Origin of the sequence: Arthrobacter sp. AG367, assembly GCF_007828995.1 — a bacterium.
In the GTDB taxonomy this organism is placed as follows: domain Bacteria; phylum Actinomycetota; class Actinomycetes; order Actinomycetales; family Micrococcaceae; genus Arthrobacter.
This window is the reverse complement of sequence record NZ_VIVE01000011.1, coordinates 1-54,795: the sequence shown is the minus strand read 5'-3', so window position 1 is coordinate 54,795 and position 54,795 is coordinate 1. Positions and strand designations below refer to the sequence as shown.

Genomic DNA, 54,795 nt, shown 5'->3' with positions numbered 1-54,795 from the left:
GCAGCTGCTGCAGTTTCTCCGCGTCGATCCGGCCGGACAGCAGCGGCGCAATCCGCTGCTCCCGGGAGAGCACGTGGTGGATGGCCAGCCGCTGCGGGTACTTGTCCTTCAGGTCCGCCAGCTCCTCCAGGAACATCACGTCCATGGCGGCCTTGTTGGCGTAGATCAGGTCGAACCGGGTGTCCGGGTTGGCGGCCAGCAGCGTCCGGGCGATGGCGATCACCGGGGTAATGCCGGAACCGGCCGCGATGGCCACGAAATTCCCCGGCTCCCCCGCCAGGTCCTCCGGGTGGTTCATGGAGTTCATGACATTCTGCTCCACGGCCACACCGTCCCGGCCGTGCTTGGACACGAACGCGCCCATGGGGCTCATCACGTCCAGGGTGTCCCCCGCCTTCAGCTCGGCGTTGGCCCACGTGGAGAACAGCCCGCCCAGGTCCTTCTTGATGGCCACGCGGATCTCGCTGGTGCCGTCCGCGAAGCTGCGCGGCTCGGCGCAGATGGAGTAGCTGCGGCGGATTTCCTTGGGCTCGCCGTTCTCATCCGGCAGCGTGGTGCGCAGGGCCACGTACTGGCCGGGCAGGTAGTCGAACTTGCCGGCGAGCTCCGCCGGCACATGGAAGCTGACCTCGATGGCATCATCGGTGAGCCGGCGCACCTCCTTCACCGTGAGGGTGTGGAAGGACGGACGACGGCGGCCGGTCAGCTCAGCCTCTTCGGCGGCGGTCTGGCGGACAACAGGCATGGGGCTTCCTTACAGGACTTTGAAGTAGTCGAACGGTTCCTTGCAGTCCTGGCACACATACAGCGCCTTGCAGGACGTGGAACCGAAGCGGGTGAGTTCCTTGGTGTTGAGGCTGTTGCACTGCGGGCACTTCACGGCCAGGCTCAGCCGGACCGGGCCGGAATGGCCGCCGGCCTTGCTGTGCCCGGTGGGCGGGGCGATGCCGTACTCCTGCAGCTTCTGCTTTCCGGCCTCCGTCATCCAGTCCGTGGTCCAGGCCGGGGCCAGGACCAGGTCCACGTGCACGTCCTCGTAGCCTTCCTTTTCGAAGGCCTTGTACAGGTCGTCCCGGATGGCATCCATGGCCGGGCAGCCCGAGTACGTGGGCGTGATGGTGACCCGCACGCCGCCGTCCGTGCCGACGTCGACCTTCCGCAGGATCCCCAGGTCCGCGATGGTGAGCACGGGGATCTCCGGGTCCACCACGGTGGCCGCGATGTCCCAGGCCTGCTGCTCGGCGGTCCGGGTGCGGCTTTCGAAGTCCGAGATGTACATGGCTGTCACCAGCTGGCCCCGGGATGCTCGCGGGCCAGCACCTGCATCTCCGCAAGGATGTAGCCCAGGTACTCCGAGTGCTTGCCGTACCGGCCGCCGCCCGGGGCTGCGGGCACGTCCGGGACTTCCAGTTCGGCCTCGGTGAGGATTTCCGCGGTGAGGCGGACAAAGTCCTCCCTCAGCGAGGAAGGGGCGACGGCGGCACCCGCCTCAGCGAGGCGCTGCGTCAGGTCATCGTCCTGGAACAGTTCGTTGACGTACGGCCACATCAGGCGCAGGCCGTGGATCATCCGCTTGCGGGATTCCTCGGTGCCGCCGGCCAGGCGCAGCACCCATTGGGCGCTGTGGTCCCGGTGGTAGTCCACTTCCTTGACGGCCTTGGCGGCGATGGCGGCCAGGGTTGCGTCGGTGGATCCGGTAAGGCGGCGGTAGAGCTCGTACTGGTAGTAGCTCACCACGAACTGGCGGGCGATGGTGGCCGCGAAGTCTCCGTTGGGCTGCTCGAACAGCTGGACGCTGCGGAACTCGTGCTCGCGGCGGAAGTAGGCCAGGTCATCCTCGGACTTGGCCGAGCCGTCCTCGTTGGTGAACGCGGCGCCGGCGTAGGTGAGGAAGCTGCGGGCGTGGCCCAGCTGGTCCAGGGCGATGTTGCCCAGGGCGATGTCCTCCTCAAGCTCCGGGGCGCGGGAGATCCAGTGGCCCAGGCGCTGGGCGAGGATGAGGGCGTCGTCGCCCAGGCGGAGGGCGTACTCGGCGATGTCCTCCGAGGGCTTCACCAGGCCGGTGCGGACCTCGAGGGCGATGTCCTCCGGGCGCAGGGCGTTGCCGGGGGTGATGCGGGTGGCGGAGGCGTTGGAGTCGCCGCCGGCCACACCGGTGGAGATGTCGCCGTGGCCTTCAGTATGGGTGCTCACAGGTGCTTCACCCCTTCGCTCTTGGTGTAGTACGTGGCGTGCCGGTAGTCCTTGCCCTGCGGGGACTCAAAGAACGAGCCCTTGGAGTCGGGATCGCTCGCGGCGATGGCATCGGCCGGGACCACCCAGATGGAGACGCCCTCATTGCGGCGGGTGTAGAGGTCCCGTGCATTGCGGAGGGCCATGGCGGCATCCGGGGCATGCAGGGATCCGGCGTGGACGTGGCTCAGGCCGCGGCTGGACCGGACGAAGACCTCCCAGAGGCCCCAGGCGCTCTTGTCATGGTGCTCCTGCGGGGCTGGGGACGCTTTGGGTGCTTCGCGGTTGATCTTGGTGGCGGAGCTGGCCGGGGTTTCCGGGTTGCCGTGCGGGCTCATGCTGCGTATTCCTTCTGCTGCTTTGCTGACTGTTTTGCTGCGTAAGCCGCCGCTGCCTCACGGACCCAGGCGCCGTCGTCGTGCGCTGCCCTCCGCCGCTCAAGGCGCTGGGCGTTGCAGGGACCGCGGCCGGCCAGGACTTCCTGGAACTCGTGCCAGTCCAGCGGGCCGTGCTCCCACTTCCTGGTGTCCTCGTTAAAGCGGACCTGGTCATCGGGGAGGGTAAGGCCCAGGACCCTGACCTGCTCCACCATCATGCCCACGAAGCGGCTGCGGAGCTCATCATTGCTGAACCGCTTGATGTTCCAGGCCATGGACTGCTTGGAGTTGGGCGAATCGTCATCCGGCGGGCCGAACATCATCAGGGCCGGGGCGTACCAGCGGTTCACGGCGTCCTGGGCCATCTGCTTCTGCTCGGGGGTGCCGTTGGAGAGTTCGAGGAGGATCTCGAAGCCCTGGCGCTGGTGGAAGGACTCCTCCTTGCAGATGCGCACCATGGCGCGGCCGTAGGGTCCGTAGGAGGCGCGGCACAGCGGGACCTGGTTGCAGATGGCTGCGCCGTCCACCAGCCATCCGATGGCGCCCATGTCCGCCCAGGTCAGGGCCGGGTAGTTGAAGATGCTGGAGTAGCGGGCCTTGCCGGCGATGAGGTCGTCCATCATCTTGTCCCGGGACTGGCCCAGGGTTTCGGCGGCGGAGTAGAGGTAGAGCCCGTGGCCGGCCTCGTCCTGGACCTTGGCCATGAGGATGGCCTTGCGCTTCAGGCTGGGGGCGCGGGAGATCCAGTTGGCTTCCGGCTGCATGCCGATGATCTCGGAGTGCGCGTGCTGGGACACCTGGCGCAGCAGGGTCTTGCGGTAGGCCGCGGGCATCCAGTCGCGGGGCTCGACGCGCGAGTCCTCGGCGATGATCCGGTCGAAGTGGGCCTGGCCTGCGGCTTCTTCTTCCGGGGTTAGCTCAGCGGGCACTGACTGCAGGTTCTGCGCTGCCATGGTTGCTCCTATGCAAAGACCGTCTGGGACGTGCCGAATTATTTACCGACCGTTCGTTCAGGATATGCGGCAGCGCCGGACCTCGTCAAGCGTCCCCCTCCCCCTCGCGACGCCCCATCACTTCCCGCCCCCTTTCCCGCGATCCCCCATCACTTCCTGCACCCTTTCCCCAGACGCCCCATCAGGTCCTGCAAAAGGTGCGTGCCGCCGTCGTTATGGCCTGTCAACTCTGGTTTTGGCGATGAGTCCGGTCATATACTTTCCACGCCCTACCGGGCCAAAATAACGAAACATCCCATGGTTCGGCGTTCCGATGCCGGCGACAGCAATGCGCGCAGTTTCTCCGTGAAGGATGGATGCTCTTGAGACGGTTCCTTGCCCTGGTATCTGCTGTTGCGCTGGCCTTCATTGCCATAACCGGGTTGAGTCCCGGTACCGCCAGGGCTGCGGCCGGGCTGTGCATGGGTGCGCCGCCTGCCGACGGCACCGTGTACGCGGAGACCCGGCAGTTCGTGGATACGCAGTCGTGGTGGATGCCGGACGCTGACCAGGCCAACAACGCCGTCACCAATACCGGCCACCTCCACCTGGGGGCCTGCGTCCCGGAACGGGAAACCATCAGCTCGGGCAACCTCACCGTGAACGTCCGGGTGATCCTTCACGACAACCCCGGCACTGCCAATTACGTCTCCCTGGTGTTCCTGACCGCCGACAGCGAAACCGCCGTCCAGAAGTGCTACCTGCGGGCTGCCGCGGCGAACTTCACCTGCCCCGGCCCGTCCAGCACCGGCAAAGGCGACTTCACGTGCACCGGGACCTGCGAGCGCTGGCTGACGTTCTCGCGCCCAATATCGGCGTTCAAGCATTCAGGCCTGCAGGAGATCCATCTCCGCGCGTTTGTCCCTGAACCGGACGGCAACGAAATGCGGGCCAGCCTGAACTGGCAAACGGAGATCCAAAACGGCAAGTCCCCGTCCGACGCCTCACGGTACCCGTTCCTGCGAGGCAAGGGCTGGTACACGCACGCAGGGTACTGTGAGTCGTCGGTCCGCAGCGTCCCCATACCCGATGCTCCGGTGTCGGGCACCTGGGCGCCGGTAGTTGGCCTGACCACCCACCCCAACAACTCCCTCCCGGCCACCCACTCCTTCATCTCGGTCGATCCGGACTTCCATGCGGTTCCGGCCAACCCGGGGCAGGTCCTCTGGGACTCCGCGGGCGCTTTCGGACCGGAGCCCTTCGGGGCCGCTCCGATCGCGATTGACACCAGGGCACTGGCCAACGGCGTCCATAAGCTTCACCTCCGGACGTCCTGCCGCGACAACAAACTGGGCTCCACCAACTCCGGGGTCACCGTCATTCCCTTCACCGTGTCCAACTGACACACCATCCCGGAGGCCGGGGGCAACGAATAGGGTGCACGGGGTAGTTTCCGGAAGGCCCGCCATCCGGCGGGCAACGGGCGCATCCCTCCTGAAAGGTATTGCCATGAAAACTGCTTCTCGGATCTGGGCCGTCACCGTGGCCGTCGCCTTGATCGGGATCACCGGGTGCGCTGCCGGGAGTGGTAATATTCCTGCCTCGCCTTCAACTGGTTCCCCCAAATCGTCGGCGGAGGGATCGGCGCAAGCCGCCACCTCGGTGATCACGATACGGAATTTCAAGTTCGAGGTCCCCACCACAATCAAACCGGGATCGATGGTGACGGTGACGAACGCCGACAGCGCCCCGCACACGGTGACGGCAAAGGACAATGGTGGGTTCGACGTTGCAGTCGATCCCGGTGAAACCGCAGTCTTCAAAGCGCCCGACTCACCCGGGGAGTACCGGTTCGTCTGCAGCTTCCATTCCCGAATGACCGGGACGTTGATAGTGAAGTGACCTTCACAGCCTCAACTAAAAGAGCAATGGCTAGACGGAAAACTTGAATCAGGCCACATCCACACCCATCCGCGGCTTGTGCCGCCGCGAACTACCGGTGTCTCCTCTCTGGGGACGCCAACATCACACGGACGTGAATGAGGAGATTTTCCGAATGAATAAGTCACTTCGCTTTATGGCAGTCCCCACCCTTGCCCTCGCCGCACTCGCCCTGTCCGGTTCACCTGCAATGGCCGCCGACGCCTCGTACCAGTCAACGCTGAAGCAGATCAACGGCAGCGCCGGATCAGGCACCGTAACAGTTGATGTCATGGGCAACCAGGCCCACGTCGTCCTCAAGGTGTCCGGCCTGCCCGCCACCTTTATGGATGCGCCGTACCCCCACGTCCAGCACATCCACGGCGGGGCCAAGGGCGTCTGCCCCGACCCTTCTGCGGACAAGGACGGCGACAAAGTCGTCTCCACCACCGAGGGCGCACCCTCATACGGTGGCATCGTCACCACCCTTTCCACCAGCGGCGATACCAGTAAGGCAGCAGGCCTTGACCTGAAGGTCGCCGGACAGGGCGCTTCCTATACGGTGGACCGCACGTTCGAACTGAACGCCGAAACCAAGGCGGCCCTGGAATCCGGAACGGCAGTGGTTGTGGTCCACGGCCTTGACCCCGCCACCCTCAGCGCCGCAGGCCAGGCCGCCAAGAGTGACCTGGTTCCATCACTGCCGCTGGCGGCTACGTCCCCCGCCCTGTGCGGAACGCTGACGGCCGGCCAAATGAAGATGCCTGCAGGCGGCGCCAACACCGGCATCCCCTCTGAACCCGGCTCTGGCACCGACACCGGCGCCCTCGCCATCGGCGGCGGCCTGGCCCTGGTTGCCCTCGCAGGCGGAGCTTACGCCGTCCGCCGCCGGAACGCGGCAGCATAGCCAAGGCTGAACGGATCAATTCTGTGACATCAAGGAATTTCGGCCGCCGTGGAGGTCCCGGGGCCTCTGCGGTGGCCGGGGTTCTGCTCGCGCTTTCCCTGGCGGGCTGTGCCGCCGGGAGCGCCGCTACTTCAGACCCCAGGCCTTCCCCTTCCGCCTCCGCACCACAAGTTGCTTCCCCCGCGGTTACATCAACAGCACCGGCGCCCCCTGTTCCACCAGCAGCCCCTTCTCCACCAGAGGCCACGGCTGCGCCGCAGCCGCCGGCCGTGCTGGATGCCTCGCCTCCTGCTGTCCTGAGCATTCCTTCCATCGGGGTGCGGACGGACCTTCTCCACCTGGGACTGGAGGAGAACGGTTCGCTGAAAGTGCCGGAGGATGTGGGCAATGGCGCACCGGCCAGCTGGTACAACGGTTCCCCCACGCCCGGCGAACGGGGCCCCTCAGTGATCCTGGGCCACGTCAACGCCCTCGGAGGGCACAAGGGTGTGTTTGCTGACCTCCGGAAGCTGGGGCCCGGTGCCGAGGTCAACGTTTCACGGGCCGATGGCAGCACTGCCGTCTTCACCGTCGACCACGGGGCCCTTTACTCCAAAAACGAATTCCCCACCCTCGAGGTTTACGGCAACACTGCCGGTGCAGAGCTTCGGCTTATCACCTGCGACGGCTACGACCCCGCAACGGGGCTCTTCGATGACAACTACGTGATCTACGCCAAGCTCAAAGCCTGACAACAGCCGCGCACCCCGCTCCCAGGGGCCGGCAGAATTGGATGCGCCATGAAACAGCACAAGTCCTTGCTGGCCTCCGTGGCCCTATGCACCCTGCTGCTTTCCGGCTGTGCAACAGCGGCGGGATCCGTCACCGCAGCAGGCAGTTCGACGGCGGCCCCGCCGGCAACGTCACCGGCGGTGGGCCACGACGGCGGCGGCCACCACGCCCAGGGGTCAGCATCCCCGGGTCCGCCGGCGGGCGGGCCGAGCGCTGCTGCCCTGATGGTTTGCGGCGACCAGCCGAAGGAGAGGCTGCGGTCCATCCTGGACCTGGCTTCGAACCCGCACACCGTGGACAGCTGGGCGGACAGCACCTTCACCTGCACCTACCATCTGGCCGAGGGATCGCTGGTCATTTCTGTCCAGGAAACGGCGGACAAGGCATCGGCACTCAAGTACTTCACCGCAATGCAGGCCCTCGCAAAAGGCGCAACACCCATCGACGGCCTGGCAAATCTTGGTTTTCCGGCATACGAAACGGCCGACGGATCCGCCGTCTTCCAGAAGGACAGCTTCGTGCTGCACGTTGACGCGTCGGGTCTTCCCCCCACCTTGGGGCCGGACAGCATCACCCGCAACGCCCTGGCCTACCAGCTTTCGACGACGATCCTGGCCTGCTGGGTGGAACACCACTAACCGACGGCTTTACGGCACAAAAATCTTTCCTAATCCATTTGAGTTAGGTTAGGTTACCCTTCTATGGTTCTCCGGTGACTACAGAGACAAAGCTCGCCGGGGTTCCGTTCGCCGCGGACCTGGCCCGCTTCGGCGACCGCCCAGCCGTCAGCGCCCACGGCCGGTCGCTGAGCTACCGGGAACTGGCCCGGCAGGTGGAGGACATGGTCCGGGCGTTCGGGCCGGGCCGGCGCCTCATTGCGCTGGAAGCCGGGAACACCCTGCCGGCCCTGGTGTCGTACCTGGCGGCCCTGTCCTCCGGCAATCCGTTACTGATCCTGCCCGCGGGGGACTCAGCCGCGGCCGCACTGGTGGCCGCCTACGACCCCGACGTTGTTGTCAGCGCGTCGGACGGCGAAGCGGTCCTGGATGTCCGGCGGCAGCAGACCCGGCACGACCTGCACCCGGAACTCGCGCTGCTGCTGAGCACGTCCGGGTCCACCGGCTCCCCCAAACTCGTCCGGCTTTCCGCCGACGGCATCCAGGCCAACGCCGCCGCGATCGCGGAGTACCTGCAGCTGCGCCCCAGCGATACCGCGGCCACCACCCTGCCCCTCTCCTACTGCTACGGCATGAGCGTGGTGAACAGCCACCTCCTGGCGGGCGCATCCCTGGCGCTGACCGACCTCTCGGTGGTGGACCCCTGCTTCTGGGACCTGGTCCGCAGGGAACACGTGACATCCTTCGCGGCAGTGCCGTACACCTTCGACCTGCTGGACCGCGTGGGCTTCAAGGACATGGAGGTGCCAAGCCTGCGCTACATCACCCAGGCCGGCGGACGGCTGGCCCCGGACCGCGTGCGCGCCTACGCTGAGCTGGGCCGGCGGCAGGGGTGGGACCTGTTCGTGATGTACGGGCAGACCGAGGCCACCGCCCGCATGGCCTACCTTCCGCCGGACCAGGCCATGGAGCAACCACAGGCCATCGGCGTCCCGATCCCGGGCGGGTCCTTCCGGCTTGAGCCCGTCCCCGGCCTGGGCGCGTCCGAGCTGGTGTACTCCGGCCCCAACGTGATGCTGGGGTACGCCGAACAGCCGGCGGACCTCAGCCTGGGCCGGGTGGTCACCGAGCTCCATACCGGTGACCTGGCCCGCCGAGGCCCGGACGGGCTCTACGAGATTGTGGGCCGGCGCAGCCGGTTCGTGAAGATCGTGGGGCTCCGCGTGGATCTGGGCCAGGTGGAGCGGATGCTGGCGGACCTCGGGGTGACGGCTGCGGCTGCAGGCTCCGACAACGCCGTGGTGGCCGCCATCGAAGGCGACCACGACGTGGCGCTGCTCGCCAAAACCCTGGCGCAGGACCTTGGCCTGCCGCGCGCCGCCGTCGACCTTTACCCGGTGGAAGCCATCCCGCGCCTGGGCAACGGAAAACCGGACTATCCCGCCGTCGCCGCGCTCGCCTGCCGAGGAGAAGCGGACGACGGCGGCCCGGCCGGGGTTGTGGACGCGGGCTCGGATGACGTGCGGCGCATCTTCGCCGAGGTGCTGGAGGTGGACGAGGTTGCCGGGACCGATTCGTTCGTGTCCCTGGGCGGGGATTCACTGTCCTATGTGGCGGCGTCCGTCCGGCTGGAGCGGGCCCTGGGCTACCTTCCCGGGGGCTGGCACCTGATGCCGGTCTGCGAACTGTCGCCAACGCCGCACGTGGTGCCCGCCGCCGTCGCGCCTCCCGGAGTTGCCGGGTCTTCCGGAATTGCCGGGCCTTCCGGCACTGCTTCCGGCAATTGGGTGCGCAGGGCCCGGCGGAGGCTGCTCGCGCCGATGGAGACCGGGATAGTGCTGCGCGCCGTCGCCATCATCGCGATCGTCTCCACGCATATTGGGTTCTTCCACTGGCAAGGCACGGCCCACGTGCTCATGGCGGTGGCCGGCTACAACTTCGCCCGCTTCCAGCTGTCGGGGGAGCGTACGGAACGGTTCCGGCGGCACCTGCGCAGCGTCGCGCGGATCGTGGTGCCGAGCGTTGCCGTGATCGCGCTGGCCTTCGCCGTGACGGACAAGTACGCCCTGCACAACGTTTTCCTGTTGAACTCACTGGTGGGGCCGGCGGGGTGGAGCGACTACTCGCGGTTCTGGTTCGTGGAGGTTCTGGTCCACATCCTGCTGGGCCTGGCCCTGTTGCTGGCGGTACCGGCCGTTGACCGGGCGGTGCGGCGCTGGCCGTGGGCGTTTGGGGTGGCCCTGGTCCTGGTGGATCTGCCCCTGCTTTTTGGCCTGGTGGAGAGCCGGTACCCGGGGCAGGGGCCGGTCCTGTGGCTGTTCGGGCTGGGTTGGGCGGCCGCCGCGTCCCGCACCCTGTGGCAGCGTTCAGCCGTTACGGTTCTCGCCGTCCTGGCGGCTCCGGCCTCCTTCGACAACCCGTACCGCAGCGCCACCATCCTGGCAGGATGCCTCATCCTGCTCTGGCTGCCCACGCTGCGGGTGCCCCGGGGACTCCACCGGATCATGGCGCTGCTGGCGAGCGCTTCGCTCTACATCTACGTCACCCACTGGCTGGTGTATCCCCTGTTTGATTCCGTTGACCTCTTCGAGCGGGCGGACAAAGGTGTGGCCGTGCTGGCGTCCCTGGCCTGCGGCGTCCTCTACTGGGCAGGGGCCGCCCGGGCCATGGGTGCGGCGGAACGGTGGATCAAGCGGCGGCGGTCCCTCTCCCGCGCCTCGGTTGAGCCGGCCGCTGTGTAGCGGGTTGGGCGCAGACCGGTTTTCGACGCGCAGATTCCCCTGCGCAGACCGTATGTTGCGTGCGCCGGGGAGCTTGCGAGTCGAAAATGGGCGGCCGCGTCGCCGGGACTTTTCCACATAGCGGCACTCTCCACTCCTGCAGCGAAGGTGTGCCGGGCAATGTGGTTGCATGACCGATCTTCCACCGTTGCTGTTGTCGCGCGACCGCAACCTGCACGGGTTGAGTGCCAACGATCTCGCCAAACGCGTGCGGTCCGGCGCTTTGGTCCGGGTGCGGCACGGCATCTATATCGACGGCCCAGCGTGGCGGGCCATGAAGCCGTGGGAACAGTACCGGGTCCGCATCCAGGCGGCCGCGGAAGCATTCGAGAAGCCCACAGTTTTCGCCCGCCATTCCGCGGCAAGCGTGTGGGAAATCCCCACCATTGGCCTTCATCACCCGGTCCAGGCACTCACATTGAAGAACGACGGCGGCCGGTCCCGCGCCGGAGTCAGCCGGCACTTTGCGGCGCGGGCGGATTTGAAGGTGGTCCGGTTGGAGGGCCTCCTGGTCACCGACCGCATCCGGACCGTCCTGGACCTGGCAGCCTTCAACCCCTTCGCCGAGGCCGTTGTGCCGATGGACCATGTGCTCCGGCCGGATCCGCGCCGGCAGCTGGCTGCCATCACCAAGGCTGAGCTGGAGAGCGGGATGGGATCGATTTACTCCGCCGCTGCCACGCGGAGAATCCGGGCGGCCATCGAGTTTGCCGATCCCGCTTCAGGCTCGGCCGGGGAGTCCTGGAGCCGGGCGCTGATCCATGTGGCCGGCTTCGAATCCGCGGTCCTCCAACAGCGGTTTTCCGACGCGGACGGGCTGGTTGGTTATTCGGATTTCTACTGGAAGGAGTCCAGGGTTGTTGGCGAATTCGACGGCGAGGAAAAGTACCTCAAGTCCGAGTTCCTCAAGGGCCTGACCGCATCCCAGGCTGTTGTGGCTGAAAAGCAGCGCGAAAACCGGGTCCGCGCCCTGGGCTGCAACGTGGTGCGCTGGGACTGGGCCGACCTCACGGTGCCCGGGACGCTGGAACGGAAGCTGGCGGCGGCAGGTGTGGGCCGCCGTCGTACGCGCTCTGCCGTTATCGACGCGCAAAACCGCCTCTGACGCGCATATCCCTTCCCGCGCCCCGTATACGCGCGTCGCAAGGGAGCATGCGTGGCGACGACAAATATGCGCGTCGAAAACGGCGGCCGTGCACCGAAGCGGGGCCAGGAGCGGGCGGTGCATCAGCGGCTCATTTTTCCTTGTTGACGGCCACGCGACGGGGCTATGTTGGAGCTACGCCCGGGCCCGGCTGGGACGGCCACCGCTGACAGGTCTCGCAGAGGTATGTCATGAGTTATGTCCCCGTCAGCAGACGCACCATCAGGCTGCACCGTGAATCCGAGCGGTCCACGCGGCGCCTTGTTGCTGCCCTGTCCGGTGTTGCCATCGCGGCGTGGCTGTTGTCCGTGTTGCTGTCAGCCGCGGTCAGCGTTGACGGCTTTGTCCACGACGTCGATCTGGTGGTGCATGACCTTTTCCTCGTTGTGGCTTTCGGCGCCATCATCCTGGTCGACTGGCGTGGATTCCTGTGGCTGATCGGCCGGCGGACACTCGGCGAAATCATTCGACTCGATGGGGCAGCGACACCCCTGATCTGGGGTGGCCTGGCCGGCATGCTTGCCACCGGGGTGTTCCTGAGTCCGCACCTGGACAGCCCGATGACAGAGGTCAAGCTCGCGGCGGTCCTGGTGCTCAGCCTGAACGGAATCATGCTGATCCCCCTGATGCGGCGGCTCGCGCGGCTCCCTGCCAGGACTGCGTTCAAGGATCTATCCACTGGCCAGCGCGTCCACCTGATGTCATGCCTGGTGGTCTCGCAGCTCTGCTGGTGGACGGCGATCATCATTGGGTTCATCAACGCGCAGTCCTGACGCGCAAAGCCGCTGACGACGCGCACCTTCCCTGGCGCGGCCCAAATATGGGGTGCGCTTACGAATATGCGCGTCGAGGACGGATATGGGGTTCACAACCGAATATGCGCGTCGAGAACGGGTTTGCGCAGCGCAGGCTGGCTCAGGTGGCCTTCTCCTGGGCCGGAACCCCAGCCGCCGCCTGCGTAGCCGCCCAGCTGGCGAGGACCTTCAGCGCGTCCTCGGACGGGCTGCCTGGCTCGGCGGTGTAGATGTTGATCCGCAGCCCGGGATCCGCGGGGAGCTCCATCGCCTCGTAGGCCAGGTCCAGATCCCCCACGATCGAGTGGTGGAGTCGTTTGCGGCCGGTGCGGTGGTACTTCACGTCGTGCCGGGCCCAGCGGACGCGGAACTCCCCGCTGCGCGTTGAGAGCTCCCCGATCAGGTCGGACAGGTCCTTGTCGTACGGGTTCTTCCCGGCCGTGGACCGCAGCACGGCCACGATGTCGTCAGCGGCGCGCTCCCAGTCGGCGAAGAACTCCCGCGCCTTCGGGCTCAGGAAGGTGAACCGTGCGCTGTTGGGTGGGGTGCCGCCGTCGGTCATCATCTCCAGGTACAGGGCCCGGCCCAGCTCATTGGACGCCAGCACATCGCCACGGTCGTTGCGGACCCAGGCCGGCGCCGCCGTAATCGCATCGATCACCCGCTGCACGCTGGGCCGCACCGTCTGCGGGCTCCGCTTGCGCCGTGCCCGCGGAGCAGCCGTGGACGCGCGGGCCAGGTCGAAAAGGTGGGCGGTCTCGGCGTCGTCCAACTGCAGGGCGCGGGCCAGGGACTCCAGGACACTGTCCGACGCTCCGGACAGATTCCCCCGCTCCAGCCGGATGTAGTAATCGATGCTCATCCCGGCGAGCATGGCCACTTCCTCCCGGCGCAGGCCCTTAACCCGCCGGTTGCCGCCGTACGCGGGCAGCCCGGCGTCGTCCGGTGTGATCCTGGCGCGGCGGGAGGTCAGGAACTTCCGCACGTCATCGCTGTTCGTCATGGCACCCACGCTACGCCGGGCAAATATCCCAAGGGAGGGACTGCCAGCCCCTCCCACAAACCCGTCCACCCCAATACCGTGAAAGGCATGGTTATGGAACTCACGCTCAACAACAAAATCACAATGCCGGCGCTCGGCCTGGGCATCTTCCAGAGTCCCCCGGAAGAGACCACGGCGGCGGTCCAGACAGCGCTCGAGGTGGGCTACCGGCACATCGACACCGCCGCCGCCTACGGCAACGAGCGGGAGGTTGGCGAGGGCATCCGCCGCTCCGGCCTGGACCGGGCCGAGGTGTTCATCGAGACCAAGGTCTGGGTGAGCGACTACGGCTACGACCGGGCCCTGCACGCCTGGGACAAGGCCGCCGGCAAGCTGGGCGTGGAGCAGCTGGACCTGTTCATCCTGCACCAGCCCGCCCCGGACCGGTTCGAGAAGACCATCGCCGCGTACAAGGCGCTGGAGACCCTGCTCAAGGACGGGCGGGTGCGGGCCATCGGCGTCAGCAACTTCATGCCTCACCACCTGGCGCAGCTGCTCGAGGAAACCGACGTGGTCCCGGCCGTCAACCAGATCGAACTGCACCCCTACTTCGCCCAGCGGAACGTCCAGGCGGCGGACGCTGAGCACGGCATCCTCACCCAGGCGTGGTCGCCGATCGGCGGCATCACGTTCTACCCGGGCTGGGGCGAGAACCGGAAGAACGTCATGCGGGACCCGGCGATCGCCGCCGTCGCGCAGGCCCACGGCAAGACCCCCGCCCAGGTGATGCTCCGCTGGCACCTGCAGCAGGGCCGCTCCGCCATCCCCAAGTCCACCAACCCGGCCCGCATCGCGGAGAACTTCGACGTGTTCGGCTTCGAGCTTTCCGCGGCCGAGCTCGCCGCCATCGACGCCCTGGACACCGGCGTCCGCAGCGGTCCCGACCCGGACGTGGCCCGCCCCGAGCGGTTCGCCATGGTCATCCCCGAAGCCTAGAAGCCCAAGAAGAGAAGGAACCAGCATGGAATACCGCCCGCTTGGCCGCACCGGTGTGCAGGTCAGCCCCCTCTGCCTCGGTGCCATGATGTTCGGCCCGTGGGGCAACAACGACCGCGCCGACGCCACCCGCATCATCCACCACGCCCTGGACGCGGGCATCAACTTCGTCGACACCGCGGACGTCTATTCCGCGGGGGCCTCCGAGGAGATTGTCGGGGAGGCACTGGCCGGCCGCCGCGATGACGTCTTCCTGGCCACCAAGTTCTTCATGCCCATGGATGAGGACCGCCCCAACCGCCGGGGCGGCTCCCGCCGCTGGATCATGCGCGCGGTAGAGGACTCGCTGCGCCGGCTGAACACCGACTACATCGACCTGTACCAGGTGCACCGGCCCAGCCCTGACACCGACGTGGAGGAAACCCTGGGCGCCCTCACCGACCTGGTCCGCCAGGGCAAGGTGCGCTACATCGGCTCCTCGTCCTACTCCGGCTCCCAGATCGTGGAGGCGCAGTGGGCGTCCCGCGAGCGGAACCTGGAGCGGTTCGTCACCGAGCAGCCGCCGTACTCCATCCTGACCCGCGGCATCGAGGAGGATGTGCTGCCCACCGTGCAGCGGCACGGCATGGGGACACTGACCTACAGCCCGCTGGCCGGCGGCTGGCTTTCCGGCCGGTGGCGGAAGGACTCGGCATCCAGGCCCACTTCCAGTGCCCGTCCCAGCGCCCGGTTCGACATGACCCAGCCCGCCAACCAGCGCAAGCTGGACATCGTGGAGGAGCTCGCCCAGGTGGCCGAATGGGCCGGCGTCACCATGATCGAGCTGGCCATCGCGTTCGTGATCAACCACCCCGGCGTTACCTCCGCCATCGTGGGTCCGCGCACCATGGAGCAGCTGGAGTCCTACCTCCCCGCGGCGGACACCAAGCTGGCGCCCGAGGTGCTGGACCGCATCGACCAGCTGGTGGCGCCCGGCGTCACCGTCAACCCGGACGACAACAGCTACGGCGCCCATGAACTGACGGCACAGGCACGACGGCGGCACCGGGCTTAAATGCCGGCGCCCGCCTCACTCTCTAACCCCCTATGAAAGGAAAAACCATGGCAACGTGGCTCATCACAGGCTGCTCCACCGGACTTGGCCGGGCACTGGCGGAAGCCGTGCTCGCGTCGGGGCACAACGCCGTCGTCACCGCCCGCAAGGTGGAGACGCTGCAGGAGGTCACCGCCGGCTTCCCAGACACCGCGCTGGCACTCCCCCTGGATGTCACGGACAAGGCGCAGATCAGCGCGGCGGTCAAGGCGGCGGAGGATAAGTTCGGCAGCATCGACGTGCTGGTCAACAACGCCGGCTACGGCTACCGGGCCGCCGTGGAGGAAGCGGACGACGGCGACATCCGCCGCCTGTTCGACACCAACTTCTTCGGGGCCGTGGACATGATCAAGGCAGTCCTCCCGGGCATGCGTGCCAACAAGGCCGGGTCCATCCTGAACATCTCATCCATCGGCGCCCGGATCACCCCCGCCGGCTCCGGCTACTACGCGGCCACCAAGGCGGCGCTGGAGGGCATGTCAGGGTCTCTGCGCAACGAGCTGAAACCGCTGGGCATCAACGTCACCGCCATCGAACCCGGCGGCTTCCGGACGGACTTTGCGGGCCGCTCGCTGACCCAGTCCTCGACGGCGATCGACGACTACGCGGACACGGCCGGCAAGCGCCGCAAGGAACACGACACCGCCCACGGCAACCAGCCCGGCGACCCGGACAAGGCCGCCCGGGCCATCATCGCCGTCGTCGAATCCGCCAACCCGCCGGGCCTCCTGGTCCTGGGCACCGACGCCTTCGGCGCGTTCGGTAAGGTGGCCGAAGCCCAGCGCGCCGAGCTGGAGCAGTGGCAGGAGCTGAGCACGAGCACCGACATCACGGACTGAGCCGGTCAACTACCGGCCGGGCTGGCTTCAGCGACGCGCAACTTCATCTTCGCGGCTCATATTCCCCCACGCAGCCCAAATCAGGGCCGCGAAGGGGAATGTGCGCGTCGGAAATGAAGAGGCGCGTCGCAGCAAAACGGCGCAGGCCCGGTGCGAGGGTGAGTTCGCGCTACCTACCTGGGGGGCAGGGACGGCAGCGTGGTCAGGCTGAGCTGCGCGCGGTGGTGACGGTAGTGCTTGGGCGCCCACTCCAGGACGTCCCGGCGGCTCATCCACGGCATGAAATAGGGGTCCCACCCGGTGGGCATCGTCATGCCGCGGCCCAGCGCATCCTGGTTCGCGTGGCCGTACCAGTTCACGATCACCGCCGTAGTCCGGTCCATCATCCGGAGCATGCCGGCTGGCTTCAGGACCCGGCCCCCGGCCGCGCTCCCGGCCCAGTTCACCCAGTTGTACGGGCGGGCGCACGAATCCAGGAGGCGGCTCCAGGTCCGGGAGGCCGGGGGCGGCAGGTGCGAGAACAGCCCCAGGAGCGGTATGCCCGCCAGCGTGATGTTCTGGCCGAGGACCATGTGGAAGAGCAGTTGCCGGTTGGTCCACCGCGTTCCGATGGACGGGAGGTCCAGCTCGTCATCGCTGGAGCCCAGGACGATGTTCCGGAAGTCGGCCGCGATCCACAGCAGGTCCGCTTTCACTGGATCACTGTCCCGTTCCGTCATCGGGGCCTCCCGTCCTTGGACATCAGCCGGTGTTCACATCATAGGCTGGCAGGTTCGGCGGTGCGTCCGTGCTGCAGGCCCGTGGCGAAGCCGATGGTCACGGGCACCGGCGCGGACGTTCCGCAGCAGGAGTCCCCGGCGGTGTCGGCGGCGTCACCGGCCTCGGTAGGGAGGCTGGTGGAGCACACCCCGGTCTCCGGCAGTTCGAGTTCCACGGTGTCCGCGGCTTCGGTATCACCTGCCAGGGCTGCGGCGATGGAGCGGACCTGTTCGTAGCCCGTGGCCATGAGGAAGGTGGGCGCCCGGCCGTAGGACTTCATGCCGGCCAGGTAGAAGTCCTTTTCCGGCTGTTCCAGGATCCTGGCGCCATGGGCCGGAACCGTGCCGCAGCTGTGGAAGTCAGGATCGATCAGCGGGCCCAGGGCCTTGGGGGCATCGACGGCCGGGTCCAGGTCCAGCCGCAGCTCGGACAGGATGGACAGGTCCGGCCGGAACCCTGTGGCCGGGATGACCCTGTCCACGGTGAGGCTGCGGCCATCCGTTGCGTGCACGGTGACCTTGCCGTCACGGGTTTCGAGGCGGCCGGTGTGGAAGTTTGTGAGGAGCTGGACGGCACCGGTGTCGACGGCGGTGTGCAGCCGGGCGCCCAGCTGGCCGCGGGCGGGCAGCTGGTCGGCGTCCCCGCCGCCGTAGGCACGGGCAGGCGTGGCGGCCCGGATGGCCCAGAGGACTTCCGTTCCCGGGTTGGCGCGGGCCACGCGGGCCAGGTCCAGGACCATGTTGGCGGCGGAGTGTCCGGAGCCGATGACAAGGGTGCGGCGGCCGGCGAATCCGCCGCCGGTCACGTCCGGCAGGGGCCCGGTGACCAGCCCGGCGGCCCGGGCTTCCGCCTCACCCGGGGCGGGCAGGCCGGAAGCTCCCAGGGGTGCCGGCGTGGTCCAGGTTCCGGAGGTGTCAATAACGGCGCGGGCCAGGAGCTCCGACGTTTCCCCGCTGCCGTCCTGGATGCGCAGGAGGAACGGGGCGTCGTCGCGGCCCTGGCTGCGGCCCTTGTCCATGCCCTGCCGGCTGACAGCAACTACCTTCGCCCCGGTCCGGATCCGGTCCTTGAGTTCCGGTGTGGCGGCCAGCGGTTCCAGGTAGTCGGAGACGATCTGGGAGCCGTACGGCAGCGCGGTGGGGCGGGGCGCTGCCCAGCCGGCCCGTTCCAGCAGGCGCACGGCGGCGGCATCCAGGTTGTACTTCCACGTGGAGAAGACGCGCACATGGCCCCACTCACGGATGGCGGCACCCACCGTGGGCCCGGCCTCGAGCACGATGGGTTCCAGTCCGCGTTCCAGCAGGTGCGCGGCCGCGGCCAGGCCGACGGGCCCGGCGCCGATGACGGCCACGGGGAGGGATGCGGAGCTTGCCTTGTGGCTCATGAGAGCACCTTTCGGTCGGCCGCCGGGGCGGCGGAAACAGCAGCAAAGGAGGGGTAGAGGAAGCGGACCAGGAGGAATCCGGCGGCGCCGCCCAGCAGCTGCGCCAGGATGAAGGCAGGGGCCGACGGCGGCGCGATGCCGGCAAAGGTGTCCGTGACGGTGCGCGCCATGGTCACCGCGGGGTTGGCGAAGCTGGTGGAGCTGGTGAACCAATAGGCGGCCGTGATGTAGCCGCCGACGGCGAACGCCACGCGGTCAGCACGGCCCGACCGGACGGTGCCGAAGATGACCAGCAGCAGGCCCACCGTGGCAATGACTTCCCCCAGCCAGAGCGGGACGCCGGTGCGCTGGTGCGTGGACCAGCTGACGGCGTCCAGCCCGAACATCAGGTTGGCGGCCACCGTGCCGGCCAGGCCGCCCAGGATCTGCCCCGCAACCAGGCCGGCCGCCGTGGTGGTGTCGATCATCCCCAGCGCCCGTTCCACCAGGGTCACCACCGGATTGAACGACGCCGACACCGGCTGCAGTGCCATGATCAGCGCCACCAGCGCGGCACCCGTGGCGAGGCTGTTCTGCAAAAGCTGCAGGCCGACGTCGTCCGGTGACAGCCTGGAGGCCATCACGCCCGAGCCGACCACGGCCATGACCAGGAACGCGGTGCCGATGAACTCTGCCGTGGCACGCCGGGCCAGACCTGTCATGCGGCCTGCCCGCCGATCAGGGCGGCCAGGTTCTGCAGGGCCTCGGTGCGGGCCCGGTAGTAAACCCACACGCCGCGCTTTTCCCGCTCCAGCAGACCCACCTCATGCAGGATCTTCAGGTGGTGGCTGATGGTGGGCTGGGACAGCTCGAAGGCATCGTTGAGGTCGCAGACGCAGGCTTCGCCGCCCTCATGCGAGGCGACCATGGACATCAGCCGCAGCCGGACCGGATCCGCCAGGGCCTTCAGCAAGGGGGCGATCCCTTCAGCTTCCGGCAGGGACAAAGGCTCCCGGGCCAGCGGCGCGCAGCACGCCACCGCCTGGACCGGGGTCAACTCCAAAGACATAGACACACGTAAATATTTACACTCATCTATGTCTTTGGCAACCCCAACATTCCGCTGTACGAAAGAGCCCCTTGCACCCTTCTGCGCACGGGCAAATAGGATGGCACCTGGAGCTAACCGCCGCACACGAAGGGCGCACCATGATCGAGATCCTCACCCCGGCTGAGGTGGCCCGCGCCCGGGAGACCGGCGCCCTGGTGGCTAACATCCTGCAGGCGATGAAAAGCCGCGCAACCGTCGGCACCAACCTCCTGGACATCGACCAGTGGACCAAGGAGATGATCACCGACGCGGGGGCGGAATCCTGCTACGTGGACTACGCGCCGTCCTTCGGCCGGGGTCCCTTCGGCCACTACATCTGCACGGGCGTCAACGATGCCGTGCTGCACGGGCTGCCCCACAACTACGCACTGGCCGACGGCGACCTGCTGACCCTGGACCTCGCCGTCGTCAAGAACGGGATGGCCGCGGATGCCGCCATCAGCTTCATCGTGGGCGAATCACGGCCGGCGGAGAGCGTGGCCATGATCGAGGCGACCGAACGCGCCCTGGCAGCCGGGATCGCCGCCGCAGGGCCGGCAGCCAAGATCGGGGACATCTCGTACGCCATCGGCCGCGTCCTCATTGATGCGGGGTATCCGGTCAACACGCAGTTCGGCGGCCACGGCATCGGTTCCACCATGCACCAGGACCCGCACGTGCCCAACACCGGGCGGCCCGGCCGCGGCTTCAAGCTGCGGCCCGGGCTTCTGCTCGCGCTGGAGCCCTGGATCATGGCGGACACGGACCAGCTGGTGACGGACGACGACGGGTGGACGCTAAGGAGCGCCACCGGCTGCAGGACGGCCCACACCGAGCACACCATCGCCATCACGGAGGACGGCGCCGAGATCCTGACGCTGCCTTCGCGGTAGGCCTTACTCCATCCCGGCCACCGCGCTGCGGCGTTCCAGGAGCAGGGTGTCCTGCCAGTGCCCGGCCTTGGGGCCGTGGCTGATCCGCGCGATCCGTTCCCTGGTTCCCACCACCCGGAAGCCGAGCTTCCGGTGCAGCGCCAGGCTGGCCGTGTTCTCCGGGAAGATGCTGGACTGGATGGTCCAGATTCCTGCCGCCTCCGTGGAATCGATCAGTGCACCGAGGAGCAGCCTGCCCACGCCCCGGCCGTGCGTTTCCGGCGCCACGTAAATGGAGTGCTCCACGACGCCCCGGTAGACCTCCCGGGACGAAACGGACGTCACGGCGGCCCAGCCCAGAACCCGGCCCGCGTCCTCGGCGATGAGCCGGTGCCCGGGCAACCGGCCGCCGTCGAACGCCTCCCAGGTGGGCGGCTCGCTCTCGAACGTCGCCTCCCCCGTGGCAATGCCGGCGGCGTAAATCGCGTGGACGGCGTCCCAGTCCTCGGGGCACATGGGGCGGATGGTGACGGGGCTGTGCATGGGTTCCATTATGGTGGCCGACCACGGCGCTGGTGGCCCAGGCATCTCCCCGGCGGGACAGGCTGTAAATATTCCGTCAATAAAACGGCCCTGCCGCCCCGGCCGCGCGTGCACCGTCCTTTGATGGAGGCAGGTCAGCACATGCACGTGACGGCAAGGAGCGGAGATGCGGTGGGATGAGGCGCCCGATGACCGTGGCAGGGTCAGGTTTGCCGCGGCAGCCGAGGCCGTGGAGGGCTACGGCGGGCGCGCACTGAACGGCCGCGCCCTCCACCCGGCCGGCGGCTACCTTTTCCCCGACCAGGACGGCGAGGGGTGGTGGGTCATTTTCCAGCCGTGGCCCTCGACGGGCGGGCAGGGGCACAGAGTGCCCGGCGACATCCTGGCCTGCAACGATTCCTACGGCGACATGGTGCATGTGATGGTGCTGGCGGCGGGCGTGCGGGAGGACGACGCCGAGGCGGCCTTCCGCGCGGACGTCCCGGTCAGCCTGGCGGACGCCGCGCGGGTGGCGGCAACAGTGCCGCACGTGGCTGCCCCTGCGCACAGGGACGGGACGACGACGTATCCCCCGGTCAGCCGACGTGGACCCACGGGCGCTGGGTGACGTCCGGGACGGCCTCGCGCAGCACCTCCCTGGTCACCGGCGCGATTTCGCCCTCGCCCAGGAACAGGAACCGCACCAGGTTGGTGATCGGATTCCCCTCAGTCCAGCGGAAGTAGATGTGCGGCATGAGCCCCGTGACGTCCCTGATATGCAGCAGTACCGAGGCGATGGTATTGGGAACAACCGGCCCGTGGACTTCCAGGATGTGGTAACCGTGGCGGTTCACGCCACGGACATACAGTTCCGTTTCAAAGTCGGAGGAGTCATCCACGATCACTTCCAGGAACAGGGCATCGCCTGCCAGCGGGAGGTGGCTGACCTCGATGGCAGACTCAAGCTTGTCCCGGTATGCCTCCGCAGACATCCGCAGCGGCTCGTGCGCGATGATCGCGATGGGGCCGTCCAGGGTGCTGGACATGAACTCCAGGGCCTGCTGGTCCAGGTGCACCCGGGTTGCATGCAGCTCAAAGGACCGGCGGACCCTGGACAGCAGGGAGATGACGATGATGCCCAGGATGAAGATCGCCGCGATCCGGATGCCTTCGGGCCGCTCGAAGATGTTGGCCACCGTGGTGTACGCGAACACCACGGAGATGGCACCGAAGCCGAAGGTGAGGTTGCGTTGCCCGCGCCGGCGCGCCGACAACGTGACGGCCACCGCGGCGGAGGTCATCAGCACCAGGACGCCGGTGGCGTAGGCACCACCCTGGGCGTCGACGTCGGCGTTGAAGATGAAGGTGATGAGGAACCCGACCAGGGTGAACACAAGCACCAAGGGCCTGACAGCCTTGGCCCACTCCGGGGCCATGCCGTAGCGGGGCAGGTACCGGGGAACCAAGTTCAGCAGGCCGGCCATGGCCGAGGCACCGGCAAACCAGAGGATGCCGATGGTGCTGATGTCGTAGACGCTGCCGAAGCCCACGCCCAGGTATTCGTGCGCCAGGTAGGCCAGGGCGCGCCCGTTCGCCTGGCCGCCGGGCTGGAATTCCTGTTCCGGAATCAGGACAACGGTAATGAAGCTGGTGGTCAGCAGGAACACGCTCATGATCGCCGCAGCCGTGGTGAGCATGCGCCGGGCTCCGCGGATTCGGCCGGCCGGGTTCTCCTCCGTGTCATCCGCCGCTCCGCGGACCTGCGGCATCACGGCAACGCCGGTCTCGAAGCCGGACAGGCCCAGCGCCAGTTTGGGGAACACCAGCAGTGCGATGGCCACCGTCATCAGGGGGTTGCCGTGGGACACCCACAGATTCGTCCACCAGTCGCCCATCGCCACCGGGTGGGAGACCACCTGCATCAGGGTGGCAACCACCACCACCGCATTAAGGCCCAGGTACAGGACAACCAGGAAGACGGCGACGCCGATCGCTTCCTTGAACCCGCGCAGGAACACGGCAGCCAGCAGGGCCAGCAGGAAAAGCGTTACGGGGACGTTCTGGTTTTGGAGCCAACCGGGGGCAACAGGATTGCCGATCAGGTGCGCGGTGGCATCGGCGGCCGAGAGCGTCATGGTGATCATGAAGTCGGTGGCGGCGAACCCGAGCAGGACCAGCACCAGGAGCTTTCCTCCCCAGCGGGGCAGCAGCCGCTCCAGCATGGCAATGGAGCCCTCACCGCGGGGGCTTTCACCGGCAACCCGGCGGTACACCGGCAGGGCACCCAACAGTGTCACGGCCACAAGGACCAGGGTGGCCAGCGGAGAGATGACGCCGGCTGCCAGCGCGGCGATGGCCGGCTGGTAGCCCAGGGTGGAGAAGTAGTCCACGCCGGTAAGGCACATGACCTGCCACCACGAGTGCTTTTTTTCGTGCTGGGTGGGAACACCGCCGGGGCCCTGGTGGGTGCCCTTGCTGTCCTGCAGCCCGAACAGCAGCCAGTCCTTCAGCGCCTCCCTTCCGTGCGGGTGGGTGGCGGAAGGATCCGCCGGGGGCCTGCTCAACGTGGTCATGTCTGCCTTTCCGCGCTGCCCGTTGCACCGCGATCATTGCGAAGCTAGCACCGGCGAAATTGGCGGAAGCGCCAGAAAGGGAATTCTTGATGTTTCCTTTACGCGTGATGTTCGACGGCGGCCGGAGCGGTCCGGCGGCGGGTCACGGCTCGAAGCGGTAGCCCATGCCGGCCTCGGTCAGCAGGTGGCGGGGGCGGGCGGGATCCGCCTCCAGTTTGCGCCGCAGTTGGCCCATGTAGACGCGCAGGTAGTGGGTCTCGTTGTCATAGCCGGGACCCCAGACCCTGGCGAGCATCTGCTGTTGCGTTATCAGCCGGCCGGGATTCCGCACCAGCATTTCCAGGATGGCCCACTCGCGGGGGGTGAGCCGGACCGGGTCCCCCGCCCGGGTCACCTTCCGGTTGGCCAGGTCCACCTGGAAGTCACCCACATCGATGGCGGCCCCGCCGTCCGCCACGTCCAGCGTGCCGCTCCGGCGGCCGGCAACGCGCAGCCGGGCCAGGAGTTCGTCCAGGCCAAACGGCTTGGTGACGTAGTCGTCCGCCCCGGCGTCCAGGGCCCGGACCTTGTCCACGGACCCGTGCCGGGCGGAAAGCACGATGATGGGCATGCTGCTGGTGCGGCGGATCCTGGTGATCACGTCCACGCCGTTGATGTCCGGCAGTCCGAGGTCCAGCACCATGGCATCCGGATGGCCGCCTTCCGCGTGCTTCAGGGCGGCCACCCCGTCCAGGGCGGTCAGCACCCGGTAGCCCTCAGCCTCCAGGTTGACCTGGAGGGCACGCAGGAACTGCGGCTCGTCGTCAACGATCAATACTGTCCTCATGAGGTGCTGGTGCCTGCTTTCCGGCGAGGGGTGGAAACGTCCGGTGCGGCAACCTGGGGCAGGCGGATGACCATGGTCAGTCCCCCGCCCGGGGTCGGCTCGGCCAGCAGGTGACCGCCCATGGCCTCGGTGAAGCCTTTCGCGACGGCGAGGCCAAGCCCCATCCCGAGTCCCGCGGGGGCGTCGTCGAGGCGCTGGAAGGGCTGGAAGATGCCCTCGACGGCGGCAGCGGGCACGCCCTGCCCGTGATCGACGATGTGCAACTCGCCAAAGGGGGCGCCGCCGTCGACCACTCCCCTGGTTCCCGTCGAAACGCCGACGATGGCCACGTCGGACGCCGGCGCGTATTTAAGCGCGTTTTCCACGATGTTGGCGATGACCCGCTCCAACATCCCCAGGTCGGCATAGATCGCAGGGATGTCCGGGGGAAGCTCCACCCGGATCCGGTCCGCCGGGAGGCCGCGCAGCGCGTCCTCGATTGCATCACGCCACGTGACGGGCGCTGTCAGTGGCGCAGCCGAACCGCTGGAGATCCGGGACATGTCCAGGAGGTTGGCGATCAGGGCGTCCAGGCGCTCGGTATAGGACTCGACGGTCTCGAGCATCTCGGCCTGCACCTCATCGGGAAGCCTGCGGCTCTGGCGCCGCAGCGCCGTTACGGCCAGTTTTATCCCCGCCAGCGGCGTGCGCAGGTCATGGCTGACCGCCCGCAGGATGGCCGTGCGGACGTTGTTGCCCTCGGCCATTTTGGCGGTGCTTTGCAGTGTCCGTTGAAGGGCATGGCGCTGGCGCAGCAACAGGAGGTGGGCGCCGTGGGCGGACAGGAGGAGCCGGTCCCCGGCGGTGAGGGTGCGTCCGGAGAGGACCAGGGCGGTCCGTTCGTCGGCGAGTTCCACGCTGTCCGTCAACCCTGCCGTGTCCGGGGAGGGAGGAGGCGCCTCCCCGGAGAACGCCTGGAGCTCCCATGCTGCGTCCTTGTCCCCGGATGTGGTGAAGAGCCCGGCCGAACGGACCTGGAAGGTTTCCCGGACCTTGCCCATGAACGCTGCAACGGTGTCATCGGCCAGGAGGGCATCGTGGGCGAGGTCCGCGAGGGTGGCGGCTTCCGCGCGGGCCCGTGCGGCTTCCCGGGCGCGCCTTGCGGACAGGCCCACCACCAGTGACACGGCCACCGCGGCACTGAGGAAGACCAGCAGCGCGAAGACGTTTTGCGGGTCGCTGATATTGAGCGTTCCCACCGGGTCCGTCTGGAAGTAGTTCAGCAGCAGCGAGTCCAGGACGGCGGCGAGCACCGCAGGCCACAGGCCGCCGATGAACGCCACGGCCATCACCCCGGTCAGATGGACCAGTGCGTGGGTGGCGAGGTTGAGCTCCGGATTGCGGGACAGCGCCGCGGTCACCAGGACCGGGAGGACCACAGCCAGGACGAAGCCGATCAGCGTACGCCTGCCGCTGAGCGCCGCGGGAGATGGCCCCGGCAATCCAGGGCCGCCCTGGGGAAGGGAGACGATGTGCACGTCGATATCGCCCGAGCCCCGGACCACTTTGGCGCCTGCACCGATACCGAGGATCCTGCTCCGGAGCGTCCCCGGTGAGGCGCCGATGACGATCTGGGTGGCGTTGACGCTGCGGGCGAATTCCAGGAGGGACCCCGCTGCGTCCTCACCGGACACCGTATGGCAGGTGCCGCCGAGGTCGGCGACGAGGCGCCGCTGCGCGTCCAGCAGCTGCCCTCGCGTCGCGGCCGTGCTTTCGGCGCGCCGGACGTGAACCGCCAGCAGGTCCCCGCCGTTGACCCGGGACAGGATCCGGGCCGCCCTCCTGATGAGCAGCTCCCCTTCGGGGCCTCCACTGAGTCCGACGACAACCCGCTCGCGTGCCGGCCAGGTGGCGGTGATCCCCTGGCTTTTCCGGTAGCCCGCCAGCCCTTCGTCCACCCGGTCCGCCAGCCAGATCAAGGCGATTTCACGCAGGGCAATGAGATTGCCAAGCCGGAATTCGTTGGCCAGGGCAGCGTCGATCCTGTCCCTGGGCACAACGTTCCCGTCAGCAACCCTCTGGCGCAGGAGTTCGGGCGATATGTCCACCAGCTCGATGTGGTCTGCCCGCCGCACCACGGCGTCCGGGACCGGTTCCCCGTCTGGTTCGTCGGTGATTGCGGCGACGACGTCTTTCAGCGATGCCACATGCTGGACGGCAAGCGCGGTCAGCACGTCCGTCCCCGCCGCCAGAAGCTCCTCGATGTCCTGCCAGCGGCGGGTATTCCTGCTGCCCGGAGCATTGACGTGCGCATACTCGTCGACGACGGCCACTTCCGGTTTCCTTGCCAGCACAGCGTCCAGGTCAAGCTCGGGTACCTCCGCCCCGTTGCCGTCGGGCAGAAGGCGCGGCGCCACGACGTCGAGCCCGTCAAGGAGCTGCCCGGTGTCAGGCCTCCCGTGCGCGGCGGCGATGCCGACCACGACGTCCCTGCCGCCGGCCAGGATCTGGTGCGCCTCACGCAGCATGGAGTACGTGGTGCCGGCCCCCGCGGCCGCACCCAGGAAGATCCGAAGCGTTCCCCGTGCCATACCCACAGTCTTATCCCCTCCGGCCATACTGACCAACCCGCTGCCTCCGCGGGTCAGACGTGGGCGGGCGCTCGAGCAAAACCTGCCGGGTGTGAGCGGGCGTTGCAGGGACGGGACCGCTCGCTCAGTAAGCTGGCGGCATGCCCGCCCTTTCCACCCTGCTGCCCACCCTGGTGGCCCTTGCCATCCTGGCGGCACTCACGGTGGGGATCCTCTGGGGCGCGCGGACGCCGTCGTACCTCTCCCCTGCCCTGGCCATCCTCCGCGGGGCAGCCCAGCTCGCGGCCATCAGCCTGGTGCTGGGCGGCATCATCAGCAACCCGCTGTGGGTGGGGGTGGCCCTGCTGGTCATGTTCACCGTGGCGTCCGTGACGGCAACACGAAGGCTCACCTGGTCCTGGCGTCGCTTCGCCCTGGTGGCGGTGACCATGGCTGCCGGCATCCTGGTGACGGTGGCCGTCGTGTTTGGAACGGGCGCCATCGAATTCGCGCCGCGGTACCTGCTGGCCGTGGGCGGGATCGTGATCGGCAACTCGATGACCATCGCCACCCTGGCCGGACGCCGTTTCTTCGAGGCCGTCCTGGAGCAGTGGGACCAGGTGGAGGGCTGGCTGGCGCTGGGGGCGACGCCCCGGCAGGCCACCCTGCTCCAGGCGCGGCAGGCAGTGCACTCGGCCCTGATCCCGTCCACTGACCAAACCAAGACCACCGGGCTGGTCACCCTTCCCGGGGCATTCGTGGGCGCGATCTTCGGCGGCGCCTCGCCCCTGGAGGCCGGCCGGTTCCAGGTGGTGGTGCTGGCCTCGATCATGGCGGCCGGGTCCATCACCGCCGTCGCTCTGATCCGCTCGCTGGGCAACGTGAAGGTGCGGCCGGAACCGGTGTAGGCCGGGCGTCAACGGGCCGGTTGCCTCCGTCCGGGGGCACCTTAGGGCCGGTTTTTCCAGGCGCGCACGAATGGTGCTTTCCCCAGGGCGGTCCGTTCAAGCCGCTCCACCAGCCGGATGTCCACGGGCATGTGCGCCGCGCCGGCAGCCATAAGGGCGGCGGTCACCGCAGCCCGGACGCCTTCCTCGGATTGCCCGGGTGCGAGTCCGGCCAGCAGCACCCGCAGCCCGGACGGTTCCTGGATGACCTGCCAGCCTGCGACGGCCGCCTGGTCCAGGACCTGGTGGAAGACATTCGGGTGCACGCTGACGGTGCCGGTCCTGCCCGGCAGCTGCAGGACGTCCTCGATGCGCCCCTCGATATCCTCCATGACGGTGAAACTGCGTCCGCAGGGGCAGCCCCTGCCGCCGAGCCTTACGGTGTCCGACATCTCGTACCTGATCAGCGGCACGGTCCGGGAGAACAGGACGGTGACCAGGAGCTTGGACCCGGTTGTCCCCGCCGGGACGGGGTTGCCGGCCTGGTCCACGGGTTCGATGATGAGGAGGTCCTCGTAAACGTGGCGGTTCCGGTAGGTGCAGGGGGATGCGATCCCCGCCGTTTCGGTGGCGGCGTAGACGTCGAAAGGGGCGCTGCCCCACGCGGATTCCAGTTCCGCTGCGGCCTGGGCGCTGAGCACCTCGGACGCTGACATCACCCCCTGCGGCGCGATGTGCAGCCGCCCTGCCAGCTGTTCCGCGGCCAGGGGTTTGAGTGCTGAGGCGTAACCGACGAGGACCCGGGGCTGGAACCGGTTGAGGGCGGCGACGTTCTCCTCCATGGGTGCGGTGACGTCCAGGCGAAGGGTGGGGACCACTCCGGAGCGCACCGATGCGCCGACGACGGCTGACTGGTGGGTGGGGACCCGCGAGCTGACCAGGGCCACCTTCAGCGGCCGGGTCAGCCCCAGGGTAAACCCTGCCCAGTCGTTCGCGCGGGCGTACGATGCCAGGACGGTAGCCCACTCCGCGCGGTTCCAGACGAACGTTCCGCGCCGGCCGGTGGTCCCGGCTGTCGCCGCCGCCCACCAGCGGCCCTTCCATGGCAGTCCGGGGTCTCCACCGCTCTCGACGAGCGACCGCAGATGGCCTTCCACTTCCGCCAGCGTCAGGTCCGGGGTGGTGATGGCCTCGTCAAAGTGCTCCATCAGGTCTGCTTTGGTCACCGGCGGCAGCCGGACCAGCGGAGCGTCGTGCAGGCCGGCATGGTGGCGGCGGTAGAACTCCGAGCCGGCGTAGGCCGCCCGGCGCAGTTCCGTCAGGGCATGGTCCTGGTGTGCGGCGATCCGGGCGGCGTCCCAGCGGTCCCGTTTCCGCCACGCAGCCCGGAGGAACAGCACACGGGGGACCAGGCGGAGGTCCACGGCGGTTGCCTGACGTTGCCTTGCCGCGGTCCGGCCTGTCAGCCCTGCTTGACCAGAGCCGCCTCGAGGTTGATCTTGACCTTGTCGCTGACCAGCACGCCGCCGGCTTCCAGCGCGGCGTTCCAGGTGAGCCCGAACTCCTTGCGGCTGATTTCGGCTTCCGCGGAGAATCCTGCCCGCGTGGCGCCAAAGGGATCCACGGCGACGCCGGTGAACTCAACCTCAAGCTCCACCGGCCGGGTCACGCCCTTGATGGTCAGGTCCCCCGTCAGGGTGTATTCCTCCCCGTCCCCTTCGATGTGGGTGCCGCGGAACGTCATTTCGGGATACTTTTCGACGTCGAAGAAGTCCGCGCCCTTCACGTGCGCGTCCCGGTTGGCGTCACCGGAGTCAAAACTTGCCGTGGACACCGTGGCATGCACCGAGGACTCCTCCAGGGACCGCCCCACCCTGGCTTCGGCGCTGGCCTGGGTAAAGCGGCCACGGACCTTGCTGATTCCGGCATGTCGGACGCTGAAGCCGATCTCGCTGTGGGACATGTCCAGGAGCCATGTTCCCGGCGTGAGTTCCTGGGGAAGGGTCATTGTCATTCTCCTTACTCGTAGGGCCGCAGGCTTCGCTGCCCGCTACAGGCGCAAAACCACGGATGCCCCTAAATATTCCCCATAAAACCCGCAGATATAAGGGTCCGGGGTGAACCGGGAGGGAACTTCGGGCGTATACATAGACGTGGCTCTACGTTTATTGACCGCTCTGGCGCTGTTCATCGATGCCGGCGTCCATCTCTTCCTGGCCCCGGGCTACCAGGCCGCGCAGCCGGGCACCATCAGCCAGGGCGCCCTGTTCCTGCTCGAAGCCGCGGTTGCCCTGGTGGCCGGCCTCTATGTCCTGGTCCGCGGCAGCCGCGCCGCCTATGCGCTCGCCCTGGCGGTGGCACTGAGCGCCTTCGCCGCCGTCATGCTCTACAGATACGTGGACATCCCGGCCATAGGTCCGATTCCGGCAATGTACGATCCCGTATGGTTCTTCTCGAAAACCCTCAGCGCCGTCGCCGAAGGAGCGGGATCGCTGCTGGCCCTGGCGGGCCTGGTCCGTAGCGGCCGCGGGAGAAGGGCCGACGACGGCACGGGGGTCCGTGCCGGGCGTCGCCGGCCGTGACGATCGCCGGGGCCGTTGCCAGCATGCGGGGGAGGTGGCAGATGGGCGCAGCCGGATGGGCGATGTCCGGGCGCGCGATGCCTGACGCGGTGGCAACCCTGGCCGCCTACATGCTCCCGGCCTTGTGGCTGTCATCCCTGTCCGCCTCCGGACCGGTCCTCCAAATGGCCGGCCTGTGTGCAGGCGCCCTGGTGACCGCGGCCGCCGTCGGCTCTGTCCTGCGGCGCATCCCGCGCTTTTCAACTCCGGCAGACCGCGTCACCCTGCTCCGTGCCGTCCTGGTGGCACTCTGCGCCGTGGTGGCCGTCCCGGAACTGTTCACCGGGCGCAGCAGTTTCCTGGTGCCGGTCCTGGGCGGTGTCGCCTTCCTGCTGGACGGGCTGGACGGCGCCGTGGCGCGGCGGACCGGGACAGCGTCCCCGGCGGGAGCACGCTTCGATGCCGCCACCGACGCCGCGCTGGTGCTTGTGCTGTCCATCGCGGCCGCGGCGGTGGCGGGCCCGTGGACACTGGCGATCGGGGGCATGTACTACGTGTTCACGGCCGCCGCGTTCTTCAGGCCGCACCTGCGTGAGCCGCTGCCGCCCAGTGTTTCCCGCAAGGCCATCGGGGCCTTCCAACCGCTGGCGCTGCTGGTGGCGCTTCTCCCGGGTATCCCGTGGGCTGCCGCCTTCCCGGCGGTGGCGCTGGCGCTGCTCACGTATTCCTTCACGCGCGATGTGGTCCAGCTGGAGACCCGCCACCGCTCCCGAGAGCTTCCCGCTGCCCACGCCCACTTTCGACACCCACATTCCCCGGCGCTGCCCGAATAGCCCGAGCGCGGGGGAATATGCGCGTCGCAGGTGTTCAAGCGCGTCGCCACAAGAAGTCTGGTGCGGACTTCCCCTGCCTCACCCCAGGCTGGCGAGGGCCTTCCGAAGGCGCGCGCCGGCGTCGTCCGCAACCTCTTTGACCGCGGCAGCGTCACTGAGCTGGACCATGGACTGCGGGTCAATGGCCTCGACGGTGGTCTCGGTGGCATCGGCCTTACGCCGCACCACCACGTTGCAGGGCAGCAGCGCACCCATTTCCGGCTCGGCTGCGAGGGCACGGCTGGCAAGGGCCGGATTGCAGGCGCCCAGGATGACGTAATCCCCGACGGCGTCCGCGGCCTCGGCGCCCAGCTTGGCTTCGAAGGTGGACCGGACGTTGATTTCCGTCAGGATCCCGAAGCCCTGTGCCGCAAGGGCCTCGCGGGTGCGCTCCAGCGCTTCCGCCCAAGGCAGGGACACGGTGGTGGCCAGGGTGTACGTCATGGTGCTCCTCGGGATATTCGACGGTCCGCTGATATTGCAGGCTGATTAGGCCAGGGAGAGGAAGAGCTTCTCCAGGTCCTTCCGGTCCATGGTCTGGTCCTTCTGCGTGATGCACTGCTCCAGCCCGGTGGCAATGATGGCGAAGCCGGCGCGGTCGAGGGCTTTGGACACGGCGGCCAGCTGGGTGACCACGTCCTTGCAGTCCCGGCCTTCTTCAAGCATCCGGGTGACGGCGGCGAGCTGTCCCTGGGCGCGCTTGAGGCGGTTGATCACGGGCGTGAGTTCGGTTGGGTTCAGTTCCATAAGAAGGGTCTCCATTGATGGGGTGCTCCCGTCAACTGTATACCCCTCCGGGTGTTTTGACTACCCCTGGGGGTATCTGTGATACTCGGTGGGGTATCCAGCCCATCCCCTCCGAGAGGCATCAATGACTTCCCCTTCAAAAGCAACCGCCGTTAAAGCGCTTGCCCCCGAAACCCTCCGGTCCTGGTTCACGGAGCACCAGGACCTCGTGGTCATCGACGTGCGCTCCGCCGCCGAATTCGGGTCCATGCACATCCGCGGCTCCTACAACGTGCCGCTGCCGCTGCTCTCGGAGCACACCGATGAGCTCGCCGCCCGGCTGGGTTCACGCGTGGTCCTGGTGTGCCAGTCCGGCGTCCGCGCCGAGCAGGCACGGCAGCGGATGGCCACCGTCGGCCTCGACACCGCCTACGTCCTCACCGGCGGCGTTCCGGGCTTCGTCGCCGCGGGCGGCGACGTGGTCAAGGGCAAGGACCGCTGGGACCTGGAGCGCCAGGTCCGCCTGGCCGCCGGCTCCCTGGTGATGCTGGGCCTGGTGGGCGGCAAGTTCGTCTCCCCCAAGGTCCGCATGCTTGCCGGCGCCATCGGAACCGGCCTGACGTTCTCGGCCGCAACCAACACCTGCGCCATGGGCAAGGCCCTTTCGGCCATGCCGTGGAACAAGGCCGCCAAGGAGCCCACCCGCGAAAGCGCCATCCTCCAGCTTCCCGTTCCGGCAGCAGAAGAGGACGCCGCGGCATGATTCCGGCCCTGGGCCTGGGGCTTGTCGTCGGCATCGTCCTGGGCGTCGTGGGCGGCGGCGGCTCCATCATCGCCGTTCCGGCCCTGGTGTACGGCGTGGGCATGAGCCCTGCCCAGGCGATTCCGACGTCGCTGCTGGTGGTGGGCGTATCCTCGCTCACGGCCCTGCTCCCCAGGATCCGGGAGGGCCTGAACTGGCCCGTGATCGCCCTGGTCGGCGGCGCCGGGATTCCGGCGGCCTGGGCCGGCGCGGCCGTGGGCAAGCTGCTGGACCCGAACCTCCTGATGCTGGCGTTCGCCGGAATCATGGTGGCCGCAGGCATCCGGATGCTGATGAAACCCCGTGAAACCGAAGGGTCCTGCAGCACGGGGCCGCACCGGGCGTTCCGCTCCTGCGCCCCGAAGGCCGTAGGCGTTGGCCTGCTCGTAGGGTTCCTCACCGGGCTGCTCGGCGTGGGCGGCGGCTTCCTCATCACCCCGGCGCTGACCATCTTCCTGGGCCTGCGCATGAAGCAGGCCGTCGGAACGTCACTGGCAATCATCGTGGTCAACTCCGCTGCCGGCTTCAGCGCCCACGCCGCCGGCTACACCGTCGACTGGGCCACCACCCTGGCGTTCGCAGTCCCGGCAATCCTGGGATCCGTCGTCGCCGCGCGGCTGGCCCGCCGCCTGCATGACAAGCACATCCGCATCTCATTCGCGGTACTCATCTTTGCCGTCGCGGCATGGGTCACCGCCGGCACGGTCACCGCCTGACCCACCAAGAGGAGAACACCATGGGACTCATCGATTCCCTCAAAAAAGCCTTCAGCAAGCCCTACAAAACGGTATCCGTGGCGCAGGCCAAGCAACTCCTGGGCTCGGGGGCCACCCTGATCGACGTCAGGTCAGCCCAGGAATGGCGGACCGGCCGGGCGCCGCAGGCCAAGCACGTCCCCCTGGACCGGCTGCAGGCCAGCACCGCCGGGATCCAGAAGACCCGCCCCGTGATCGCCGTCTGCGCCTCCGGAGTACGGTCCGCCTCAGCAGCCCGCCTCCTGGCCGCCAAGGGGTACGACGCCTACTCGGTACGCGGCGGCATGGCCGCATGGCGCCAAGCCGGCGAGCCCGTCCGCTAGGCAAGCAGCACCACCCGGCAACCCAGCCGAACCACTTCAAAGGAGAACCACCATGGCTGAAATCACCATCACCGAAACCGACCAGCGCCGCTCCACCGCCCGGATCCTTGACGTCCGCGAGGACTTCGAAGTCGCCGAAGGGATGATCCCCGGCGCATTGCACATCCCCATGGGCGAGCTGCAGGCCCGCTTGTCCGAACTGGACCCGGCCGTGCCCGTGATCGCCATCTGCCGCAGCGGCAACCGCAGTGCCGCCGTAGCTGAAGCCCTCAACGGCGTCGGCTACAAGGCGGACACCATGGCCGGCGGCATGACCGCGTGGACCCGCGCCGGACTCCCCACCACCTAGGCCCTGCCGCGAGGCAACAACCCCACCCGCCCGAAAGGACAAGACAGACCATGGCAACCATCGACATCACCGAGCAATCCTTCGCCCAGACCCTGGAGGACAACAACATCGTCTTCGTAGACTTCTGGGCAGCATGGTGCGGCCCGTGCCGCATGTTCGCCCCCACCTACGGCGCCGCCGCCGAACGCCACCCGGACATCACCTTCGCCAAGGTGGACACCGAAGCCGAACAGGCCCTCGCCGCCGCAGCAAACATCACCTCCATCCCCACCCTGATGGCCTTCAAGGACAAGACCCTCGTCTTCTCCCAGCCTGGAGCACTCAACGCCACCGGCCTCGAGGAAGTCATCCAGGCCGTCAAGAACCTGGACATGGAAAAACTCCGCGCCGAAGCCGGCCACCAGCACGCCTGAGCCACCGGCGGCCACATCAGGTCCCCTCGTTGCGTTATACCCCGGGGGGTATCTATACTTGATTCAGAACCCCTCCATCCCCTTTCACCCGAAGGAGAGCACCAGATGCTTATCGAACGCATTTACGACGAAGACCTGGCCCAAGCCAGCTACCTGATCGGCTGCCAGGCCAAGGGTGAAGCCATCGTGGTGGACGCCCGCCGCGACATCGCCGTCTACCAGGACCTCGCCGCGAAAAACGGCATGAAGATCGTGGCCGTCACCGAGACCCACATCCACGCCGACTACCTCTCCGGCACCCGCGAACTTGCCGCTGCCACCGGCGCCAGGATCTACGTCTCCGGCGAGGGCGGCCCGGACTGGCAGTACGAATTCGACGGCGAGCGGCTGTACGACGGCGACACCATCACCCTGGGCAACATCACCATCAAGGCGGTCCACACCCCGGGCCACACCCCGGAGCACCTGTCCTTCCTGGTGACCGACGGCGCGTTCAGCAACCAGCCCGGCTACCTCCTCTCAGGCGACTTCGTGTTCTCCGGCGACCTGGGCCGGCCTGACCTGCTGGACGAAGCAGCCGGCGGCGTGGACACCCGCTTCGTGGGCGCCAGGCAGCTCTTCGCCAGCCTGCGCGACAAGTTCCTGACCCTGCCGGATTACGTCCAGGTCCACCCCGCGCACGGCGCGGGCAGCGCCTGCGGCAAGGCCCTCGGCGCCATCCCGTCCTCCACCGTGGGCTACGAACGCCTCTACGCCTGGTGGGGCCCGTACCTCGCCGCCAATGACGAGCAGGGCTTCATCGATGAACTCCTGGACGGCCAGCCCGACGCCCACGCCTACTTCGGCCGCATGAAGCGCGAAAACCGCGTGGGGCCGGCCGTCATGGGCGAACGCGCTCCGCTGAAGGAACTGGACACCGCCGTCGTGGCCAAGGGCCTGGCGGAGGACACGCTGACCTTCATCGACACCCGTTCCAATGACGAAGTCCACCGCGGCACTGTGGCCCGTTCCCTGAACGTCCCGGCCGGGAAGTCCGTCGCCAGCTACGGCGCCTGGGTGGTCAACCCGGAAACGGACAAGAACCCGCTGGTGCTCCTTGCCAAGGACCGGGACCAGGCCCAGGACATGTGGGACCATCTGGTCCGGGTGGGCATCGACAACGTGGCCGGCTACGTCACCGGCATGGACGGCCTGCCCACCTTCACTCCCAAGCTGATCCAGCCGGAGGAACTCGGGAAGTTCGACGCCGCGATGCTCCTGGACGTCCGCAACAAGACCGAGTACAAGGCCGGGCATGTCCCGGGCGCGTACCAGCTCAGCGGCGGCCGCCTCATGTGGCACCTGGATGAACTGCCGGCCGGCGGCACCATCGTGTCCTACTGCCAGTCGGGCGTCCGGAACTCCGTCGCCGCCAGCGCCCTGCGCCGGGCCGGGTACGACGTCGTCGAACTCGATGGCAGCTACGCCGCCTGGAACGCCTGGCAGAACAGCGTCCCCGCCGCCTAGCCACTCCACCCAAGACCACCCGGGCAGGACCCCCCTCGTGCCCGGGTTCAGGTCCGGGCGCGTCCCCCGCGCGTCCGGACCCGGCCCGGGCGTGCCCCCGCACGCCCGGGCCACCTTACGTCCCCACGAACGGAGCACCCTATGCCGGGCAGGACCCTCCCCCGCCATGCCACCGGAACAGCCGGTGCCGTGCTGGGCCTGCGGCAGAACCTGGCGCAGTTCATGCTGCTGGTGGCTGTCAACGCGCTGGTGGGCGGCACCCTGGGCCAGGAACGCACCGTCCTGCCCCTGCTCGCATCCCGGACGTTCCATCTGGACCTGTACACGGGCGCGCTGACCTACATCCTGGCCTTCGGCCTGTCCAAGGCCGCGATGAACTACTTCGCCGGCACGCTCTCGGACAGGTACGGCCGGAAACCCGTCCTCGTGGCGGGCTGGCTGGTGGCAGTGCCCGTACCGCTGATGCTCATCTTCGCCCAGTCCTGGGGCTGGATCGTGGCGGCCAACGTGCTGCTGGGCATCAGCCAGGGCCTCACCTGGTCCACGGCCGTGATCATGAAGATGGACCTCGTCGGCCCCAGGCAGCGTGGCCTGGCCATGGGCTTCAACGAGGCGGCGGGCTACCTGGGCGTGGCCGCCACCGCGCTGGCCACCGGCTACCTGGCAACTGCCTACGGCCTCCGCCCGGCCCCGTTCCTGCTGGGTGCCGCGTTCATTGCCCTGGGACTGGGCCTGACTGTCGTGGCCGTCCGGGAGACCCAACACCATGCCATGGCTGAGGCCTCACAACACGTCGGCGTCCACAGCAACGCCCATGCCGGCCTCTCCACGGGCCAGGTGTTTACCCTCACCAGCTTCAGGGACCGATCCCTTTCGGCAGCCAGCCAGGCCGGCCTGGTCAACAACCTCAACGACGGCCTGGCCTGGGGCCTCTTCCCCGTCCTGTTCGCCGGCGCAGGCCTGGACCTCGGCCAGATCGGCATCCTGGCGGCCGCGTACCCCGCCGCCTGGGGTGCCGCCCAGCTGGCCACCGGCGCCGCGTCGGACCGGTGGGGACGGAAATGGTTCATCGCGGCCGGCATGCTGGTGCAGGCCGTGGCACTGGGAGTGGTCGCATCAGCGCACAGCTTCGGGCCGTGGCTCGCCGCCGCCGTCGTGCTGGGCCTCGGTACCGCCATGGTCTACCCCACCCTGCTGGCCGCCATCGGAGACGTGGCCCACCCGGCCTGGCGGGCCCGCTCCGTGGGGGTCTACCGGCTGTGGCGCGACGGCGGATTCGCCGTCGGTGCCCTCCTCTCGGGAGTCCTCGCCGACTTCTACGGCATCCCCGCCGCGATCGCCGCCGTCGCGACCCTTACCGCAGCCTCCGGCGCCGTGGTTGCCGTCCGGATGCGCGGCAGCGACCACGCCGCGGGATGACAAACCCCAGCTTCACCCGTGCCCGGCGAGGTAGCTGACCAGGCCGTCCACGGTGGCCACCGCCGGGTAGTCGGCCTCCGGGATGTCCACTCCCGTGCCCTCCGCGATGACCTCCACCAGGCGGAGGAAATCCAGCGAGTCCAGTTCCAGGTCCTGGCGCAGCCTGGCGCTGCCCTCCAGGTCCTCGGGACCCACGTCGGGCGCCACTTTGCCGATGGCGGCCTCCACCGCCTGGCGCGCATCCTGTTCGTTCATGGCTCCTCCTCCGTCCGGCTCCCGCTGCTCACAACTTTTCCGGCGCCTGAAGCAGTTCGTCGATGCGGGCCAGGAAACGCCCGCCGCGCAGCCCGTCACTGACCCGGTGGTCCGCGGACAGGGTGGCGATGGCGGCGTGCCGGATGCCGAGCATCCCGTTGTGCGCCCACGGCTGCTCCAGCACCTTGCCGAAGCCCACCATGGCCACCTGCGGCGGGTAGATCACCCCGTACACGCTTTCCACGCCGAGGTCCCCGAGGTTGGTCACTGTGATGGTGGGATCGGCCATCTCCGCGCGCTGCAGCCGCCCCGCCCTGGCCCGGCCGACCAGGTCCCGCAGCTGGTCCATCAGCTGGTCCAGGCTGAGGGTGTCCGCGTGGTGCACCGCCGGGGCCACGATCCCGCCGTGCCGCAGGGCAACGGCGACGCCCAGGTGGACGGCACTGCTGGGATGGAACGCGCCCTTGGTGAAGAACCCGTTCATGTCCGGTTCCTCCTTCGCCGCCAGCGCGGTGGCCTTCAGCAGCAGGGCCGACGGCACCAGCCGCGATGACACGGGCCGCTGCTGGTTCGCCGCCTGCATCCACGCCATCGCCGCCGCCAGGTCCAGGGTGGTGGACAGGTAGTAGTGCGGAATTTCCTTCTTGGAGCGGGACATCAGCGCGCCGATGGCCTGCCGCAGGCTTTCCGCCTTGCCGCCGGCCGCCGTCGTCCGTTTCCGCCCGGGCTGCTCCTCCTCCGGGGTTCCGCGCGGCGCTTCGACGGTTGGGGCTTCCACCGGTTGGGCTTCCGACGGCGGTGCTGCCGCGGGCTTTTCCGCACCGGCTTCCTTAGCTGGCCGTCCCCGGGGCGGAACGGCGGCGAGCACGTCCTCCTCGGTGACGGCACCGCCCGGGCCCGTCCCCGCGACCGCGGACAGCTCGACGCCGAGTTCGGCGGCCAGCCGCCGTGCCAGCGGCGACGACCGGATGCGGTGCGCTTCGGGTGCAGTTGCCGGCTCCGGCGCCCGGGTGCCGGACGCCGCAGCTGCGTGTTCGACGTCGGCCCTGGTCACCTCGCCGTCCGTGCCGCTGCCGCTGATGCGTCCGACGTCGACCCCCAGCGTGTGCGCAAGGTGCCGGACCGGGGGTGCTGCCTTTGCGCCGTGGTCCGCGGGCGGGGCTGGCGGGAGTTCGGCGGGCGTGGCGGTGATCCGGGCGATGGGGGTGCCCACGTCCACGGTGTCGCCGATGTCCACCAGGAACTCGGCCAGCACGCCTTCCTGGAACGACTCGATGTCCATCACGGTCTTATCGGTGTCCACGGCCGCCACCAGGTCACCCTTGTGGATGTAGTCCCCGGGCTTGACCAGCCATTCCACCACCTTGCCGTGTTCCATGTCCGCGCCCAGGGACGGCATCCGGAACTCAGCCACCGGCGCCCACGGCCCTTCGCGCGGCGGCCATGACCCGCTCCACGGACGGCAGCGCGGCCTGCTCCAGGTGCTTGGCGTACGGGACAGGGACCTCCAGGCTGCACACCCGCTCCACCGGCGCGTCCAGGTCGAAGAAGGCCTGCTCGGCGATCCTGGCCGCGATCTCGGCCGAGATGCTGCCGCTGCGCCAGCCTTCGTCCACCACCACGGCGCGGTGCGTCTTTTCCACGCTGGCGAGGACGGTGTGCATGTCCAGCGGGCGGAGGGAGCGGAGGTCGATGACGTCGGCGTCGATCCCTTCCCCGGCCAGCTGACCGGCCGCGTCCAGCACCATGGGCAGGGTGCCGCCGTAGGTGATGAGCGTCAGGCCCTGCCCGCCTCCGTTCCCTTGCCGCAGGACCGCCGCCTTGTCGATGTCCACGGCGCCGGCATCGTCGTCGAGCTCGCCGGCCATATTGTACAGGGAACCGTGCTCGAAGATCAGCACCGGGTCCGGGTCCTGCAGCGCGGTCCAGAGCATACCGCGGGCGTCGGCCAGGGTGGCCGGGGCAAGGATGCGCAGCCCCGGAATGTGGGCGTACCAGCCCTCCAGGCTGTGCGAGTGCTGGGCCCCGAGCTGACGGCCGGCGCCGGTGGTCATCCGGATGACGATGGGCACGTTGAACTGGCCGCCGGACATGTGCAGCAGGGTGGCCGCGTTGTTGATGATCTGGTCCAGCGCCAGCAGGCTGAAGTTGACGGTCATGATCTCGACGACGGGCCTCATCCCGCCCAGAGCAGACCCGATCCCTGCCCCCACGAAGCCGGACTCGGACAGCGGGGTATCGCGGATCCGTTCCGGCCCGAATTCCTCAAGCAGCCCCAGGCTCACGGCGAAACTGCCGCCGTACCGGCCCACGTCCTCGCCCATGAGGAACACCCGTTCGTCCCGCTGCATAGCCTCGCGCAGCGCGGCACGCATGGCCTCCCGGTAGGTGGTTTTCATCCTTCCGCCCTGCCTTTCCCGGCCCCGTCGCCGGCACTGACATCGCCACTGTCGCTTTCGGCCCGGTCGCTGTATACGAACCGCGCCAGTTCGGACACCGGTTCCGGCGTCCCGTTCTCGGCGAACCCGACGGCGGTGCTGATCTCCGCGTCCACGTCCGCCGTAAGTGCGGCCCAGTCCTTCTCCGGCAGCCGTCCCGCCGCCCGCATGGCACCCTGCAGCAGGCTGATGGGGTCCCGTTCCATCCACTGCGCCACCTCGGCTTTCTCCCGGTACAGCTCCGGATCGAACATGGAGTGGGCGCGGAAGCGGTACGTGCGCAGTTCCAGGAAGTGCGGGCCGCCGCCGGACCGGACTGCGTCCACGGCACGCCTGGCTGCTTCCTCGACCGCGAGCACGTCCATGCCGTCCACGGCCCAGGCGGGGATTTCATACCCGGCGGCCTTGAGCGCGATGTCCGTCTGGGACTCGGAACGGCCCAGCGCGGTTCCCATGGCGTAAAGGTTGTTTTCGCAGCAGAACAGCACCGGCAGCTGCCACAGCGCGGCCAGGTTCATGCTTTCGTGGAACTCGCCTTCGGCCACCGCGCCTTCGCCGAAGAAGCAGACGGTGACCCGCTGGCGCCCGGACATCCGGTCCGCGAGCGCCAGGCCGACGGCAAGCGGCAGACCCCCTGCCACGATCGCGTTTCCGCCGTAGAAGCGGGTGGCGGCGTCGAACAGGTGCATGGATCCGCCACGCCCGCGGCAGCATCCCTCGGCATGGCCGTACATTTCGGCCAGGATGGCTCCGGCGGAGACGCCCCGCAGGAGGGCGTGCCCGTGTTCCCGGTAGGTGGCCACCACGGCATCCTCGGGTGCCAGGGTTTCCATCACCCCGGCCGCCACGGCTTCCTCGCCGATGTAGACGTGCAGGAAGCCGCGGATCTTGGCGGCGCTGTACAGCTCGATGCATTTTTCCTCGAGCCGGCGCACCCGCAGCATCTGCCGCAGCAGGTGGAGGGCATGCTCCGCGTCCGGGACGGCCTGGTTCTTGAGGGTACTCACGGCTGGTCCTTCAGTGTCACGGCCGGTCCTGCCGGTGATTCCAGTGTTGAGGTGTCGCCTTCGGGCAGCCCCAGCTCGCGGGATTTGAGGAGCCGCCGCAGGATCTTGCCGCTGCGGGTCTTGGGCAGGGTGGCGGTGAAGTCGAGCAGCCGGGGTGCCACGGCGGCGCCCAGCCGTTTCCGCGCGAACCCGATGATGTCCAGCTGCAGCTCCTCCGTGGGCTCGTTGCCAGGCTTGAGCTCCACGAAGGCCTTGACCACTTCGCCGGCCACGGGGTCCGGCACGCCGATCACGCCCGCTTCGGCGACGGCCGGGTGCTCCATCAGGCAGCTTTCCACTTCGAAGGGCCCGATCAGGTGGCCGGAGGACTTGATCACGTCGTCGCCGCGGCCCACGAACCAGAAGTAGCCGTCGCCGTCGCGCTTTGCCAGGTCCCCGGTGAGGTACCAGCCGCCGGCGAAGCACCGCCGGTACCGTTCCTCCTCGTTGAGGTAGCCGCGGAACATGGACGGCCAGCCGGGCCGCAGCGCCAGCTCCCCCATGGCGTCCGGCTCGGTGACCAGGACCGCCTGGCCGTCCCGGAGCACGGGCTTGCCGTCGGCGTCCCGGGCCACCAGGGCGGCCTCGATGCCGGGCAGTGGCCGGCCCATGGAGCCCGGACGGATGTCCATGGCGGGGTAGTTGGCGATCATGATCCCGCCCGTTTCGGTCTGCCACCAGTTGTCGTGCACCGGCAGGCCCAGCACGTCCTGGCCCCACACCACTGCCTCCGGGTTCAGCGGCTCCCCCACGCTGGCGATGAAGCGCAGGGCGGAGAGGTCATGGCCGGCGGCTCGTTCCGCGCCTGCCTTCATGAGCATCCGCAGGGCCGTGGGGGCGGTGTACCAGACGGTGACGCGCTGCTCCGCGAGGATGCGGTACCAGCGGTCGGCGTCCAGCTCCTCCTCGTCCACGATGGCGGTGACCCCGTGCACCAGCGGCGCGATGATGCCGTAGGACGTGCCGGTCACCCAGCCGGGATCGGCGGTGCACCAGTAGATGTCATCGGGGTGCAGGTCCAGCGCGTAGAGGCCGGTGGCATAGTGGGCCGCGACGGCGCCATGGACATGGATGGCGCCCTTGGGCGTGCCCGTGGTGCCGCTGGTGAAGTGCAGCAGGGCCATGTCCTCCGGCTGGGTGTCCGCGACCGCGTCGATTGGGTCAGCCCCAGCCAGGAGCCGGGCCAGGTCCAGGGTTCCCGGTTCGGGGCTGCCGTCCGCGTCCACCAGCAGGACGTGGCGGAGTTCGGGAAGGGTGTCCCGGAGCGGCGCAACCTTTTTGCGGTAGAGCGTTTTGGTGGTCACCAGTACCCGGCCGGCCCCCAGGTGCAGCCGCTGCCGGACAGGCTCGGGGCCAAAGGCGGAAAAGAGCGGGCAGAAGACGCTGCCGTTCTTGAAGGTGCCCAGCACGGCCACGTACAGCCCGGGGCTGCGGCCCAGGAACGAGAAGACCCGCTCGCCCCGCCCCACCCCAAGGCTTCGAAGTACGGCGGCGAACCTGTTGGTCTGGTCCGCAAGGTCGCCGTAGCTCAGGGACCGGGTGCCGCCGTCGGCCTGCACAAAGCGCAGGGCTTCCTTGCCGCCGCGGCCTTCCGCCACGTGGCGGTCAACGGCTTCGTAGGCAATGTTGAGGCCGCGGCCGCCGGGCAGCCCGGCCAGCGCCTGCCGTGCCTGGTCCCAGCTGAAGTCCCGCCGGGCGGCATCATAATCGGCCAAATTGGGCTGGACCGGGAAGGCTGCCACGTCCTTGGTGATGGCAGGCCAGCGCGTGGACCCCTCGGTTCCGGTGGCCATGGTGCTCCTCTGGTCCATCATGTTCCTTTGTTATGGGTGGAACCGCTGTGGGCTAGAACCCCGAGGGCTCGGTTTCGAGCTCCGGTTCGCCGGGCTGGTACTCGTGGTGCAGCGGCCGCAGGGCCTCGGTCCGCGGATGCCAGAACAGCGCGTCGTAACGGTCGCCCATCCGGGTGGGCACATAGTTGCCCCTCTCCCGGCGTGGGTTGTACACCACGCCGATGGCCCGGTGCCCGCGCCAGGACGTCAGCCACCGCCCGGCCCGTTCCGGCCCGAACACCAGCACCGACGGTTCGCCCAGCGCCTCGTGGAGGAGGTCCTCGTGGCTCCCGTGCACTGCGGCCGGAACATCCATGGTCCACTCCGGCGAACCCCAGGATTCGGCGGCCGTAACGGACCCGGAGTAGGACGCGAACCCGGCCAGCACCACCTGTCCCGGGTGGCGCTGGCGGACCAGCTGGCCGACGTTGACCATGCCGTCAAGCGCCATGTCCGTGGCCCGCGCGTCGCCGACGTGCGTGTTGTGCGCCACACCAGCCCTTTGGATGCCGGCCCGTGGTGGGCGGCGATGCGTTCGATGGTGTCGCTCATGTGGTGGTCGCGGATGTTCCAGGACTGCTGGTCGCCGCGCACCATGGTCCGGTAATAGCGCTCGGCGTTGGTGGCCACGATGGCGTTCTGGATGGCGTCGAAGGCCGCCGGATCGTCCTGCATCCGGCCCAGCGTCCGCCGCCGGACTTCCGCCAGCAATGCCACCACGTCCGCTTCACAGGACTGCGGCACCAGCCGGTTGCTCATGGCATACCGCTGCGGGTCCTCCCGGAACGGGATAAAGCAGTGCCAGGCCTGCAGGGCGGACGGGAGGGCGTCGGCGGCGTTGGCCTCCAGCCAGGCGAAGATTTCCCGCAGCGAGTCCCACAGCGAATAAACGTCCAGGCCATAGAAGCCCGTCCGCTGGTGTTCGGGCAGGCGGAGGTTCCATTCGCGCAGCCAGGTGAGGAATTCGGCCACCTCGTGGTTGGCCCACATCCACGTGGGCCACCGTTCGAATCCGGCCAGCAGCCGGCGCGCGTCCATCTCCTGTCCGGATTCCCCCCGGACCCAGCGGTTGATGCGCCAGCAGTCCGGCCAGTCGCCTTCCACACCGATCCAGGTGAAGCCGTACTCTTCGATCAGCCGGCGGCTCAGCAGCGCCCGCCAGTGGTAATACTCCTGGGTGCCGTGGGATGCCTCGCCCAGGCACACGAAACGGGCCGGGGCGGCGAGGCGGACCAGCGGTTCGAGGTCGTCGGCGGTGGCCAGCGGGTGGGCGAGGCTGCGGATTTGGGCTTCTTCCGCCGCCCGTTCCCCGCCGTGTTCATCCCGGTTGCCCTGGGCCGCCGTCATTCCCTGGCCTCCGGCCGGGCGCGCCCCACCGGGGACGGCAGGAGGTACTGCCGGAACCAGTCCGCGGCCAGGGTGGCCGCCATGGCCAGGGTGCCCGGTTCCTCGAACAGGTGGGTGGCCCCGGGAACGATCTCCAGCCGCGTGGGGGCATGCATCTGGGCCATGGCCTGGCGGTTGAGGGCCAGCACCTGGGTGTCCGCCCCGCCCACGATCAGCAGGGTGGGGGCCTTCACGGCGGGAAGCCGCGGCCCGGCAAGGTCCGGCCGGCCGCCCCTGGAGACGACGGCCTCAACCTGGGCGCCGGGCTCGGCTGCAGCCCACAGAGCGGCGCCGGCCCCGGTGCTTGCGCCGAAGTAGCCGATCCGGCCGGCGGATCCGTCGTGGCGCGCTTCCAGCCAATGGGTGGCGGAGGAGAGGCGCTGGGCCAGCAGGGCGATATCGAACACGTTGGCCCGGTTGACTTCCTCCTGGGGTGTGAGCAGGTCAAGGAGCAGGGTGCCAAGGCCGGCCCCATGCAGGACGGAGGCCACGAAGCGGTTGCGCGGGCTGTGCCGGCTGCTGCCGCTGCCGTGGGCAAAGAGGACCGTGCCGTCACACCTGGCGGGCAGGTAGAGGCTGCCCCGCAGTGTCACCGTTCCCGCCGGAATCTCAACATTCTCTTCCAGGCTCCCGTCTTCCCCTTCCTCGGCGCGGTGGCGGGGCGGGGACGCGGCGGCGTCGAGCAGCTGCACCACCTCGCCATCCTCCGTGGGCGAGAAGTCGTGGTAGTAGTAGCCCACGGCCTGGAAGTTTTGGGGTGAAAGCAGGCAGACGACGTCGTCCGGTTCCTTGAGCTCCACGACGGCGCGGGCGGGGGCAACAGGAACGGCAAGGATGACTCTTGCCGCACCGAGTTGCCGGGCCACCTGGCAGGCCGCCCTGGCGGTGGAGCCGGTGGCGATGCCGTCATCCACGATGATGGCCGTGCGGCCGGTGAGGTCGATGCGCCGGCGCCCCTGGCGGAACCGCGCCACCCTGCTTTCCAGCAGGGCGCGTTCATGCCGTTCAACCTGCTGCAGGTCCTCCTGGGTCACCCGGGCCATGGAAATGGTGCGCGGATCCAGGACCCGGACATTTCCCTCCCCGATGGCTCCCATGGCCACCTCGGGCTGGAACGGAACCCCCAGTTTCCGCACCACGATCACATCCAGCGGCGCGTCCAGGGCCTTGGCTACCTCGAACGCCACCGGGACGCCGCCCCGGGGCAGTCCCAGCACCACAACGTCCTTTCCGCGCAGGGGGGCGAGCCGTTTACCCAGCCGCCGCCCGGCGTCGGACCTGTCATGAAACGCAACCATAGCCATCACCCGTTATGCGTGATTTCTTCCCCGGGCAGGGCTCCAGCCGCCGGGCTCCAGGACATTCGAAGGACAAAATGGGCGTCGGAACTGCTCTTTGCAATCACCGCCCCTGCGTCCCCCGCGAGCTTCACCCCGAACTCGATCTCTATTTGTTCGGGGGTGAGTTCCGCCATGGCCTCCAGTGCTGCGCGGGCGGCCGGGCGGACGCTGGCAAGAGCGTCTTCCAGCCGCCTGCCTGTGTCCAGGATCCCCTGTTCATTGCGGGCAGGATGGTCCACGCCGTAGCTGTCGTCCGCAGTCTCAACCAGCACTGTTCCGGAGCCCACTTCGTAACGCAGCACTTCAGTCATGGCGGATGCCTCCGCTAATGCGAGATGCGGAGATTGTGATGGGCTTCCGTGCTGGGCTTAATGGCCACCGCGGTGACCACCAGCGCTACTGCCCCGGCGATCCACGATGTCCATGCAGCGCCCGTCGCGCCCGTGTAGGACCCCACCCACGGCGAGAGGACCAGCGCAGCGGCCAGCACGGCCTGTGCCCATTCCATCGCCGGCATTCCCGGCATGGCCAGGTTGATGACGCCGCTGACCACCAGGAGCCCGCCGAAGAGGAGCATGAGCGTGGTGGACATGCTTTGCTGCCGCGTCCACAGGACCGCAATAGCGGTGAAGAGACCGGCGGCGACTGTTACGTAGTCCTGCCACCGATACCACTTTTTCACTGAACTTTCCTTTCTGTTGCGGGCGGCACGCCCTGTGCGTGTCCGCCCCGCAGGCCCCAGCTTCCCGCGGTTTAAGTCAACGCCCGGCAACAGCGGGGTGCTAGGGCAGAAAGACCTACGAGGCCCTTGCGCTCCTGGTACTCAGTGATACTATCTACTGGTAGTCAGCAACACTAAGTAGTAATGAGGAGCCCCCAATGGGCAAGCAAATGACCGAGATGCTCAAGGGCACCCTGGAGGGCATCGTCCTTGCCATCCTCGCCGCGCAGCCCGCCTACGGGTACGAAATAACGGCCCGGCTGCGGGAGGAGGGCTTCGCCGACATTGTCGAGGGCACGGTGTACGCGCTGCTGGTCCGCATAGAACAGCGCGGCCTCGTGGACGTCGCAAAGGTCCCATCCGAAAAGGGGCCACCCCGCAAGGTCTACACACTGAACACGGCAGGCAGCGCCTACCTGGACGAGTTCTGGAGCACCTGGAGCTTCATCGCCGAACGGATAGAGCACCTTCACCACAACAAGAACCAGCCACAGGAACAAGGAGAACAACCATGACGCAGGGATGGATCGAGAAAGTCACCGGCCCGTTCGACGACAAGAAGCGCTGGCGCCAGTACAAGGCGCGCAAAGAGCAGCTGCCCGGCAGCTACCGCACCACCATTGACGCCCTTGAGCGCTATTTCACCTATGCCGGGGCCATCGTCAAGGGCGACGTCCTCATGCAAATGCTCGAAGACCTGGCGGACCTGGTGGAAGGGGCCGCCGCTGACGGTACGGCCATTCGGGACATCGTGGGGGACGATCCGGTGGAGTTCGCCGAAACCTTCATCAGCAACTACTCCGACGGCCAGTGGATCAACAAGGAGCGGCAGCGCCTGACGGACTCCATCAACAGGGCCGCCGCCGACGGCGCCTGACCACCGCCAAGGGAAAGGACCGGCCATGACCCATGACCAGGCCCCGGCACCCGCCATCCGGGTACAGGGCATCGAAAAGTCGTTCAAGGGCCTGCGCGTTCTGCGGGGCGTCCACTTCGACGTGGCGCCGGGAAGCATTTTCGCGCTCCTGGGCTCCAACGGCGCCGGGAAGACCACGCTGGTGCGCATCCTGTCCACGCTGCTGCGGGCGGATGCAGGCACCGCCATGGTGAACGGGTACGACGCCGGCGCGGAGCCGGAGGGCGTGCGCGGCTCCATCAGCCTCACAGGCCAGTTCGCCGCGGTGGACGACGTGCTGACCGGGCGGGAGAACCTGGTGCTGATGGCCAGGCTGCGGCACCTGCGGAGCCCTGGGGAGATTGCCGGCCAGCTCCTTGCCAGGTTTTCCCTCACCGAGGCCGGGAACCGCAGGGTGTCCACCTACTCCGGCGGGATGCGCCGGAGACTGGACATCGCTATGAGCCTGGTTGGCAGCCCGCCGGTCATCATCCTGGACGAGCCCACCACCGGCCTGGACCCGCAGGCCCGCCTTGACGTCTGGCAGACCGTGCGCCAACTTGCTGCCCGCGGAACCACGGTGCTGCTCACCACGCAGTACCTCGAGGAGGCCGAACACCTGGCCGACCGGATAGCCATACTGCACCAGGGCACCATTATCAGGAACGGGACCCTGGCCGAACTCAAGCGGCTGCTTCCGGCCGCCACGGTGGAATACGTCGAGAAGCAGCCCTCGCTGGAGGACGTCTTCCTAGCCCTCGTCGGGGACCCGGCCAAGGACGGCTCCGAAAGCACCACCGGCGCACGAAAGGAACTGCCATGACCACCCATATCCTCAGCGACACACGGGTCCTGGCCGGCCGCTCGCTCCGCCATATCCTGCGCAGCCCGGACACCATCATCACCACCGCCGTCACACCGGTGGCCATGATGCTGTTGTTCGTCTACGTGTTCGGCGGTGCGATCAACACCGGCGCCGGCGGCCCGTACGTCAACTACCTGCTCCCCGGGATCCTGCTCATCACCATCTCGTCCGGCGTCGCCTACACCGCCTACCGGTTGTTCCTGGACCTGCAGGGCGGCATATTCGAACGGTTCACCTCCATGCCGGTGGCCAGGGGCAGCGTCCTGTGGGCCCACGTGCTCACGTCACTGGCCGCCAACTTCGGGGCACTGGCCGCCGTGGTGGGCGTTGCCCTGCTGATGGGATTCCGCAGCGGAGCCTCCGTGGCCGCCTGGCTCGCCGTCGTCGGAATCCTCGCCCTCTTCACGCTGGCACTGACCTGGATCGCCGTGATCGCCGGGCTGCTGGCGAAAACCGTGGACGGGGCCAGCGGTTTCAGCTACCCGCTGATTTTCCTGCCGTTCATCAGCTCCGCTTTTGTTCCCACCGGTTCCATGCCCGGCCCGGTGGCCTGGTTCGCCGAGAACCAGCCGGTGACGTCCATCGTCGATGCCATCCGTGCCTTGCTGGCGGAGGAAGCCGTGGGCAGCGGCATTTGGACGGCCCTGGCCTGGCTGGCGGGACTTCTCGTGGCAGCCAGCGCAGTCGCCGCCGCCGTATACCGCCGAAAGTTCACCTGAACCCGGCACCGGCGGCAACCCGGAACCTGATTCACTGCCAACTCACAGCGATTGCCCCTGCACAACTCGGCATCTGTATGCAAGAGTGGCGTCAACGCTGGGGCGCTGTAGAGACCGACGACAGGGGCCGCGTGTGTACCGAATATCAGCCCGCTCAACCGCTGTTCGGCGGCGGCCCTCACCCGCGCTGCTGCCACTGCTGACCCTGCTGCTGTTCGGGCTCGTGGCCTGCCAGGGTCCAGCACCGGCATCGCCTCCCGATTCCCAAAGCGCCACGCCATCCGAAAGCCCCGACGCGGAACCAACACCCACAGAGACCCCAGGCACCGCCGTCGATCCGCAGGGCACCCCCACGGCCGCCGGAGCCCCCGGGCACGTATTCGTGATCAACCTGGAGAACAAGAGCTACGACTCCGTGTGGGGTGGCAACTCCGCCGCGCCTTACCTGTCCGGAACCCTCCGGAAGAAGGGCGTGCTGCTGCAGAACTACTACGGCATCGCCCACAACTCGCTGCCCAACTACCTGGCCCAGATTTCCGGCCAGCGGCCCAACGACAATACGGAGCAGGACTGCCGCACCTACACGGAGTTCAACACCACGGGCAGCGACGGGGACGGCACCCTGCAGGGCAACGGCTGCCTCTACCCGGACCAGGCGCAGACCATCGCCGGGCAGCTGAGCGCGTCTGGCAAGACGTGGAAGGGGTACATGGAGGACATGCAGCAGCCCTGTGAGCACCCGGTCCCCGGCGAACCCGACAACCACATCCGGGCGACCGCCGACGAGATGTACTCCACGCACCACAACCCCTTCGTCTACTTCCACGCCATCACGTCGTCCCCGGACTGCGTGAAGAACGTGGTGAACTTTTCGGCGCTGGCAAAAGACCTGAAATCCGCAGCCACCACTCCAAACCTTGCCTACATCACGCCCAACCTCTGCCACGACGGGCATGACGAATCCTGCGCCGACGGCACCCGCGGCGGACTGAGGGCCGTGGACTCGTGGCTTAAGGCCCATGTGCCGGCCATCCTGTCCTCCCCCGCATACAAGCAGGACGGCGTGCTGGTCATCACCTTCGACGAGGCCGAGGGCGACACGGCCGGGCCGTCCGCCGGAGACGCCGGGAGCCCCGGAGGCGGTGCAGCCGGCGGCAAGGTGGGTGCCCTGGTGCTGTCCCCGTTCAGCCCGGCAGGGGCCACATCGGACCAGCCGTACAACCACTACAGCCTGCTGGCCACCATGGAGGACATCTTCCACCTGCCGCGGCTCGGGATGGCCGGCGACCCGGGCGTGCAGGCCTTTGGCGGCGATGTCTTCCGGCAGGCTTCCTAAGATGGGCTTCCCGGGGCAGGGACGACGGCCCGGTGTCCCGGCCGCCGCCTTGACCGTGGCGGCTCTGGTGCTGCTCGCCGTCGTGGTTCCCGTTGCCCTGCGCCCCGGGACCTCGTCCGGAACCAACGGAGGGATCTCCAAGATCAAGCACGTGGTGATCATTACCCAGGAGAACAGGTCCTTCGACAGCTACTTCGGCACCTACCCGGGTGCCGACGGCATTCCCATGCAGGACGGCAAGCCTGCCGTTTGCCTGCCGGACCCGGCGCGCGGAGGTTGCGTTGCGCCGTTCTATGATTCATCAGACAGCAACGACGGCGGCCCGCACAGTCCGGCCGACGCGGCGGCAGACATCAACAACGGTGCCATGGACGGGTTCGTGGCCCAGGCGGAAAAGGGCATTGCCCATTGCGAGGCGACCGCCACCGACTGCACGTACAAGACCAGGCGCACCGACGTGATGGGCTACCACGACCGAAAACAGCTGCCGACCTACTGGACATACGCCGACAATTTCGTGCTTCAGGACCACATGTTCACCTCCGCCGCAGCCGGAAGCCTGCCGGCCCACCTCTACATGGTGTCCGAGTGGTCGGCCAAGTGCACGAAGCCCGGGGAGCCGTCGTCGTGCGTGGATGCACTGGATGGCCTGGACAATGAACCTGAAAAGGCGGAGTTCGATGACAGCCTGATCGGCGAATGCCAGGCAGACCAGGACCTGCAGACCTGCCGCGACGCCCTCGGGGAGGCAGGCAGTGGCCCCGACCTTGCCGTCCAAACCCAGCAGCTGGCAACGGCCAGCTGCAAACGCACCGATTCCTACGCCACCTGCAAGGCCGCCGTCGACGCAGCACCATTCCCGGCCGCGCTGAAGGAGAAGCTGGCAGCAGCAGCCAAGAACCTGAAACAGCCCAATTACGCCTGGACCGACCTGACCTACCTGCTCCACAAACACAATGTGCCGTGGGCCTACTACGTCTTCAGCGGCACCGAGCCGGACTGCCGCAACGATGCCGCCACGTGCGCCCCCGTTGAGCAGGATGCCGAAACGCCGGGGCGGTGGAATCCGCTGCCGTACTTCGACACGGTCAAGGAGGACGGCGAGCAAGGCAACATCAAACCTCTTGCCGGTTTCTACGACGACGCCAGGCAGGGCAGGCTGCCGGCCGTCAGTTGGGTGGCACCCAGCGACGAGGTCAGCGAACATCCCCCGGCCAAGGTCAGCACCGGCCAGCAGTATGTTGCCGGGCTGGTCAACGCGATCATGAGCGGCCCGGACTGGGACAGCACCGCCATCTTCCTGAACTGGGACGACTGGGGCGGGTTCTATGACCATGTCCAGCCACCTGCGGTGGACAACAGCGGCTACGGCCTGCGCGTCCCCGCCATGGTCATCAGCCCCTACGCGAAGAAGGGCTACATCGACCATCAGATCCTCAGCCAGGACGCCTACTTCAAATTCATCGAGGACGATTTCCTGGGCGGCGAAAGGATCGACCCCGCCACCGACGGCCGGCCCGACAACCGCCCCGGGGTCCGGGAGAACAACCCGCAACTGGGCGATCTGGCCAACGCCTTCGACTTCAATCAGACACCGCTGCCGCCATTGATCCTGCCCAACGCCACCACCTACTGACGCCTGCGTCCAGGACGCGGCTCCTAGGAGGAGCCGGCAGTGCAGTCAGCGGCATCCTGTACTACCTGCTCCAGGTCGCCGGTGCGGTGCAGCACCTCCATCTGCCGCACGGCGCCGGTGCCGGTGTTGAGTACCGCGTCCACCAGGGCCTCCACCCGGGGCAGGTCATCCATGTCTTCCAGCGCCCCACGGATGTGGTTCAGCAGGGAATTCACGACGGCGAGCGCGGACGCCGGGCGGTGCGTGTGCGGGTCCAGCAGTTCTCCCCGCAGCCCCCACCGGCTTGCTTTCCAGGCGGCCAGCCGAAGCAGCGCCGAGGGCGCCGACACCGGCTCGATGCCCTCGCGCCATTCCCGCGCGGACGTTTCCACCAGGCCCCTGGCAATTCCCGCCAGCATGACGGTGTTCTCCGGCCGCAGGCACACGTCGGCCACGCGGATCTCTACTGTGGGGTAGTGCCGCGAGAGGCGGGCATCGAAGTAGACCATGCCCTCGTCCAGGGCGACGCCGGTGCTCACCATGTCGTGCACCAGCTGGTGGTAGGCGTCCGGGGTCCCCAGGATGTCCAGCGGACCGGCCGAGGGCCAGCGGTTCCAGACCTGGGAGCGGTAGCTGGCGTAGCCGCTGTCCTGGCCGTGCCAGAACGGTGAGTTGGCGCTGAGCGCGATAAGCACCGGCAGCCAGATACGCATCCGGTCCAGCACGGCCACGGCTTCCTCCGGCGACTCCACCGAAACGTGGATGTGACACCCGCAGGTGAGCTGTTCCCTGGCGGTCAGCCCGTATTCCTCCGTCATTGCCCTGAATCTCCGGAGCTGTACGGGATGCGGGTCGGCCGGGAGCGGCGAGGTTCCCAACGCGGCCACCCTGACGCCGATGTCCCCTGCCGCCTGCCGGGCGATACCCCGCCCGGCAATGATGTCCTGTTCCAGCCGTGCCAGGGTGGCGTGGGGCGGGGTGACCACCTCGATCATTTCCTGCTGGAACTCAGCGGCCAGGACGGGCCCGGCTCCGGCCTGCAGGGGGCGGACGTACAGGTTCAGGAGTGCTCCGGCCATCGGCACGGCTTCCCCGTTTGCGGGGTCCACCAGGAGCAGCTCCTCCTCGACGCCGAACGTTCGCCTGCCTGCGCCCGCGCCTCCATTGCCGTCATTGCCGTAGGTGTCCATCGCCGTCGTCCTCCTCCCGTTGCCTGCTCTTGGAGCGCCCAGGCCTGGATCCTGCTTTTCAGGACTAGTAAGTAAACTTATTTGTTTTAAGGTACGCCCAGGATTGCAGTTGGTACAGGGTCTGCACCAGGCATGCCCGTGTGGTTAGGGGATGCAAACCTTCGTGGCAGAGGGGTCCCTGCAGTGCTTTACTGCCAGCATGTCTGAAACTCTCAAGCTGAGCCGCAACGAACCGCACGACAGCAGCGTGGCATCCCGCCTGAACTGGCTGCGGGCCGGTGTCCTGGGCGCGAACGACGGCATCGTCTCCGTGGCGGCAACTGTGGTGGGCGTGGCCGGGGTGACCAACGACCTCGCGCCAATCCTGGTGGCAGGCACCGCGGCGGTGGTGGGCGGCGCCGTGTCCATGGCGTTGGGCGAATACGTTTCCGTGAGCAGCCAAAGCGACAGCCAGCGGGCACTGATCGAAAAGGAACGCCAGGAGCTCAGGGACGATCCCGACGGCGAACTGGCAGAGCTTGCGCACATCTACCAGGCAAAGGGACTCAGCGAAGCCACGGCTCGGACAGTTGCCGAAGAATTGACGGCAAAGGACGCACTGAAGGCACACCTGTCTGCCGAACTGAACATCGACGAAGAGGAAGTGGTCAGCCCCTGGCACGCGGCCTTCGCCTCCGCCATCGCGTTCACCGTCGGCGCCGTGCTGCCTATGCTGGCCATCATCTTCCCGCCCGAAGGGGCGCGCATCCCGGTCACGTTCGTCGCCGTCATCCTGGCGCTCGCGCTGACCGGCACCGTCAGCGCCAAAATCGGCGGCAGCTCCAAGCGCAAGGCCACCATCCGGCTGGTGGTTGGCGGGGCGCTTGCCATGGCCTTCACGTTCGCAGTGGGAAGCCTCCTGGGCACCACCGGCATCGCCTAGCCCTTCTCGAGCCCAGCCACTTCCCACATTCCGCTGCCCGCTACTGATCAGGAGTTTCCCGTGCTGGAGATCGCCGGCCTTCCGGCCCATATTCTGTTGATCCACGGCGTGGTGGTCCTGGCTCCGCTGGCCGGGGTCTCGGCAGTGGTTTTCGCCCTGCTCCGGCGCACCAGGCGTTACCTGGCCTGGCCCATGGGAGTCCTGGCACTGCTGCTGGTTCCGCTGTCCGTCCTTACCGCCGAAGCGGGGGAACAGCTGGAAAAGGCCAGGGGCGCGTCACAACTGGTTGAGGAGCACGCCCACCAGGGGAGTTTCCTCCGCTACGTCACAGTGTTGTTCCTGGTGGCCGTGGGTGCCCAGATCACCGCAGCCTTCCCCACGCTCCTGACACGCCGACCCGCCTTCCACGGTCTCCGCGGGCTCCTGGAGTCCCGCTGGCTGCTCCCCGCCACCTCGGTGCTGGGCGTACTGGCGGGACTGTTCCTGGTGTACCAAAGCATCGTGACCGGCCATTCGGGAGCAGTGTCCGTTTGGGCCGGCAGCCGCTAGCGCAGGGGGGGGGGGGGGGGGGGGGGGGGGGGGGGGGGGGGGGGGGGCGGCGGGGGGGGGGGGGGGGGGGGGGGGCGGGGGGGGGGGGGGGGCGCGGGGCGGGGGGGGGGGCGGCCGGCGCGGGGCGGCGCCCGG

At 68.1% G+C, this 54,795-nt stretch carries 58 protein-coding genes and 1 pseudogene (1 of these 59 only partly in view); 31 read left to right on the top strand and 28 right to left on the bottom strand.

The window, feature by feature from the left end:
* The 5 genes in view from paaE to paaA are tightly spaced (at most 9 nt apart) and all read right to left on the bottom strand, a layout consistent with a single transcriptional unit that may run on beyond the window.
* On the bottom strand, positions 1-745 hold the 5' portion of the coding sequence (gene paaE, locus FB478_RS19535) for a 1,2-phenylacetyl-CoA epoxidase subunit PaaE (protein WP_018768759.1). The gene continues 482 nt to the left of window position 1, outside the view; 745 of the gene's 1,227 nt are visible here — the first part of the coding sequence; the start codon lies at positions 743-745; its stop codon lies beyond the left edge, outside the window.
* A gap of 9 nt (positions 746-754) precedes the next feature.
* A complete protein-coding gene (gene paaD / locus FB478_RS19530; protein ID WP_144601374.1) occupies positions 755-1,279 on the bottom strand; it encodes a 1,2-phenylacetyl-CoA epoxidase subunit PaaD in 525 nt (174 codons plus the stop codon).
* Between the two features lie 5 nt (positions 1,280-1,284).
* Positions 1,285-2,193, bottom strand: a complete 909-nt coding sequence (gene paaC, locus FB478_RS19525; protein ID WP_144601373.1) for a 1,2-phenylacetyl-CoA epoxidase subunit PaaC — start codon at positions 2,191-2,193, stop codon at positions 1,285-1,287.
* Positions 2,190-2,570, bottom strand: a complete 381-nt coding sequence (gene paaB / locus FB478_RS19520) for a 1,2-phenylacetyl-CoA epoxidase subunit PaaB (RefSeq protein ID WP_144601372.1) — start codon at positions 2,568-2,570, stop codon at positions 2,190-2,192. The genes paaC and paaB overlap by 4 nt, the downstream gene beginning before the upstream one ends.
* A complete protein-coding gene (paaA, locus tag FB478_RS19515) occupies positions 2,567-3,562 on the bottom strand; it encodes a 1,2-phenylacetyl-CoA epoxidase subunit PaaA (RefSeq protein WP_144601371.1) in 996 nt (331 codons plus the stop codon). The genes paaB and paaA overlap by 4 nt, the downstream gene beginning before the upstream one ends.
* Positions 3,563-3,918: 356 nt before the next feature.
* Here paaA and FB478_RS21200 point away from each other — a divergent pair, with 356 nt between their 5' ends.
* From FB478_RS21200 to FB478_RS19480, 8 genes are all read left to right on the top strand, one after another.
* Complete coding sequence (locus tag FB478_RS21200; protein WP_186447843.1) at positions 3,919-4,944, top strand: hypothetical protein; 1,026 nt, start codon at positions 3,919-3,921, stop codon at positions 4,942-4,944.
* A 106-nt stretch (positions 4,945-5,050) separates the two neighbouring features.
* Positions 5,051-5,443: a cupredoxin domain-containing protein gene (locus tag FB478_RS21195; protein ID WP_186447842.1), complete on the top strand. Its 393-nt coding sequence runs from the start codon at positions 5,051-5,053 to the stop codon at positions 5,441-5,443.
* A 154-nt stretch (positions 5,444-5,597) separates the two neighbouring features.
* A complete protein-coding gene (locus tag FB478_RS19505) occupies positions 5,598-6,368 on the top strand; it encodes a CHRD domain-containing protein (RefSeq protein WP_186447841.1) in 771 nt (256 codons plus the stop codon).
* A gap of 269 nt (positions 6,369-6,637) precedes the next feature.
* The gene (locus FB478_RS19500) at positions 6,638-7,099 is read left to right on the top strand and encodes a sortase domain-bontaining protein (protein ID WP_223992519.1); all 462 of its coding nucleotides are present in this window, start codon (positions 6,638-6,640) and stop codon (positions 7,097-7,099) included.
* A 48-nt stretch (positions 7,100-7,147) separates the two neighbouring features.
* Positions 7,148-7,777, top strand: a complete 630-nt coding sequence (locus FB478_RS19495; protein WP_144601368.1) for a hypothetical protein — start codon at positions 7,148-7,150, stop codon at positions 7,775-7,777.
* Between the two features lie 74 nt (positions 7,778-7,851).
* The gene (locus tag FB478_RS19490; RefSeq protein WP_144601367.1) at positions 7,852-10,497 is read left to right on the top strand and encodes an AMP-binding protein; all 2,646 of its coding nucleotides are present in this window, start codon (positions 7,852-7,854) and stop codon (positions 10,495-10,497) included.
* Between the two features lie 169 nt (positions 10,498-10,666).
* The gene (locus FB478_RS19485; RefSeq protein ID WP_144601366.1) at positions 10,667-11,641 is read left to right on the top strand and encodes a type IV toxin-antitoxin system AbiEi family antitoxin domain-containing protein; all 975 of its coding nucleotides are present in this window, start codon (positions 10,667-10,669) and stop codon (positions 11,639-11,641) included.
* Positions 11,642-11,871: 230 nt separating this feature from the next.
* Entirely contained in the window at positions 11,872-12,453 is a 582-nt protein-coding gene (locus FB478_RS19480) for a hypothetical protein (RefSeq protein WP_144601365.1), read from the top strand.
* 142 nt (positions 12,454-12,595) lie between these two features.
* Here the strand turns inward: FB478_RS19480 and FB478_RS19475 are convergent, their stop codons facing one another.
* The gene (locus tag FB478_RS19475; RefSeq protein ID WP_043424856.1) at positions 12,596-13,477 is read right to left on the bottom strand and encodes a helix-turn-helix transcriptional regulator; all 882 of its coding nucleotides are present in this window, start codon (positions 13,475-13,477) and stop codon (positions 12,596-12,598) included.
* Between the two features lie 93 nt (positions 13,478-13,570).
* On the opposite strand from FB478_RS19475, the gene FB478_RS19470 reads away from it, so the two are divergent.
* The 3 genes from FB478_RS19470 to FB478_RS19460 are packed head-to-tail and all read left to right on the top strand — an operon-like array spanning position 13,571 to position 16,384.
* Positions 13,571-14,452 carry an aldo/keto reductase gene (locus FB478_RS19470; protein ID WP_144601395.1) on the top strand — a complete coding sequence of 294 codons (882 nt, stop codon included), beginning with the start codon at positions 13,571-13,573 and terminating at the stop codon, positions 14,450-14,452.
* Between the two features lie 25 nt (positions 14,453-14,477).
* The gene (locus FB478_RS19465; RefSeq protein WP_144601364.1) at positions 14,478-15,506 is read left to right on the top strand and encodes an aldo/keto reductase; all 1,029 of its coding nucleotides are present in this window, start codon (positions 14,478-14,480) and stop codon (positions 15,504-15,506) included.
* Between the two features lie 47 nt (positions 15,507-15,553).
* Complete coding sequence (locus FB478_RS19460; protein ID WP_144601363.1) at positions 15,554-16,384, top strand: oxidoreductase; 831 nt, start codon at positions 15,554-15,556, stop codon at positions 16,382-16,384.
* 173 nt (positions 16,385-16,557) lie between these two features.
* Here the strand turns inward: FB478_RS19460 and FB478_RS19455 are convergent, their stop codons facing one another.
* The 4 genes from FB478_RS19455 to FB478_RS19440 are packed head-to-tail and all read right to left on the bottom strand — an operon-like array spanning position 16,558 to position 19,575.
* Positions 16,558-17,103 (bottom strand): DinB family protein, encoded by a 546-nt coding sequence (locus FB478_RS19455; protein ID WP_144601362.1) that lies wholly within the window; start codon positions 17,101-17,103, stop codon positions 16,558-16,560.
* 38 nt (positions 17,104-17,141) lie between these two features.
* Entirely contained in the window at positions 17,142-18,527 is a 1,386-nt protein-coding gene (locus FB478_RS19450) for an FAD-dependent oxidoreductase (RefSeq protein WP_144601361.1), read from the bottom strand.
* Entirely contained in the window at positions 18,524-19,228 is a 705-nt protein-coding gene (locus tag FB478_RS19445) for an aquaporin (RefSeq protein ID WP_134164054.1), read from the bottom strand. Before FB478_RS19445 ends, FB478_RS19450 begins: the two co-directional genes overlap by 4 nt.
* The gene (locus FB478_RS19440) at positions 19,225-19,575 is read right to left on the bottom strand and encodes a metalloregulator ArsR/SmtB family transcription factor (protein ID WP_018768779.1); all 351 of its coding nucleotides are present in this window, start codon (positions 19,573-19,575) and stop codon (positions 19,225-19,227) included. The genes FB478_RS19445 and FB478_RS19440 overlap by 4 nt, the downstream gene beginning before the upstream one ends.
* Positions 19,576-19,715: 140 nt before the next feature.
* On the opposite strand from FB478_RS19440, the gene map reads away from it, so the two are divergent.
* Complete coding sequence (gene map / locus FB478_RS19435) at positions 19,716-20,489, top strand: type I methionyl aminopeptidase (protein WP_144601360.1); 774 nt, start codon at positions 19,716-19,718, stop codon at positions 20,487-20,489.
* A gap of 3 nt (positions 20,490-20,492) precedes the next feature.
* Here the strand turns inward: map and FB478_RS19430 are convergent, their stop codons facing one another.
* Positions 20,493-21,011 (bottom strand): GNAT family N-acetyltransferase, encoded by a 519-nt coding sequence (locus FB478_RS19430; protein WP_056392797.1) that lies wholly within the window; start codon positions 21,009-21,011, stop codon positions 20,493-20,495.
* A 166-nt stretch (positions 21,012-21,177) separates the two neighbouring features.
* On the opposite strand from FB478_RS19430, the gene FB478_RS19425 reads away from it, so the two are divergent.
* A complete protein-coding gene (locus FB478_RS19425) occupies positions 21,178-21,618 on the top strand; it encodes a hypothetical protein (protein ID WP_056392795.1) in 441 nt (146 codons plus the stop codon).
* Here FB478_RS19425 and FB478_RS19420 read toward each other — a convergent pair.
* From FB478_RS19420 to FB478_RS19410, 3 genes are all read right to left on the bottom strand, one after another.
* Positions 21,587-23,563: an amino acid transporter gene (locus FB478_RS19420; RefSeq protein ID WP_018768784.1), complete on the bottom strand. Its 1,977-nt coding sequence runs from the start codon at positions 23,561-23,563 to the stop codon at positions 21,587-21,589. The genes FB478_RS19425 and FB478_RS19420 overlap by 32 nt on opposite strands.
* 142 nt (positions 23,564-23,705) lie before the next feature.
* Positions 23,706-24,389 (bottom strand): response regulator, encoded by a 684-nt coding sequence (locus tag FB478_RS19415; protein ID WP_144601359.1) that lies wholly within the window; start codon positions 24,387-24,389, stop codon positions 23,706-23,708.
* The gene (locus tag FB478_RS19410) at positions 24,386-26,959 is read right to left on the bottom strand and encodes a DUF4118 domain-containing protein (RefSeq protein ID WP_144601358.1); all 2,574 of its coding nucleotides are present in this window, start codon (positions 26,957-26,959) and stop codon (positions 24,386-24,388) included. The genes FB478_RS19415 and FB478_RS19410 overlap by 4 nt, the downstream gene beginning before the upstream one ends.
* Before the next feature lie 140 nt (positions 26,960-27,099).
* On the opposite strand from FB478_RS19410, the gene FB478_RS19405 reads away from it, so the two are divergent.
* Positions 27,100-27,846: an ABC transporter permease gene (locus FB478_RS19405; protein ID WP_144601357.1), complete on the top strand. Its 747-nt coding sequence runs from the start codon at positions 27,100-27,102 to the stop codon at positions 27,844-27,846.
* A gap of 41 nt (positions 27,847-27,887) precedes the next feature.
* Here the strand turns inward: FB478_RS19405 and FB478_RS19400 are convergent, their stop codons facing one another.
* Positions 27,888-29,249, bottom strand: coding sequence for a phenylacetate--CoA ligase family protein (locus FB478_RS19400; RefSeq protein WP_144601356.1), 1,362 nt, complete (start codon positions 29,247-29,249; stop codon positions 27,888-27,890).
* A gap of 38 nt (positions 29,250-29,287) precedes the next feature.
* Positions 29,288-29,833 carry a YceI family protein gene (locus tag FB478_RS19395; protein ID WP_018768789.1) on the bottom strand — a complete coding sequence of 182 codons (546 nt, stop codon included), beginning with the start codon at positions 29,831-29,833 and terminating at the stop codon, positions 29,288-29,290.
* Between the two features lie 160 nt (positions 29,834-29,993).
* Between FB478_RS19395 and FB478_RS19390 the strand changes: the two genes are divergently transcribed.
* Positions 29,994-30,407, top strand: a complete 414-nt coding sequence (locus FB478_RS19390; protein ID WP_056392785.1) for a hypothetical protein — start codon at positions 29,994-29,996, stop codon at positions 30,405-30,407.
* Between the two features lie 41 nt (positions 30,408-30,448).
* Positions 30,449-31,219 (top strand): CDP-alcohol phosphatidyltransferase family protein, encoded by a 771-nt coding sequence (locus FB478_RS19385; protein WP_261377464.1) that lies wholly within the window; start codon positions 30,449-30,451, stop codon positions 31,217-31,219.
* Between the two features lie 78 nt (positions 31,220-31,297).
* Here FB478_RS19385 and FB478_RS19380 read toward each other — a convergent pair whose 3' ends face one another.
* Positions 31,298-31,702, bottom strand: a complete 405-nt coding sequence (locus tag FB478_RS19380) for a DUF302 domain-containing protein (RefSeq protein ID WP_144601355.1) — start codon at positions 31,700-31,702, stop codon at positions 31,298-31,300.
* 45 nt (positions 31,703-31,747) lie between these two features.
* The gene (locus tag FB478_RS19375; protein ID WP_018768793.1) at positions 31,748-32,005 is read right to left on the bottom strand and encodes a metal-sensitive transcriptional regulator; all 258 of its coding nucleotides are present in this window, start codon (positions 32,003-32,005) and stop codon (positions 31,748-31,750) included.
* 124 nt (positions 32,006-32,129) lie between these two features.
* On the opposite strand from FB478_RS19375, the gene FB478_RS19370 reads away from it, so the two are divergent.
* From FB478_RS19370 to FB478_RS19340, 7 genes are all read left to right on the top strand, one after another.
* Positions 32,130-32,747, top strand: a complete 618-nt coding sequence (locus FB478_RS19370) for a rhodanese-like domain-containing protein (RefSeq protein ID WP_144601354.1) — start codon at positions 32,130-32,132, stop codon at positions 32,745-32,747.
* Positions 32,744-33,502 (top strand): sulfite exporter TauE/SafE family protein, encoded by a 759-nt coding sequence (locus tag FB478_RS19365; RefSeq protein WP_018768795.1) that lies wholly within the window; start codon positions 32,744-32,746, stop codon positions 33,500-33,502. Before FB478_RS19370 ends, FB478_RS19365 begins: the two co-directional genes overlap by 4 nt.
* Before the next feature lie 20 nt (positions 33,503-33,522).
* Positions 33,523-33,864: a rhodanese-like domain-containing protein gene (locus FB478_RS19360; protein WP_144601353.1), complete on the top strand. Its 342-nt coding sequence runs from the start codon at positions 33,523-33,525 to the stop codon at positions 33,862-33,864.
* Between the two features lie 52 nt (positions 33,865-33,916).
* Positions 33,917-34,213, top strand: coding sequence for a rhodanese-like domain-containing protein (locus FB478_RS19355; protein ID WP_018768797.1), 297 nt, complete (start codon positions 33,917-33,919; stop codon positions 34,211-34,213).
* Positions 34,214-34,263: 50 nt separating this feature from the next.
* Positions 34,264-34,626, top strand: coding sequence for a thioredoxin (gene trxA / locus FB478_RS19350; RefSeq protein ID WP_144601352.1), 363 nt, complete (start codon positions 34,264-34,266; stop codon positions 34,624-34,626).
* Between the two features lie 105 nt (positions 34,627-34,731).
* Positions 34,732-36,132 carry a rhodanese-like domain-containing protein gene (locus tag FB478_RS19345; protein ID WP_144601351.1) on the top strand — a complete coding sequence of 467 codons (1,401 nt, stop codon included), beginning with the start codon at positions 34,732-34,734 and terminating at the stop codon, positions 36,130-36,132.
* Positions 36,133-36,273: 141 nt separating this feature from the next.
* Entirely contained in the window at positions 36,274-37,551 is a 1,278-nt protein-coding gene (locus FB478_RS19340) for an MFS transporter (RefSeq protein WP_144601350.1), read from the top strand.
* A gap of 12 nt (positions 37,552-37,563) precedes the next feature.
* Here FB478_RS19340 and FB478_RS19335 read toward each other — a convergent pair whose 3' ends face one another.
* The 9 genes and pseudogenes from FB478_RS19335 to FB478_RS19295 form a co-directional block, all read right to left on the bottom strand.
* Positions 37,564-37,806: an acyl carrier protein gene (locus FB478_RS19335; protein WP_144601349.1), complete on the bottom strand. Its 243-nt coding sequence runs from the start codon at positions 37,804-37,806 to the stop codon at positions 37,564-37,566.
* A gap of 28 nt (positions 37,807-37,834) precedes the next feature.
* Positions 37,835-39,220, bottom strand: coding sequence for a dihydrolipoamide acetyltransferase family protein (locus tag FB478_RS19330; RefSeq protein ID WP_144601348.1), 1,386 nt, complete (start codon positions 39,218-39,220; stop codon positions 37,835-37,837).
* Positions 39,213-40,205, bottom strand: coding sequence for an alpha-ketoacid dehydrogenase subunit beta (locus tag FB478_RS19325; protein WP_018768804.1), 993 nt, complete (start codon positions 40,203-40,205; stop codon positions 39,213-39,215). Before FB478_RS19325 ends, FB478_RS19330 begins: the two co-directional genes overlap by 8 nt.
* Positions 40,202-41,251: a pyruvate dehydrogenase (acetyl-transferring) E1 component subunit alpha gene (pdhA, locus tag FB478_RS19320; protein WP_056392764.1), complete on the bottom strand. Its 1,050-nt coding sequence runs from the start codon at positions 41,249-41,251 to the stop codon at positions 40,202-40,204. The genes FB478_RS19325 and pdhA overlap by 4 nt, the downstream gene beginning before the upstream one ends.
* Positions 41,248-43,083, bottom strand: a complete 1,836-nt coding sequence (gene acsA, locus FB478_RS19315; RefSeq protein WP_056393147.1) for an acetate--CoA ligase — start codon at positions 43,081-43,083, stop codon at positions 41,248-41,250. The genes pdhA and acsA overlap by 4 nt, the downstream gene beginning before the upstream one ends.
* A gap of 52 nt (positions 43,084-43,135) precedes the next feature.
* Positions 43,136-44,469, bottom strand: a pseudogene (locus FB478_RS19310) (erythromycin esterase family protein).
* Entirely contained in the window at positions 44,466-45,806 is a 1,341-nt protein-coding gene (locus FB478_RS19305; protein WP_018768808.1) for a phosphoribosyltransferase, read from the bottom strand. Before FB478_RS19305 ends, FB478_RS19310 begins: the two are co-directional and overlap by 4 nt.
* 5 nt (positions 45,807-45,811) lie before the next feature.
* Entirely contained in the window at positions 45,812-46,159 is a 348-nt protein-coding gene (locus FB478_RS19300; RefSeq protein WP_018768809.1) for a CU044_2847 family protein, read from the bottom strand.
* 14 nt (positions 46,160-46,173) lie between these two features.
* Positions 46,174-46,530 carry an SPW repeat protein gene (locus FB478_RS19295; RefSeq protein ID WP_144601347.1) on the bottom strand — a complete coding sequence of 119 codons (357 nt, stop codon included), beginning with the start codon at positions 46,528-46,530 and terminating at the stop codon, positions 46,174-46,176.
* A 197-nt stretch (positions 46,531-46,727) separates the two neighbouring features.
* On the opposite strand from FB478_RS19295, the gene FB478_RS19290 reads away from it, so the two are divergent.
* From FB478_RS19290 to FB478_RS19265, 6 genes are all read left to right on the top strand, one after another.
* The gene (locus FB478_RS19290) at positions 46,728-47,084 is read left to right on the top strand and encodes a PadR family transcriptional regulator (RefSeq protein WP_056392760.1); all 357 of its coding nucleotides are present in this window, start codon (positions 46,728-46,730) and stop codon (positions 47,082-47,084) included.
* A complete protein-coding gene (locus FB478_RS19285) occupies positions 47,081-47,446 on the top strand; it encodes a DUF1048 domain-containing protein (RefSeq protein ID WP_018768812.1) in 366 nt (121 codons plus the stop codon). The genes FB478_RS19290 and FB478_RS19285 overlap by 4 nt, the downstream gene beginning before the upstream one ends.
* 25 nt (positions 47,447-47,471) lie before the next feature.
* Positions 47,472-48,287, top strand: a complete 816-nt coding sequence (locus FB478_RS19280; protein ID WP_056392759.1) for an ABC transporter ATP-binding protein — start codon at positions 47,472-47,474, stop codon at positions 48,285-48,287.
* Positions 48,284-49,048, top strand: coding sequence for an ABC transporter permease (locus FB478_RS19275; protein WP_056392757.1), 765 nt, complete (start codon positions 48,284-48,286; stop codon positions 49,046-49,048). The genes FB478_RS19280 and FB478_RS19275 overlap by 4 nt, the downstream gene beginning before the upstream one ends.
* Positions 49,049-49,181: 133 nt before the next feature.
* Entirely contained in the window at positions 49,182-50,384 is a 1,203-nt protein-coding gene (locus FB478_RS19270) for an alkaline phosphatase family protein (RefSeq protein ID WP_261377463.1), read from the top strand.
* A 1-nt stretch (position 50,385) separates the two neighbouring features.
* Positions 50,386-52,020, top strand: coding sequence for a phospholipase C (locus FB478_RS19265; protein ID WP_144601346.1), 1,635 nt, complete (start codon positions 50,386-50,388; stop codon positions 52,018-52,020).
* 23 nt (positions 52,021-52,043) lie between these two features.
* On the opposite strand, the gene FB478_RS19260 is transcribed toward FB478_RS19265, so the two are convergent.
* Positions 52,044-53,189 carry a glutamate--cysteine ligase gene (locus tag FB478_RS19260; protein WP_056392750.1) on the bottom strand — a complete coding sequence of 382 codons (1,146 nt, stop codon included), beginning with the start codon at positions 53,187-53,189 and terminating at the stop codon, positions 52,044-52,046.
* 199 nt (positions 53,190-53,388) lie between these two features.
* On the opposite strand from FB478_RS19260, the gene FB478_RS19255 reads away from it, so the two are divergent.
* Together FB478_RS19255 and FB478_RS19250 are read left to right on the top strand one after the other, a co-directional pair.
* Positions 53,389-54,111 carry a VIT family protein gene (locus FB478_RS19255; RefSeq protein WP_134164075.1) on the top strand — a complete coding sequence of 241 codons (723 nt, stop codon included), beginning with the start codon at positions 53,389-53,391 and terminating at the stop codon, positions 54,109-54,111.
* A gap of 60 nt (positions 54,112-54,171) precedes the next feature.
* A complete protein-coding gene (locus tag FB478_RS19250) occupies positions 54,172-54,660 on the top strand; it encodes a hypothetical protein (RefSeq protein WP_018768819.1) in 489 nt (162 codons plus the stop codon).
* Positions 54,661-54,795: the final 135 nt, after the last annotated feature.

Coding starts and splice junctions, on each gene's coding strand:
- FB478_RS19360 (WP_144601353.1), top strand. CDS start 33,523: ATGGGACTCATCGATTCCCTCAAAAAAGCCTTCAGCAAGCCCTACAAA.
- FB478_RS19395 (WP_018768789.1), bottom strand. CDS start 29,833: ATGACCCTTCCCCAGGAACTCACGCCGGGAACATGGCTCCTGGACATG.
- FB478_RS19410 (WP_144601358.1), bottom strand. CDS start 26,959: ATGGCACGGGGAACGCTTCGGATCTTCCTGGGTGCGGCCGCGGGGGCC.
- FB478_RS19405 (WP_144601357.1), top strand. CDS start 27,100: ATGCCCGCCCTTTCCACCCTGCTGCCCACCCTGGTGGCCCTTGCCATC.
- FB478_RS19475 (WP_043424856.1), bottom strand. CDS start 13,477: ATGACGAACAGCGATGACGTGCGGAAGTTCCTGACCTCCCGCCGCGCC.
- FB478_RS19300 (WP_018768809.1), bottom strand. CDS start 46,159: ATGACTGAAGTGCTGCGTTACGAAGTGGGCTCCGGAACAGTGCTGGTT.
- FB478_RS19335 (WP_144601349.1), bottom strand. CDS start 37,806: ATGAACGAACAGGATGCGCGCCAGGCGGTGGAGGCCGCCATCGGCAAA.
- FB478_RS19430 (WP_056392797.1), bottom strand. CDS start 21,011: ATGCACAGCCCCGTCACCATCCGCCCCATGTGCCCCGAGGACTGGGAC.
- FB478_RS19285 (WP_018768812.1), top strand. CDS start 47,081: ATGACGCAGGGATGGATCGAGAAAGTCACCGGCCCGTTCGACGACAAG.
- paaB (WP_144601372.1), bottom strand. CDS start 2,570: ATGAGCCCGCACGGCAACCCGGAAACCCCGGCCAGCTCCGCCACCAAG.
- FB478_RS19445 (WP_134164054.1), bottom strand. CDS start 19,228: ATGACAGGTCTGGCCCGGCGTGCCACGGCAGAGTTCATCGGCACCGCG.
- FB478_RS19255 (WP_134164075.1), top strand. CDS start 53,389: ATGTCTGAAACTCTCAAGCTGAGCCGCAACGAACCGCACGACAGCAGC.
- FB478_RS19455 (WP_144601362.1), bottom strand. CDS start 17,103: ATGACGGAACGGGACAGTGATCCAGTGAAAGCGGACCTGCTGTGGATC.
- FB478_RS19415 (WP_144601359.1), bottom strand. CDS start 24,389: ATGAGGACAGTATTGATCGTTGACGACGAGCCGCAGTTCCTGCGTGCC.
- FB478_RS19440 (WP_018768779.1), bottom strand. CDS start 19,575: ATGTCTTTGGAGTTGACCCCGGTCCAGGCGGTGGCGTGCTGCGCGCCG.
- FB478_RS19290 (WP_056392760.1), top strand. CDS start 46,728: ATGGGCAAGCAAATGACCGAGATGCTCAAGGGCACCCTGGAGGGCATC.
- FB478_RS19495 (WP_144601368.1), top strand. CDS start 7,148: ATGAAACAGCACAAGTCCTTGCTGGCCTCCGTGGCCCTATGCACCCTG.
- FB478_RS19480 (WP_144601365.1), top strand. CDS start 11,872: ATGAGTTATGTCCCCGTCAGCAGACGCACCATCAGGCTGCACCGTGAA.
- FB478_RS19305 (WP_018768808.1), bottom strand. CDS start 45,806: ATGGTTGCGTTTCATGACAGGTCCGACGCCGGGCGGCGGCTGGGTAAA.
- FB478_RS19385 (WP_261377464.1), top strand. CDS start 30,449: ATGGGCGCAGCCGGATGGGCGATGTCCGGGCGCGCGATGCCTGACGCG.
- FB478_RS19365 (WP_018768795.1), top strand. CDS start 32,744: ATGATTCCGGCCCTGGGCCTGGGGCTTGTCGTCGGCATCGTCCTGGGC.
- FB478_RS19450 (WP_144601361.1), bottom strand. CDS start 18,527: ATGAGCCACAAGGCAAGCTCCGCATCCCTCCCCGTGGCCGTCATCGGC.
- FB478_RS19420 (WP_018768784.1), bottom strand. CDS start 23,563: ATGACCACGTTGAGCAGGCCCCCGGCGGATCCTTCCGCCACCCACCCG.
- FB478_RS19325 (WP_018768804.1), bottom strand. CDS start 40,205: ATGAAAACCACCTACCGGGAGGCCATGCGTGCCGCGCTGCGCGAGGCT.
- FB478_RS21200 (WP_186447843.1), top strand. CDS start 3,919: ATGCTCTTGAGACGGTTCCTTGCCCTGGTATCTGCTGTTGCGCTGGCC.
- FB478_RS19470 (WP_144601395.1), top strand. CDS start 13,571: ATGGAACTCACGCTCAACAACAAAATCACAATGCCGGCGCTCGGCCTG.
- FB478_RS19505 (WP_186447841.1), top strand. CDS start 5,598: ATGAATAAGTCACTTCGCTTTATGGCAGTCCCCACCCTTGCCCTCGCC.
- trxA (WP_144601352.1), top strand. CDS start 34,264: ATGGCAACCATCGACATCACCGAGCAATCCTTCGCCCAGACCCTGGAG.
- FB478_RS21195 (WP_186447842.1), top strand. CDS start 5,051: ATGAAAACTGCTTCTCGGATCTGGGCCGTCACCGTGGCCGTCGCCTTG.
- FB478_RS19425 (WP_056392795.1), top strand. CDS start 21,178: ATGCGGTGGGATGAGGCGCCCGATGACCGTGGCAGGGTCAGGTTTGCC.
- FB478_RS19485 (WP_144601366.1), top strand. CDS start 10,667: ATGACCGATCTTCCACCGTTGCTGTTGTCGCGCGACCGCAACCTGCAC.
- FB478_RS19345 (WP_144601351.1), top strand. CDS start 34,732: ATGCTTATCGAACGCATTTACGACGAAGACCTGGCCCAAGCCAGCTAC.
- FB478_RS19355 (WP_018768797.1), top strand. CDS start 33,917: ATGGCTGAAATCACCATCACCGAAACCGACCAGCGCCGCTCCACCGCC.
- FB478_RS19340 (WP_144601350.1), top strand. CDS start 36,274: ATGCCGGGCAGGACCCTCCCCCGCCATGCCACCGGAACAGCCGGTGCC.
- paaA (WP_144601371.1), bottom strand. CDS start 3,562: ATGGCAGCGCAGAACCTGCAGTCAGTGCCCGCTGAGCTAACCCCGGAA.
- FB478_RS19370 (WP_144601354.1), top strand. CDS start 32,130: ATGACTTCCCCTTCAAAAGCAACCGCCGTTAAAGCGCTTGCCCCCGAA.
- FB478_RS19265 (WP_144601346.1), top strand. CDS start 50,386: ATGGGCTTCCCGGGGCAGGGACGACGGCCCGGTGTCCCGGCCGCCGCC.
- FB478_RS19280 (WP_056392759.1), top strand. CDS start 47,472: ATGACCCATGACCAGGCCCCGGCACCCGCCATCCGGGTACAGGGCATC.
- FB478_RS19275 (WP_056392757.1), top strand. CDS start 48,284: ATGACCACCCATATCCTCAGCGACACACGGGTCCTGGCCGGCCGCTCG.
- acsA (WP_056393147.1), bottom strand. CDS start 43,083: ATGGCCACCGGAACCGAGGGGTCCACGCGCTGGCCTGCCATCACCAAG.
- FB478_RS19375 (WP_018768793.1), bottom strand. CDS start 32,005: ATGGAACTGAACCCAACCGAACTCACGCCCGTGATCAACCGCCTCAAG.
- map (WP_144601360.1), top strand. CDS start 19,716: ATGATCGAGATCCTCACCCCGGCTGAGGTGGCCCGCGCCCGGGAGACC.
- FB478_RS19465 (WP_144601364.1), top strand. CDS start 14,478: ATGGAATACCGCCCGCTTGGCCGCACCGGTGTGCAGGTCAGCCCCCTC.
- FB478_RS19260 (WP_056392750.1), bottom strand. CDS start 53,189: ATGGACACCTACGGCAATGACGGCAATGGAGGCGCGGGCGCAGGCAGG.
- FB478_RS19380 (WP_144601355.1), bottom strand. CDS start 31,702: ATGACGTACACCCTGGCCACCACCGTGTCCCTGCCTTGGGCGGAAGCG.
- paaD (WP_144601374.1), bottom strand. CDS start 1,279: ATGTACATCTCGGACTTCGAAAGCCGCACCCGGACCGCCGAGCAGCAG.
- FB478_RS19460 (WP_144601363.1), top strand. CDS start 15,554: ATGGCAACGTGGCTCATCACAGGCTGCTCCACCGGACTTGGCCGGGCA.